The organism is Nostoc sp. ChiQUE02 (genome assembly GCF_034531305.2).
Classification (GTDB): Bacteria; Cyanobacteriota; Cyanobacteriia; order Cyanobacteriales; family Nostocaceae; genus Nostoc.
Window position 1 is genome coordinate 1 of sequence record NZ_JAVRBN020000035.1, and the last position, 57,030, is coordinate 57,030.

At 44.1% G+C, this 57,030-nt stretch carries 48 protein-coding genes, 29 tRNA genes and 1 pseudogene (1 of these 78 only partly in view); 50 read left to right on the forward strand and 28 right to left on the reverse strand.

What is annotated here, in order from left to right:
• Positions 1–84 precede the first annotated feature (84 nt).
• Complete coding sequence (locus RM347_RS26815) at positions 85–2,004, reverse strand: cation:proton antiporter (protein ID WP_322719759.1); 1,920 nt, start codon at positions 2,002–2,004, stop codon at positions 85–87.
• A 326-nt stretch (positions 2,005–2,330) separates the two neighbouring features.
• Between RM347_RS26815 and RM347_RS26820 the strand changes: the two genes are divergently transcribed.
• Positions 2,331–2,403 (forward strand) — tRNA-Glu (locus tag RM347_RS26820).
• A 90-nt stretch (positions 2,404–2,493) separates the two neighbouring features.
• On the opposite strand, the gene RM347_RS26825 is transcribed toward RM347_RS26820, so the two are convergent.
• From RM347_RS26825 to RM347_RS26835, 3 genes are all read right to left on the reverse strand, one after another.
• Entirely contained in the window at positions 2,494–3,102 is a 609-nt protein-coding gene (locus RM347_RS26825) for an SRPBCC family protein (RefSeq protein WP_322719758.1), read from the reverse strand.
• An 8-nt stretch (positions 3,103–3,110) separates the two neighbouring features.
• Positions 3,111–5,129: a GAF domain-containing sensor histidine kinase gene (locus tag RM347_RS26830; RefSeq protein WP_322719757.1), complete on the reverse strand. Its 2,019-nt coding sequence runs from the start codon at positions 5,127–5,129 to the stop codon at positions 3,111–3,113.
• Positions 5,130–5,655: 526 nt separating this feature from the next.
• Positions 5,656–5,991 (reverse strand): hypothetical protein, encoded by a 336-nt coding sequence (locus RM347_RS26835; RefSeq protein ID WP_109011785.1) that lies wholly within the window; start codon positions 5,989–5,991, stop codon positions 5,656–5,658.
• A 71-nt stretch (positions 5,992–6,062) separates the two neighbouring features.
• Here RM347_RS26835 and RM347_RS26840 point away from each other — a divergent pair, with 71 nt between their 5' ends.
• From RM347_RS26840 to RM347_RS26850, 3 genes are all read left to right on the forward strand, one after another.
• Positions 6,063–6,311, forward strand: a complete 249-nt coding sequence (locus RM347_RS26840; RefSeq protein WP_322719756.1) for a hypothetical protein — start codon at positions 6,063–6,065, stop codon at positions 6,309–6,311.
• A 114-nt stretch (positions 6,312–6,425) separates the two neighbouring features.
• Positions 6,426–6,932, forward strand: a complete 507-nt coding sequence (locus tag RM347_RS26845; RefSeq protein WP_322719764.1) for an HNH endonuclease — start codon at positions 6,426–6,428, stop codon at positions 6,930–6,932.
• A 16-nt stretch (positions 6,933–6,948) separates the two neighbouring features.
• On the forward strand, positions 6,949–7,341 hold the full coding sequence (locus RM347_RS26850) for an alr0857 family protein (RefSeq protein WP_322719755.1): 393 nt from the start codon (positions 6,949–6,951) through the stop codon (positions 7,339–7,341).
• 33 nt (positions 7,342–7,374) lie between these two features.
• Here RM347_RS26850 and RM347_RS26855 read toward each other — a convergent pair whose 3' ends face one another.
• Both RM347_RS26855 and RM347_RS26860 read right to left on the reverse strand, forming a co-directional pair.
• Positions 7,375–8,223: a polysaccharide deacetylase family protein gene (locus tag RM347_RS26855; protein WP_322719754.1), complete on the reverse strand. Its 849-nt coding sequence runs from the start codon at positions 8,221–8,223 to the stop codon at positions 7,375–7,377.
• Positions 8,224–8,422: 199 nt separating this feature from the next.
• Positions 8,423–8,545 carry a hypothetical protein gene (locus RM347_RS26860; protein WP_322719753.1) on the reverse strand — a complete coding sequence of 41 codons (123 nt, stop codon included), beginning with the start codon at positions 8,543–8,545 and terminating at the stop codon, positions 8,423–8,425.
• Between the two features lie 180 nt (positions 8,546–8,725).
• Here RM347_RS26860 and RM347_RS26865 point away from each other — a divergent pair.
• The 27 genes from RM347_RS26865 to RM347_RS26995 all read left to right on the forward strand — a co-directional run bounded on the left by RM347_RS26865 (position 8,726) and on the right by RM347_RS26995 (position 11,663).
• A tRNA-Asp gene (locus RM347_RS26865) sits at positions 8,726–8,818 on the forward strand.
• Positions 8,819–8,822: 4 nt separating this feature from the next.
• Positions 8,823–8,899, forward strand: a tRNA-Glu gene (locus RM347_RS26870).
• Positions 8,900–8,902: 3 nt separating this feature from the next.
• Positions 8,903–8,975 (forward strand) — tRNA-Cys (locus RM347_RS26875).
• Between the two features lie 8 nt (positions 8,976–8,983).
• Positions 8,984–9,059: transfer RNA gene (locus tag RM347_RS26880), tRNA-Met, on the forward strand.
• Positions 9,060–9,062: 3 nt separating this feature from the next.
• Positions 9,063–9,134, forward strand: a tRNA-Trp gene (locus RM347_RS26885).
• Positions 9,135–9,191: 57 nt separating this feature from the next.
• Positions 9,192–9,262: transfer RNA gene (locus RM347_RS26890), tRNA-Glu, on the forward strand.
• 8 nt (positions 9,263–9,270) lie between these two features.
• Positions 9,271–9,353: transfer RNA gene (locus RM347_RS26895), tRNA-Tyr, on the forward strand.
• A 4-nt stretch (positions 9,354–9,357) separates the two neighbouring features.
• Positions 9,358–9,447, forward strand: a tRNA-Ser gene (locus RM347_RS26900).
• A 4-nt stretch (positions 9,448–9,451) separates the two neighbouring features.
• Positions 9,452–9,526, forward strand: a tRNA-Arg gene (locus RM347_RS26905).
• A 20-nt stretch (positions 9,527–9,546) separates the two neighbouring features.
• Positions 9,547–9,620: transfer RNA gene (locus RM347_RS26910), tRNA-Phe, on the forward strand.
• 6 nt (positions 9,621–9,626) lie between these two features.
• Positions 9,627–9,701, forward strand: a tRNA-Asn gene (locus tag RM347_RS26915).
• A 5-nt stretch (positions 9,702–9,706) separates the two neighbouring features.
• Positions 9,707–9,779: transfer RNA gene (locus tag RM347_RS26920), tRNA-Gln, on the forward strand.
• Between the two features lie 3 nt (positions 9,780–9,782).
• A tRNA-Gln gene (locus RM347_RS26925) sits at positions 9,783–9,877 on the forward strand.
• A 6-nt stretch (positions 9,878–9,883) separates the two neighbouring features.
• Positions 9,884–10,036, forward strand: a tRNA-Leu gene (locus RM347_RS26930).
• Between the two features lie 6 nt (positions 10,037–10,042).
• A tRNA-Leu gene (locus RM347_RS26935) sits at positions 10,043–10,120 on the forward strand.
• Position 10,121: 1 nt separating this feature from the next.
• A tRNA-Pro gene (locus tag RM347_RS26940) sits at positions 10,122–10,194 on the forward strand.
• A gap of 159 nt (positions 10,195–10,353) precedes the next feature.
• Positions 10,354–10,430: transfer RNA gene (locus RM347_RS26945), tRNA-Leu, on the forward strand.
• A gap of 6 nt (positions 10,431–10,436) precedes the next feature.
• A tRNA-Pro gene (locus tag RM347_RS26950) sits at positions 10,437–10,509 on the forward strand.
• A gap of 4 nt (positions 10,510–10,513) precedes the next feature.
• Positions 10,514–10,586 (forward strand) — tRNA-Leu (locus tag RM347_RS26955).
• 97 nt (positions 10,587–10,683) lie between these two features.
• Positions 10,684–10,756, forward strand: a tRNA-Thr gene (locus RM347_RS26960).
• A 105-nt stretch (positions 10,757–10,861) separates the two neighbouring features.
• A tRNA-Gly gene (locus RM347_RS26965) sits at positions 10,862–10,933 on the forward strand.
• A gap of 5 nt (positions 10,934–10,938) precedes the next feature.
• Positions 10,939–11,014 (forward strand) — tRNA-Val (locus RM347_RS26970).
• Between the two features lie 6 nt (positions 11,015–11,020).
• A tRNA-Arg gene (locus RM347_RS26975) sits at positions 11,021–11,094 on the forward strand.
• A gap of 99 nt (positions 11,095–11,193) precedes the next feature.
• Positions 11,194–11,267 (forward strand) — tRNA-Ala (locus RM347_RS26980).
• Positions 11,268–11,273: 6 nt separating this feature from the next.
• Positions 11,274–11,347 (forward strand) — tRNA-His (locus RM347_RS26985).
• A gap of 7 nt (positions 11,348–11,354) precedes the next feature.
• Positions 11,355–11,437, forward strand: a tRNA-Ser gene (locus RM347_RS26990).
• A 155-nt stretch (positions 11,438–11,592) separates the two neighbouring features.
• Positions 11,593–11,663 (forward strand) — tRNA-Lys (locus tag RM347_RS26995).
• On the opposite strand, the gene RM347_RS27000 is transcribed toward RM347_RS26995, so the two are convergent.
• A complete protein-coding gene (locus RM347_RS27000; RefSeq protein ID WP_322719752.1) occupies positions 11,664–12,752 on the reverse strand; it encodes a glycoside hydrolase family 3 protein in 1,089 nt (362 codons plus the stop codon).
• A gap of 755 nt (positions 12,753–13,507) precedes the next feature.
• On the opposite strand from RM347_RS27000, the gene pds reads away from it, so the two are divergent.
• The 4 genes from pds (at position 13,508) to RM347_RS27020 (ending at position 17,563) form a co-directional block, all read left to right on the forward strand.
• A complete protein-coding gene (gene pds / locus RM347_RS27005; protein ID WP_322719751.1) occupies positions 13,508–14,947 on the forward strand; it encodes a 15-cis-phytoene desaturase in 1,440 nt (479 codons plus the stop codon).
• Positions 14,931–15,863 carry a 15-cis-phytoene synthase CrtB gene (gene crtB / locus RM347_RS27010; protein WP_322719750.1) on the forward strand — a complete coding sequence of 311 codons (933 nt, stop codon included), beginning with the start codon at positions 14,931–14,933 and terminating at the stop codon, positions 15,861–15,863. Before pds ends, crtB begins: the two co-directional genes overlap by 17 nt.
• A gap of 97 nt (positions 15,864–15,960) precedes the next feature.
• A tRNA-Ser gene (locus RM347_RS27015) sits at positions 15,961–16,052 on the forward strand.
• Between the two features lie 191 nt (positions 16,053–16,243).
• On the forward strand, positions 16,244–17,563 hold the full coding sequence (locus tag RM347_RS27020; protein ID WP_322719749.1) for an ABC transporter substrate-binding protein: 1,320 nt from the start codon (positions 16,244–16,246) through the stop codon (positions 17,561–17,563).
• A gap of 88 nt (positions 17,564–17,651) precedes the next feature.
• Here RM347_RS27020 and RM347_RS27025 read toward each other — a convergent pair whose 3' ends face one another.
• Positions 17,652–18,494 carry a hypothetical protein gene (locus RM347_RS27025; RefSeq protein ID WP_322719748.1) on the reverse strand — a complete coding sequence of 281 codons (843 nt, stop codon included), beginning with the start codon at positions 18,492–18,494 and terminating at the stop codon, positions 17,652–17,654.
• A gap of 747 nt (positions 18,495–19,241) precedes the next feature.
• Here RM347_RS27025 and RM347_RS27030 point away from each other — a divergent pair.
• From RM347_RS27030 to RM347_RS27040, 3 genes are all read left to right on the forward strand, one after another.
• On the forward strand, positions 19,242–19,559 hold the full coding sequence (locus RM347_RS27030) for a hypothetical protein (RefSeq protein ID WP_190732038.1): 318 nt from the start codon (positions 19,242–19,244) through the stop codon (positions 19,557–19,559).
• 214 nt (positions 19,560–19,773) lie between these two features.
• Positions 19,774–21,501: a succinate dehydrogenase/fumarate reductase flavoprotein subunit gene (locus RM347_RS27035; protein WP_322719747.1), complete on the forward strand. Its 1,728-nt coding sequence runs from the start codon at positions 19,774–19,776 to the stop codon at positions 21,499–21,501.
• A gap of 134 nt (positions 21,502–21,635) precedes the next feature.
• A complete protein-coding gene (locus RM347_RS27040) occupies positions 21,636–21,821 on the forward strand; it encodes a DDE transposase family protein (protein ID WP_322719746.1) in 186 nt (61 codons plus the stop codon).
• 78 nt (positions 21,822–21,899) lie between these two features.
• On the opposite strand, the gene ctpC is transcribed toward RM347_RS27040, so the two are convergent.
• Both ctpC and ispG read right to left on the reverse strand, forming a co-directional pair.
• Positions 21,900–23,183 (reverse strand): carboxyl-terminal processing protease CtpC, encoded by a 1,284-nt coding sequence (gene ctpC / locus RM347_RS27045; RefSeq protein WP_322719745.1) that lies wholly within the window; start codon positions 23,181–23,183, stop codon positions 21,900–21,902.
• Positions 23,184–23,427: 244 nt separating this feature from the next.
• Entirely contained in the window at positions 23,428–24,654 is a 1,227-nt protein-coding gene (ispG, locus tag RM347_RS27050; protein ID WP_322719744.1) for a (E)-4-hydroxy-3-methylbut-2-enyl-diphosphate synthase, read from the reverse strand.
• A gap of 294 nt (positions 24,655–24,948) precedes the next feature.
• On the opposite strand from ispG, the gene RM347_RS27055 reads away from it, so the two are divergent.
• Positions 24,949–25,983 carry an isochorismatase gene (locus RM347_RS27055; protein WP_322719743.1) on the forward strand — a complete coding sequence of 345 codons (1,035 nt, stop codon included), beginning with the start codon at positions 24,949–24,951 and terminating at the stop codon, positions 25,981–25,983.
• A gap of 64 nt (positions 25,984–26,047) precedes the next feature.
• Here the strand turns inward: RM347_RS27055 and RM347_RS27060 are convergent, their stop codons facing one another.
• Entirely contained in the window at positions 26,048–26,941 is an 894-nt protein-coding gene (locus RM347_RS27060) for a LysM peptidoglycan-binding domain-containing M23 family metallopeptidase (RefSeq protein WP_322719742.1), read from the reverse strand.
• Positions 26,942–27,178: 237 nt separating this feature from the next.
• Between RM347_RS27060 and RM347_RS27065 the strand changes: the two genes are divergently transcribed.
• Positions 27,179–28,387 carry an HhoA/HhoB/HtrA family serine endopeptidase gene (locus RM347_RS27065; RefSeq protein WP_322719741.1) on the forward strand — a complete coding sequence of 403 codons (1,209 nt, stop codon included), beginning with the start codon at positions 27,179–27,181 and terminating at the stop codon, positions 28,385–28,387.
• A 43-nt stretch (positions 28,388–28,430) separates the two neighbouring features.
• Here the strand turns inward: RM347_RS27065 and RM347_RS27070 are convergent, their stop codons facing one another.
• From RM347_RS27070 to ispD, 3 genes are all read right to left on the reverse strand, one after another.
• Positions 28,431–28,778, reverse strand: a complete 348-nt coding sequence (locus RM347_RS27070) for a DUF760 domain-containing protein (RefSeq protein WP_094347414.1) — start codon at positions 28,776–28,778, stop codon at positions 28,431–28,433.
• A gap of 188 nt (positions 28,779–28,966) precedes the next feature.
• Positions 28,967–29,515, reverse strand: a complete 549-nt coding sequence (gene scpB, locus RM347_RS27075; RefSeq protein WP_322719740.1) for an SMC-Scp complex subunit ScpB — start codon at positions 29,513–29,515, stop codon at positions 28,967–28,969.
• Between the two features lie 145 nt (positions 29,516–29,660).
• Positions 29,661–30,344: a 2-C-methyl-D-erythritol 4-phosphate cytidylyltransferase gene (ispD, locus tag RM347_RS27080; protein ID WP_322719739.1), complete on the reverse strand. Its 684-nt coding sequence runs from the start codon at positions 30,342–30,344 to the stop codon at positions 29,661–29,663.
• A gap of 69 nt (positions 30,345–30,413) precedes the next feature.
• Here ispD and RM347_RS27085 point away from each other — a divergent pair, with 69 nt between their 5' ends.
• A complete protein-coding gene (locus RM347_RS27085) occupies positions 30,414–31,373 on the forward strand; it encodes a glycosyltransferase family 9 protein (protein ID WP_322719738.1) in 960 nt (319 codons plus the stop codon).
• Between the two features lie 116 nt (positions 31,374–31,489).
• Here RM347_RS27085 and RM347_RS27090 read toward each other — a convergent pair whose 3' ends face one another.
• A complete protein-coding gene (locus RM347_RS27090) occupies positions 31,490–31,960 on the reverse strand; it encodes a CRR6 family NdhI maturation factor (RefSeq protein ID WP_322719763.1) in 471 nt (156 codons plus the stop codon).
• Positions 31,961–32,643: 683 nt separating this feature from the next.
• Here RM347_RS27090 and RM347_RS27095 point away from each other — a divergent pair.
• On the forward strand, positions 32,644–33,090 hold the full coding sequence (locus RM347_RS27095; RefSeq protein ID WP_322719737.1) for a Fur family transcriptional regulator: 447 nt from the start codon (positions 32,644–32,646) through the stop codon (positions 33,088–33,090).
• 70 nt (positions 33,091–33,160) lie between these two features.
• Here the strand turns inward: RM347_RS27095 and RM347_RS27100 are convergent, their stop codons facing one another.
• Positions 33,161–36,205 (reverse strand): pentapeptide repeat-containing protein, encoded by a 3,045-nt coding sequence (locus tag RM347_RS27100; RefSeq protein WP_322719736.1) that lies wholly within the window; start codon positions 36,203–36,205, stop codon positions 33,161–33,163.
• 143 nt (positions 36,206–36,348) lie between these two features.
• On the opposite strand from RM347_RS27100, the gene RM347_RS27105 reads away from it, so the two are divergent.
• Positions 36,349–38,121 (forward strand): DUF3685 domain-containing protein, encoded by a 1,773-nt coding sequence (locus tag RM347_RS27105; protein WP_322719762.1) that lies wholly within the window; start codon positions 36,349–36,351, stop codon positions 38,119–38,121.
• 42 nt (positions 38,122–38,163) lie between these two features.
• Complete coding sequence (locus tag RM347_RS27110; RefSeq protein WP_322719735.1) at positions 38,164–38,874, forward strand: diacylglycerol/polyprenol kinase family protein; 711 nt, start codon at positions 38,164–38,166, stop codon at positions 38,872–38,874.
• A 148-nt stretch (positions 38,875–39,022) separates the two neighbouring features.
• On the opposite strand, the gene RM347_RS27115 is transcribed toward RM347_RS27110, so the two are convergent.
• From RM347_RS27115 to RM347_RS27130, 4 genes are all read right to left on the reverse strand, one after another.
• Positions 39,023–40,477, reverse strand: coding sequence for a dihydrolipoyl dehydrogenase family protein (locus RM347_RS27115; protein ID WP_322719734.1), 1,455 nt, complete (start codon positions 40,475–40,477; stop codon positions 39,023–39,025).
• A gap of 144 nt (positions 40,478–40,621) precedes the next feature.
• A complete protein-coding gene (gene cobD, locus RM347_RS27120; protein ID WP_322719733.1) occupies positions 40,622–41,704 on the reverse strand; it encodes a threonine-phosphate decarboxylase CobD in 1,083 nt (360 codons plus the stop codon).
• A gap of 26 nt (positions 41,705–41,730) precedes the next feature.
• Positions 41,731–42,015, reverse strand: coding sequence for an HU family DNA-binding protein (locus tag RM347_RS27125; protein ID WP_010998076.1), 285 nt, complete (start codon positions 42,013–42,015; stop codon positions 41,731–41,733).
• A gap of 764 nt (positions 42,016–42,779) precedes the next feature.
• Positions 42,780–43,421 (reverse strand): Uma2 family endonuclease, encoded by a 642-nt coding sequence (locus RM347_RS27130; RefSeq protein WP_322719732.1) that lies wholly within the window; start codon positions 43,419–43,421, stop codon positions 42,780–42,782.
• Between the two features lie 223 nt (positions 43,422–43,644).
• Between RM347_RS27130 and RM347_RS27135 the strand changes: the two are divergent.
• Positions 43,645–43,782, forward strand: a pseudogene (locus RM347_RS27135) (Uma2 family endonuclease); the annotation flags it as partial.
• 60 nt (positions 43,783–43,842) lie between these two features.
• Here the strand turns inward: RM347_RS27135 and RM347_RS27140 are convergent.
• The 5 genes from RM347_RS27140 to RM347_RS27160 all read right to left on the reverse strand — a co-directional run bounded on the left by RM347_RS27140 (position 43,843) and on the right by RM347_RS27160 (position 50,003).
• The gene (locus RM347_RS27140) at positions 43,843–44,418 is read right to left on the reverse strand and encodes a Uma2 family endonuclease (RefSeq protein WP_322719731.1); all 576 of its coding nucleotides are present in this window, start codon (positions 44,416–44,418) and stop codon (positions 43,843–43,845) included.
• Positions 44,419–44,641: 223 nt separating this feature from the next.
• On the reverse strand, positions 44,642–47,170 hold the full coding sequence (locus RM347_RS27145; protein ID WP_322719730.1) for an AMIN domain-containing protein: 2,529 nt from the start codon (positions 47,168–47,170) through the stop codon (positions 44,642–44,644).
• Between the two features lie 181 nt (positions 47,171–47,351).
• A complete protein-coding gene (locus RM347_RS27150) occupies positions 47,352–48,119 on the reverse strand; it encodes a pilus assembly protein PilO (protein ID WP_322719729.1) in 768 nt (255 codons plus the stop codon).
• A complete protein-coding gene (locus tag RM347_RS27155) occupies positions 48,116–48,892 on the reverse strand; it encodes a PilN domain-containing protein (protein WP_322719728.1) in 777 nt (258 codons plus the stop codon). Before RM347_RS27155 ends, RM347_RS27150 begins: the two co-directional genes overlap by 4 nt.
• 4 nt (positions 48,893–48,896) lie before the next feature.
• Positions 48,897–50,003 (reverse strand): type IV pilus biogenesis protein PilM, encoded by a 1,107-nt coding sequence (locus tag RM347_RS27160; protein ID WP_322719727.1) that lies wholly within the window; start codon positions 50,001–50,003, stop codon positions 48,897–48,899.
• A gap of 141 nt (positions 50,004–50,144) precedes the next feature.
• Here RM347_RS27160 and RM347_RS27165 point away from each other — a divergent pair, with 141 nt between their 5' ends.
• Positions 50,145–51,443: an ABC transporter substrate-binding protein gene (locus RM347_RS27165; protein WP_322719726.1), complete on the forward strand. Its 1,299-nt coding sequence runs from the start codon at positions 50,145–50,147 to the stop codon at positions 51,441–51,443.
• A 91-nt stretch (positions 51,444–51,534) separates the two neighbouring features.
• Here the strand turns inward: RM347_RS27165 and RM347_RS27170 are convergent, their stop codons facing one another.
• The 3 genes from RM347_RS27170 to RM347_RS27180 all read right to left on the reverse strand — a co-directional run bounded on the left by RM347_RS27170 (position 51,535) and on the right by RM347_RS27180 (position 53,939).
• Complete coding sequence (locus tag RM347_RS27170) at positions 51,535–52,824, reverse strand: bifunctional folylpolyglutamate synthase/dihydrofolate synthase (RefSeq protein WP_322719761.1); 1,290 nt, start codon at positions 52,822–52,824, stop codon at positions 51,535–51,537.
• 135 nt (positions 52,825–52,959) lie between these two features.
• Entirely contained in the window at positions 52,960–53,085 is a 126-nt protein-coding gene (locus RM347_RS27175) for a photosystem II protein Y (RefSeq protein ID WP_322719725.1), read from the reverse strand.
• A gap of 326 nt (positions 53,086–53,411) precedes the next feature.
• Positions 53,412–53,939 (reverse strand): gamma carbonic anhydrase family protein, encoded by a 528-nt coding sequence (locus RM347_RS27180; protein WP_322719724.1) that lies wholly within the window; start codon positions 53,937–53,939, stop codon positions 53,412–53,414.
• 14 nt (positions 53,940–53,953) lie between these two features.
• On the opposite strand from RM347_RS27180, the gene RM347_RS27185 reads away from it, so the two are divergent.
• From RM347_RS27185 to RM347_RS27200, 4 genes are all read left to right on the forward strand, one after another.
• Positions 53,954–54,142 (forward strand): hypothetical protein, encoded by a 189-nt coding sequence (locus RM347_RS27185; protein WP_428850619.1) that lies wholly within the window; start codon positions 53,954–53,956, stop codon positions 54,140–54,142.
• Between the two features lie 39 nt (positions 54,143–54,181).
• Positions 54,182–54,691 carry a TIGR02652 family protein gene (locus RM347_RS27190; protein ID WP_428850620.1) on the forward strand — a complete coding sequence of 170 codons (510 nt, stop codon included), beginning with the start codon at positions 54,182–54,184 and terminating at the stop codon, positions 54,689–54,691.
• 60 nt (positions 54,692–54,751) lie between these two features.
• Positions 54,752–55,195 (forward strand): VOC family protein, encoded by a 444-nt coding sequence (locus RM347_RS27195; protein ID WP_322719722.1) that lies wholly within the window; start codon positions 54,752–54,754, stop codon positions 55,193–55,195.
• Positions 55,196–55,337: 142 nt separating this feature from the next.
• Positions 55,338–57,030 carry the 5' portion of a M16 family metallopeptidase gene (locus tag RM347_RS27200; RefSeq protein WP_322719721.1) on the forward strand. It continues 1,136 nt past the right edge of the window, so 1,693 of the gene's 2,829 nt are visible here — the first part of the coding sequence; its start codon is at positions 55,338–55,340; its stop codon lies beyond the right edge, outside the window.

Here is a 57,030-nt window from a genome sequence, read left to right on the forward strand (position 1 = left end):
ACTGATGAAGTCTTGAAATTTAATTCTTAATTCTTTTCTTTTTACTTTTTACTTTTACCTTTTGACTTACTAGCCCCCTCTCCCTCATCCCCCAGGAGCTTCACTAGTAGAAAGTTGAGACAATTGGGCGAGGGATAGGTCTTCAACCTCTGGTAACTTTTCTAAAGAGAGGGGAGTCGATTGGGTAGCACCCGATAAGCGTTTTAAAAGGCTAGGCCTGGGGTCATGTAACAGGTAAATAATGCGATCGCCAATTTCCCAATCTTGGTTAGCTGGTATTACCTGTAAACGTTCTTCTCGTTCTACCAATAGCGGTATCAACACCCCAGTCCGAATCTTTTCTTGGATGCGATCGCATTGAGTAGAAAACTCCAACTCATCTAGCGTAGTTGTCCCTAACTTGACGCGCCCATCATTCAAATATTCATTCCAAGTTTTAATCGCTAAGTCTGGAATAAAAGCTTGATTAACTTTATTACTAACCGAAATATTCGCTTGCGGATCGCGCGGGAAAACAGCTAAGACGCGCGGCGGCTTAAATTCCTCAGCTGCTCGTTGAGCCAAAACAAAATTCACCTCGCCATTACTTGTCATAGCCAAAAAAGTACCCATAGAGGCAAGTCCTGCCTCTTCCAAAACAGCAGCATCAAGCCCACTGCTAGCAATCACCCGCAGATTTTGCGCCTCGGCTTGCACAAGACATTCGGGGTCAGTATCAATCATGACCACGTTTTCTCCCCGTTCTTGAAAGAAGCGGGCAATCAAAAGACTTAACGGATTACAACCCACAATCACTGCCCCAGTTACGTCTTTGGAAGTGATTTGCAGCCATTTAGCAACCCAGCCAGCTGTTAGCCCTTGGCAGACAACAGTCATGATAATTGTCAGGAAGACTAAAGCTTTAATGGAATCACCGCCGTTAATGCCGCGCTGTGTCAGCGAAATCGCAAAAAAAGAAGCTACGGAGGCAGCAACAATTCCTCTAGGAGCAACCCAGCTTAAAAACAATTTTTGTCGCCAGTTTAAGTCACTGTTCCAAGTACACAAGAGGATATTAATTGGGCGAACGACAAACATTAATACCAAAACAGTGAATAAACTACCCCAACCTAAAGCAAACACACTGGCAATGGATAGGTCAGCAGCTAATAAGATAAATAGCACCGAAACGCTGAGAATTGTCAGCTGACCCTTAAAGCTCCGCAACAGACGTTCTTCTGGGACTGAGGAGTTAGCAAAAACTGCTCCTGCAACTACTGTTGTCATTACTCCCGATTCACTGCGGATCATTTGCGATAAGGTAAACAGGCTCCAAAGTATCGCCAACACCACTAAGTTTTTTAGCTCGAATGACAGAAAACTGGCGCGTTTAAAAATCAAACTCATCAGATAACCGCCAGCACCACCAATTGCCGCACCAACACCCAGGCGGATCAGCAAACCGACGATCGCATTGATAGGGTCAGCATCGCCGTTCAAAATGGTATCGAGAACAACGAAGGCGAGGATAGCTCCTACAGGGTCAATTAAAACCCCTTCTCCTTCCAAAAGTGTTGCCACTTGCCGATCGACATTGATTTGTTTTAGCAAAGGCCCAACCACGGTTGGGCCTGTAACCACAACGATGGAAGCATAGAGAAAAGCTATGTTCCAGGGAAATTCACCCAGCCAGTGAGCAGCCATACTCCCACCAAGCAGTGTGATCAGCGTTCCTAGAGTGACGAGCAATTGCAGGCTGACTGAAACTCTACCTAACTCACGCAGATCCAAGTTAAGTCCGCCTTCAAACAAAATGATTGCCGTTGCTAGGGCAACAATCACTTCCAATCCAGTGCCTAGCAAATGGGGATGCAACAGCCCGATGCCATCAGAGCCAAAGAGGATGCCCAACAGCAATAACAAAACAATGCTGGGTATCCGAAAGTATGCAGCCAGCACTTGGGCGCTAATGCCTGCAAGGACGGCGATCGCCATCTGTAGGGTGATTTCAAAAGATGCTTCCATGTTGTAGATTTTGAGCCATTTATTTCAAAATCTTTTGTAAAAAACCGTAGATATTAACTCTACAGGGTACAACATCATACCCTTTGTTCCTTGCTGTATTTAGCGTTTTTTCGATCTGAGCGTCTCTCAAAGTCCCGAGCGCCGGACGTTGATGCACCCAGCGGCTTTCCGCAGAAGCATGTACGGACTTTTTTGTGTGTCTTCATATCTTTGTATCCTTTTCAAGCATTTGACTCCACCCAGTTTAGCTGTCACAAACTTTTTTTGGCAAAAGCTGTTGACAACGCCCAGGAAATTGGTTACCTTATAAAAGGTCTGAGTCCGATGCCCCCATCGTCTAGAGGCCTAGGACACCTCCCTTTCACGGAGGTAACGGGGATTCGAATTCCCCTGGGGGTACTTAAAAAATAATAAAAAGCAAAAAATACTTTTGCTTGAAGTCTAAGAAGCAAAACTATCATCCAGGCTTTTTCCTGAATGATAGTTTAACTATGCATATGGTTCTTGACTCGCTAACTCTTCTACGCGTTGGTGAATAGCCAGGAGATTTAACCGCAAATCTTTGCTTAGGCGATTTTCAATGATTCCCACTGGCATAGTGAGTTTAGGCCAAACTTGAATTGTGTAGCACAGATTTGTTCCTACATACTCGCCAAGGGAATAAGGCTCTAAGCACCAGCTACCAGAAAAGCCTTTAAAATCTCCCTCTACCATGCGGAAATTAATTTCTTTGGGGAAGTATTCTTCCAAATCCAGAACCACCCGCGCACAAAAGTTGAAGTTCAGTAACCGCTGAGAGCCTACTTGCTCCAGTCGAATCCCACCATTGGGATGCTCGATTAGGCGACTCTTGGCAAGGTTGGGGAGAAAATCAGGCAAGGCTTCATAATCTGTCAGAACCTTCCAGATTTGTTCCACTGGTTGAGGAATTTGGACTTTAGCGGTAATTTGTCGCTGTCGCTCTGCTATTTTCTCAATTTCGACTTCTACCTTCGCTGCCAAAGCGACTGCATCAGCAGTAAAATCCCCTTCGAGGTTGATGTCATCACTAGGAGACTGGAAATCAAGGTTCTCTGTTGCGTTCTGTTTTTTAGTCACTTTCAGAATTATGGTTTGCTTTCGTCAGAAAATTGGGGCAGAGTCAGGGTGAAGCAAATTTCGCTCTGTTCAGAATCCGAGATTGGGAGACTTTCAACAGCGATCGCTCCATTCAAATGCTGCACTAAAGACTTGACTAGAGCAAGTCCCAAGCCAGTTCCTGGAGTCCAACGCCCTTTTCCGCGACGGAACTTGTCAAAGATGTAGGTCGCTTCTTCTTCGGAGATGGCACGTCCTGTATTCGTTACCTTCATGATAACTTGATCAATTTGTTGATCAACTCGATGAGAAGCTTGCAAGTGGACGATAGTATCATGCTCTGAGTATTTACAGGCATTTGTTAACAACTCTTGCAGGATGCGGTCAAAACTCTCCAATTCAGTTTGCAGTTTTAGCGAATCCTCTGGTAAATCTACAGCGATCTTTAATCCCTTCTCTGCGAGTTTTTTCTCAAAAGATGCTGCTATATCCTGGATTCTAGTATTTAAATCTATAGATTCTAATTGCGGGGCTTCGTGAGGCGACTCTAGTTTCTGGAGTGTCAACAAGTCATTAATCAAGTTGATTTCCTTTGAACATTCCTGCTCTAAGATATCCAGATATCTAACTTGGCGTTCTGGTGCTATTCCTGGCAAACGCAAGTTACGAATTGACATCAGCATATTTGTCAGCGGATAGCGCAAGCGATCGCTCATGTTGCTCAAAAACTCATCTTTGAGTTCATTGAGTTTCCGTAGCTGCTCAACATACTGGCGGGTTCTTTCATGCAATTTTGCTTGGAGTTCCAGACTACTCTGGAGTTTTGCCGTCCGCTCATCTACCAAAGTTTGCACTTGGCGCAGTGTCTGTGACTGAATTATGGCGTTACTCACTTGAGCACAAACCATTTCTACAAGATTTAATTCTGCTGCTTGCCAACTGCGAATCACAGATTGTTGTAGCACCAAGAATCCTAAGATTTTACCTTGACTCTCTAATGGCACTAAAAGTACCGCAGGCAATTCCTCTACTGCAAATAATGGAGCAGCTGACGAGGTCTCGTTTTGTTCTGTATAGTCATCAAAGATTACTGGTTTTCCAGAATCTATGAAGGCACGCTGACATAAACCACAGTCTGAAACCAAGAAAGACTGATCTAAGTTGTCTAGTTTAGTAGTGCGGGAACTTTGTGTTTCCTTAGCCCATTCACCGACTACTCTAGCTTTCGCTTTAGGAATTTGTTTTTTAGCTTGAGTCCTAAATAGTGGATCTGTATATTTTAGTAATATGAGCAAACCCCGATCTGCCTGTAGAGATTCGGCAGTAGAGGCGATAACTAACTGGAGCATTTGATTAAGCTCCAAGTTGCTGCGACTCAATATAGTTAATTGCTTGATCAAGCTTTGATACTGCTTGCTCTTTTGCAGGTACTGCTCTTGATGAGCAATTAGTTGGGCTTGTGCTATGCGAGAAAAAGCGATCGCACAAGCCGACTCCACTTCTTTGAGCAATTGTTTTTCTGATTCACTCCATTCGTATGGTTGGAATTTAATCAGACTAATCACTCCATTATTATTGCCACTAAACCGGGTGGGAATTGCCAAAACTGCTTTTATCGGTAGTGGCAAATATTGACACCCAATTACCAAACTGTTCTGGATGATAGAAATATCTTCAATAGTCAATGGTTCAGCAGCACATTGCAGCACTGGCGAGTGCATAAGCAACTGTTCCATCGAAAACATTTCTTCTGGGTGTGGCAACCCTAGATACTCATCAGCACACCAATTACTAGTAGTTGCTTCGTCGGATGCCTCACCCGTCACTGAAACCAAGCAGCAGCAATCTACTTGAAAAGCAACTCCTAGCAATTGGGCAATATCTTGCAGCATCAATGCCGTCACCGAGCTATTGGCAATGATCTGGTTAATTTTTTGTACCAACTCGCGGGCAGGTTCTTCCTGATGCTGCATCAGCTTGACTTGGTAAGGTTGTAGTCGATCTATGCCATCTACGTAATGTGGCGGCGACGATAAAGGCTTTTTCATTATTGGCACGCCCTCGGATAATAACCCCATTGTTTTTGCACCCAACTTCTTGGCATATTCTTCACCGTTAGTTGTGTTGCTACATCCTGATAATTGACAAATATTGTATGAATACTTTCTCTCACCTGTTATAGCCCTTTTCTATCTCAGATGGCCAAATTCCCACTGTATCAAGCAAATTGCTACATTGGTACATAAGTAATAAAATACTTAAGATATCCTATAAATGCTTCAGTTAGCTTATTTTTGACTGCTCTAGATTGAAATAATTTACTAACTTTATCCCGTCTGTAAGTATACATAAACCGTAATTTCTCTGGAATTACAGCAAAATTGCCCTTTCTATCACGTAAAATTACTTAACTTGCTTTATAAATTTTTATTAAAATTTGTAAAGTAAGTTAGTAGGTTTAACAAGCTACTTTTTTGTCTCCGTAACTCTCAGTAAAATATTAACGAAGCTAAATTTTGAATGCAGCCCAATTATTATTGCTAATAATTGGGCTGCATTCGTCTGAATATAAGACTATCCAGCCAAACTCTCGACACTCAGAGGAACCATATCGCCATTCCTCGTCAGTCCTAACAACATTGGTTCTTGGGGTTGAATTAGTTGGCCTGTCAGTACACAGCGTTCTTCTTGCTGAGCTGTGGCAGCTATGCTAGCTCGAATGTCGGTTCGCGAAAATCGAGGCTTCCACTCACCTGATTTTTGCTGGACATAATTCCAAAGGATATCTCGGATCAGAGCTTGATATCCCTGATTCCCAGCTATTTCTTTGAGTTTATCTTTGAGTTCCCGCTCTAGGCGGATGCTGGTAACTTCCATATCGGTGGTTGGGGTGCGGGCGATCGTATGCATCACTTTTTCTCCTTAAAGGTATAGACAGGATAGTAATACAAGTGTAGTATGTTTAAAGGAATGTTCAATAGGTGAAATTTTCTGTGAAATCCATTTACCCCATCTCCACTTCTTTTTGCGCTACCAATTGCCAAGCCGGTTGGGAATCAGCTGCTATGGGAGTGGAGTATTTATTTATGGGCGATGGTAGCCGAAATCATGGGCAAATCACAGAGGGTAATTATGATTTTAGAAATCTCAGCATTAGTGCGCTGATTGCAAAACCAGAACTAGATGAACAAAGCGGGGGGTACAGACAAAGGAATACTGTACCGATATGAGACCAGAAAATTTTCCGGTCAATTCTAACCCCCGCTTCACCGAAAACTTGAAGCGGGGGTTTTTTTATAAGGAGTTAAGCTGTGACGATATCTTCCATGCGCGGCGCGAACGCAATGCAAGTGTTAGAGCAATCTGTGGTGGTGTTTTCTCAAAATTACTTGCCACTATGTCGAGTCAATATCAAGCGGGCGATTGTGCTGTTAGTAACCAACAAAGCTCAACCACTGGGTTTTACTACAGAAGCCGGATGGCAAGTTCACTCACCCAGTTTGGTAATTGATGTGCCAAAACACATTCGCTTGACAATCACTTCTAATGAGCGGATGTGGAAAGTTCCGCCTGTGAATCGGCGGGAAGTGTTGCGACGAGACCATCACAGTTGCCAATATTGCGGCAGCGCCAAACATCTAACGCTAGATCATGTGATGCCGCGTTCTAAAGGCGGTTCTCACACTTGGGATAACGTAGTCGCAGCTTGTGAAAGATGTAACTCCCGTAAAGGCGATCGCACCCTGTTTGAAGTTGGTATGCAACTGCGTACCAAACCAAAAGCACCAATGCACCCCGCGATTTCTTTTGCTGAACAGTTTTGGATAGATATGCAAGCAAACCTGGAATAACAGGAGAGCATAAGGAATGCTGAAATTAACTTACACTGAAAGCAGTTTTGATTTGGAATGTCTCACTCTGTCGCTAGAAGAATGGGTAGCACAGCGAGTGATTTTAGCCCTGCGAGTTGGGCAAGGTTTATGCATTGAACCCAATACCGCTTCCTTTTTGCTTCCTGTTGATTTGCCAGGAGTAGAAGTACTCAGGGCTGAGGTAAAAAGAGATGATAGAGGAATCATTGCCCTTTGTGCCTGCGATACCGAATATATGGAAGTCACCCTGCGGGGTTCTTGGCTATCAGATAGTTCTAAGGATGCTGTCGGTGTGTTTGTCACCACTATGAGCGATCGCGCTGAGTTCTTTTTGCACAAACTTTGGCAAGAAGCTCAAGAAAGTAGTGCTTCTGTCATGAGCGAATAAACGAAATAGGAGGGTGAGGAGAATTTCTCACCTTTATTGCTCCATTTGCAGCAGTTCAGGAATTGTCACAAATCGGTAGCCTTGCTGTTTGAGTCCACTGATGATGTGTGGCAAAGCTTCTACAGTTCTTTGGTGATTGCCACCACCATCATGCATTAAAACAATGAAACCAGGTTTCGCGCCTTTCAGGACATTATTTACAAATGCCTGCGGTTTGGCGTGAGGATCAGTATCAGCTGAAGTTAGTGACCACATAATTACAGCGTCTTTCTGGCTTTTGGCGTAAGCGGCTAGTCCGTTGTTTAAAAAGCCTCCAGGAGGACGAAACAGAGCAGTTTTGACTCCTGTGGTTTTGTATATCAGATCAGCTGTGCGATCGATTTCACTCTTGGCTGTGGCTTCATCCATTCGCCGATACCAATGATGCCAAGTATGGTTGCCAATGGCGTGTCCCTCAGCTACCTCACGCTTGGCTAGGTCGGGATTTGCTTGCAAAGCCTGTCCTACCCAAAAGAATGTTGCCTTAACATCATTTTGCTTCAGGATATCCAGCATTTCTAGGGTTGTCTTCGGCCAGGGCCCATCATCAATCCCTAGAGCAATAACCTTTTCGTTATTCCTGGGATGTACCTGATAAACTGTTTTTCCCTGAAATTTAGCTGGGACTGTAAAGGTAGGGTTTTCTACTTTGGCTGGCGGTAGTTGGGCATTAATTAGGCCCTTTCCTGGATGAGCTTGAACTTGTGCAATATGGATTTTGCTTATTGGCTGATTCAACCCCAATTTTGGGGAGATGCCTGGGGTAATACTACAAGCTGTAATCGTAGAGGCGATCGCGACAATACTAATTATCTGTTGTCGCTTCAAGGAGTTGTCTGTCACGTCAGGCTTTTAAAAACTCAACCAAGCATAACTGTAGTTTTATTTTTCAGAGTCGTTAATTAAGTTCAAACCTAAGCGTAGAAGCTTTTTTAGACAACTTTAAAAATTTTTTCTGAAACCCCTTGACACCTCTTGTAGTATTTTGTAGTATAAATGTAGTGGAGCTGGAAACAAGCTTCCCAAGAGTCAAAGTTATGTTCTACATACAACTAAAGGACAGGCGTTGGAATAAACCAAAGTCCCCAGTCAATAAAGCTGTTCCTACTTGTAAACCATCGGCAGTAGAAGCAATAAACGAAAAAAGTTCTAAGTTTGCACTCATCAAAACCACTGAATATATCCGTAATACACAACAGGCTTGCTACCTAGAGTGTTGGTTGTTTTCCTAACAGTTTCTAACAGTAAATTTTCTGAACCTTGAAAACTAAATAAGAAATGGGCAAGTTCACCAACAAAATTTGTGCCTAAAAACCTAAAATTTTAGGCACAGATTCCAAAAAATCGGGGTGTAGCTCAACTGGCTAGAGCGTTCCGTTGTCTGCGGAAATGTTGCGGGTACCCTGCGGGAAGCAAGCTACAAGTCCCGTCACCCTGGTTGTAGTCCTGTAGGCGAATAGTTTAAGCCGTCAGTTTCTCAAACTGAAGATTGCGAGTGCGAATCTCGTCGGGACTCCCAAATGGTCAGGTAGCCAAGTTGGTAAGGCGTTGGTCTGCAAAACCGATTAGCGCGGGTTCAAATCCCGCCCTGACCTCTGGTGCGAGCAGTGTAGCTTAACCAGCAAAGCCCCAGGTTCATACCCTGGTATATGCGGGTGCAAATCCCGCCGCTGCCACCAAATGCAGGGATGGTGTAATGGCAACACCTCGTGACTCCAAATCCGATGTTCTAGGTTCAAATCCTAGTCCCTGTGTCAGACAATTTTGAATTTTAGGTTTTAAATTTTTAATCTAAAATTCTGCAAATTATGCCCTCGTGGACGAATGGTTAAGTCAGTGTTCTTTCAAAGCACAGATGCGAGTTCAATTCTCGTCGAGGGAATGATTTATGGGTCGGTGGCCGAGTCTGGCTGAAGGCGACAGTCTGTAAAACTGTTCTTTTTTGCACGCAGGTTCAAATCCTGCTCGACCCACTATGGAGAGGTGGCTGAGTGGCTAAAAGCGTCCTCCTGCTAAGAGGAAACGGGTAGTTAATATCCGTCGCAGGTTCAAATCCTGTTCTCTCCGTTTTGAGAGTGTGGTGTAACTGGATAACATCTCAGTCTACGAAACTGAAGAATTGAGGGTTCAAATCCCTCCGCTCTCGTCATCATCTCTTCTCCTTATCCCCCGGTAGCTCAGTTGGTAGTAGCGCCTGTTTGAAGAACAGGAGGTCGTTGGTTCGATTCCGACCTGGGGGGCTTCGTTGCCTCATAGCTCAATGGTAGAGCAAGCGGCTGTTAACCGCGCGGTTGTAGGTTCGAGTCCTACTGAGGCAGCCATTCATTGCCGGGTGGACGAATTGGTAAGTCGCATCGCTCTGAACGATGAGGTTGCAGGTTCAAACCCTGCCCTGGCAATAAAGCCCTGTGGTGTAATTGGCAACATAGCGCCCTTTGAAGGCGAAGATTCCAGGTACCCTTCGGGAAGCAAGCTACGAGTCCTGGTGGGGCTGCCAAACTCTGCTCTTGTAGCCCAACTGGAAGAGGCTGCCGTCTCAAAAACGGTATGTTGTGGGTACCCTGCGGGAAGCCGCTGACGCTCCTTCTCTGCGAGACGCTACGCGAACGTCGCTACCGCTTCGCTAATGCGTCTACGATTCCCACCAAGAGTACCAAAATTTGCTCCTGTAGCCCAATTGGAAGAGGTGACAGACTTAAAATCTGTTTGGTTGTGGGTTCGACTCCCACCAGGAGTACCAACGGGATGTAATTCAGTGGCCAGAAGCCATGCTTTGGGAGCATGGAGTCGCAGGTTCAAATCCTGCCATCCCGATATGCCCCTGTGATGGAACAGGCATACGTGCTGGAATCAGAGTCCAGATTTTGCAGCTACCCTACCCTTCGGGAACGCCTAACGGCGAACGGGAAGCCGCTTCTCTACGAGACGCTTCGCCAACGCGAACGCGTCTACAAATCCTGTCAGGGGTACTAAGCTCTCGTGGCGGAACGGAAGACGCACTAGACCGAGGATCTAGTTTTTTGCAGGTTCAAATCCTGTCGGGAGTACCAAAATATCTGGGTGTGGCGCAGTTGGTAGCGCGGGAGTTTCGGGAACTCCAGGTCGTAGGTTCAATCCCTACCACTCAGACTTTGCCCTTGTAGCCCAACGGAAGAGGCGCTTCACTTAGAACGAAGAGGTTGCTGGTTCAAATCCAGTCAGGGGTATTGGTGAATATGCGGGGATAGAGCAATGGTGGCTCGTGGGGCTGCATAACCTGAACATCGGCAGGTTCAACTCCTTGCCCCCGTCACCAAAAACAGTGCTGGTGTAGCTCAATTGGCAGAGCAACTGACTTGTAATCAGTAGGTTGCAGGTTCAATTCCTGTTACCAGCTTGTTGATGTGGGTGTGATGTAACGGCAGCATGAGACGTTTCCACCGTCTTCGTGCGAGTACCCTGCGGGAAGCAAGCTACAAATCTCGCCGTCCGCTCTGAACTTGCGGGTGTGATGTAATCGGTAGCATCTGAGTGCGCCACACTCAGTGCGTGGGTTCAAGTCCCTCCACTCGCTTGCGTAGTCCTGTAGCTTCAACGGTAGAGCAAGTGCCTTACAAGCAAGAGGTTGCAGGTTCAAATCCTGCCAGGACTACCAAATATTGGGAGTGTAGCTCAATGGAATAGAGCTTCGAGCTTCTACCTCGAAAGTTGTGGGTTCAAGTCCTACCACTCCCGCCTAAACAATTCAAAAGTTAAAAGTCAAAAGTCAAAAGAATGAATTTAATTATTTCTCTTTCTTTTTAGTTTTTACTTTGCTCTTTTTACTTGTTTGATGGGGTCATAGCTCAAATGGCTAGAGCGCCTGCCTTGCAAGCAGGAGGTTATGGGTTCAATTCCCATTGATTCCACTGATGGTGTCTGAGGCCAAAGTGGTCGAGGCGCTGGTTTGTGGAACCAGTCATAGCGGGTTCAAGTCCCGTCAGATACCCCTCAATGGAAGATGCTGCTGAATGGTCGGCAACCAAGCTTGAACCTTGGAGTACAGGCAACTGTAGGGGTTCGATTCCTCCGTCTTCCTCTTTTTCCACCTGAAGCCGAAAAGCGAGGCGCTGTGCTGATAACACAGAAATAGGAGGGGCAGTACCTCCCTGGTGGATTTATATCTAGTGTTGGTGTTACAACATTTACGATGTAATACGATCGCACTTGCTCATTTCTTTTTCAAATTAACTAGGGTGGTTGGCATATCGGCTGTGCAGCGGGCTTTTAACTCGCAGAAATAGGTTCGACCCCTATACCACCCATTATGAATAGGAACTAGCGATCGCTAGTTGAGCATGTTGCAATAATACATCTTTATCCAGAGCATGTATGGCATATTGCGGTGTTACTGCCAGTAGTTTCTCAATTCTTTCTCTAGCTGCTTCTACCACTGCTTCATCTAAGCTACCGTTACTGAGCGAATCAGCAAAATCTTCAGCAATCCGATAAGTTTTTTCAATAGATGATGAGTTGATATTGCGCGAAACAATAAACAGGTCGCAGCCTGCATGAAATGACCGCGCCACAGTACCAGCTTTCATAAACATATCTGAGATAGCTTTCATATCCAAATCATCAGATACAACCACTCCCTCAAAGCCAAGTTCCTCTCTAAGTATGGTTTTGAGAATAGCCTGGGAAAGCGTTGCTGGCACATCAGGATCTATCTTGGGAAATAAGATATGGACAGTCATAATCAAAGGAATCTGTACTTCGATTAAAGCTCTGAAAGGTACAAGTTCTCGAAGTCGCAGGTCTTCTAGAGTTAAATTCAGTATTGGTAGCTCAATGTGAGAGTCCTTGCTGGTGTCTCCATGTCCGGGGAAGTGTTTGGCGCATCCCAAAATTCCTGAATCTCGAAGTCCAAGATAGTAGTCACGCGCACCTTGAGTAGCTGTTTCAGGAGTGTTACCAAAGGCGCGAGGCCCAATCACGGGGTTATCGGGATGGGAAAAAATATCTGCTACAGGTGCCCAAGATAAATTAATTCCCAGCGATTTTAATTCTACCGCTGTGGCTTTTGCTACTTCATAAGCTTGCGATCGCAGCAACAACGCATGAGGAAATCGCGTGATTGGGAGTGGTGTACGAATGACACGACCTCCTTCATGATCCAGAGTCATAAACATCGAATCACGTTCAGTATATTCTCGTATCTCGTTGTTTAAATCTTTGAAGCTCTGGAGCCAAACCTGATAAGGTGTGCAATCCAGAAAGTTCTTCGCGAAAAAAATCACCCCAATCGGCTTTAATTCACTGAGTGCGCGTTTATCGTCATCGCTTAATGTAGTGCCGGAAACACCCAGAATCAGGTGATGCCCAAAGCGTTTTAGCTCCTGCGATACACTCATAATCTTTTACCTATAAGTTCTGCGGTAAACAACTGAGTTGTTTAATCTAGAGGACATAAACTTTTATCCTACATCCTTATGGGGATTGGGGAGCTTTCAAGGGGAGGTTTTTATTCTCGTTCCTATACCGAGCATGGGAATACATTTAAGGGGCTGCAACCTAAGAGAATTAAGCCAAAATATTCAGTATAATTACTGGTGCTGGTAAAAATTAGTTTTTTCGCAAAAGCATTCTGCTATTTCAATATATCTTTGCTCTGTTACGCCATCAAAAAAACTCCATAATGACCCAAAATTATTGGCAATAACTGCTAGCTACTTCACTGTTTAAATACTTAAATAAAATATAATTGGTCTTGATTTTTACTGTATTGATGTATTCACTGTAGAAAAATATATAGTAAATCAACTAGCAGTCTTTAAGCATTGCCCTAAATATTTAGTCAGGGTAAATACACGGATTAGCAAAGAAAGCAACTACTTTAAGACAACATTTAGGATTAGTTATTTTCAGTCATAGGAATTACTTTTGTTTCCCTAAATTTCTTGTGCGTAAATCTAGATGAAATGCTTGCCCAAACCTATTGCCAACAATGGTATTGGCAATTTGCTTGGCTAGGCGCGCGTAGGTAAAATTCCTTTTGGCAAAAGTTTTTGAGGGAAGCGATCGCACAATGACTGCCAAATGTAACGGTTTGCAACGTATAATGAGAACGACAAAACCATTAAGAAATATTGAAGGGCATTAGGGTTAAATGCGAGTAGCGATCGCGGGTGCTGGTCTAGCAGGACTTTCCTGCGCGAAATATCTCACGGACGCAGGTCACACTCCCATTGTCTTGGAAAGCCGGGACGTACTGGGTGGTCTGGTTGCGGCGTGGAAAGACTCTGACGGCGACTGGTACGAAACCGGGTTACACGCCTTCTTTGGGGCATATCCTAATATGCTCCAATTGCTCAAGGAGTTGGGCATTGAAGATAGACTCCAATGGAAAGAGCATACGCTGATTTTCAATCAACCAGACAAGCCTGGGACACTCTCACGTTTTGACGTTCCAGATATTCCATCGCCTTTCAACGTCATTGCATCGATTCTTCGCAACAAAGACATGTTGACTTGGGAGCAGAAGATTCGATTTGCAGTTGGTCTACTTCCCGCAGTAGTTCGGGGTCAGAAGTATGTTGAAGACATGGACAAGTACAGCTTCTTAGAGTGGTTGAAAAGGCAAGGTGTTGATGAGCGAGTAACGAGTGATGTTTTTATCGCCGCATGTAAAGCGCTCACCTTTATCAATCCTGATGAAGTTTCGGCAACGATTCTCTTAACTGCACTGAATCGTTTTCTGCAAGAACGATATGGCTCCAAAATTGCATTTTTGGATGGTTCTCCCACAGAACGTCTATGCAGCCCGATCGTAGATTACATCACAGAACGCGGTGGAGAAGTGCGGTTGAATGCCCCCTTGAAAGAAATTTTGCTCAACGCCGATGGCACGGTAAAAGGATACTTGATTCGAGGCTTAAATGGGGCAGAAGATGAAGTTTTGACGGCTGATGTGTATGTATCTGCCATGTCAGTCGATCCTTTGAAGGCGATGTTGCCTAAACCTTGGAAGCTGATGGAGTTTTTCCAGAAGCTAGAAGGTTTGGAAGGAGTACCAGTGATTAACCTGCATCTGTGGTTTGACCGGAAACTTACAGAAATCGATCACCTACTTTTTTCGCGATCGCCCCTCCTAAGCGTTTATGCTGATATGAGCAATACCTGCCGTGAATACGCCAACCCCAATCGCTCGATGTTGGAATTAGTTCTAGCTCCTGCAAAAGATTGGATTGCCAAATCCGATGAGGAGATTGTGGCTGCAACGATTGCCGAGTTAGAAAAACTCTTCCCCGACCACTTTGGGGGAGACAATCCAGCAACATTGCTGAAATCTCATGTGGTGAAAACGCCCCGTTCAGTTTACAAAGCGACCCCTGGTCGTCAACAGTACCGTCCCGCACAAGTTACGCCCATTGCCAACTTCTATCTCGCAGGAAGTTATACCATGCAACGCTACTTAGGCAGTATGGAAGGTGCCGTACTTTCTGGTAAGCTGACAGCGCAGGCGATTTCTGAGGCTCTCCCGGTAGCAAATTCCTCAAACCTGCAAACGCTCACCCGACCGCCCGCAACGAATGCTGCAACTGCCTGAATCCCCCGCGCGCATGAAAACGCTGGTCTCTGTAGACGAGTCATACAAACTTTGTCGGCATCTCACAGCAAAGTATGCCAAGACTTTTTACCTGGGTACTTTGCTCATGAGTCCGGTAAAACGTCAATCTATTTGGTCAATTTACGCTTGGTGTCGCCGTACAGATGAATTGGTGGATGGGCCCGCATCTGCTATTACCACGCCAGAAACCCTAGACCTATGGGAACAGCAGCTGGAATCAATTTTTGCGGGACGCCCATTAGAAAATTACGATGTCGCTTTAGCTGATACCCTCCAGCGCTTTCCGATGGACATTCAGCCCTTTCGGGATATGATTGCCGGTCAGCGCATGGACTTATATCGCAGTCGTTATGAAACCTTTGAGGACTTATACCTCTACTGTTACCGCGTTGCTGGCACTGTTGGCTTAATGTCAACAGCAGTTATGGGTGTGGATAGCACCCTATACACAGCTCCGTGGCATCAGAACAAACAACCTTATGTTCCCACAGAAGAAGCGATCGCTCTGGGAATTGCCAATCAACTCACCAACATCCTGCGGGATGTGGGAGAAGATGCCAAACGGGGACGGATCTACATTCCCCTTGAGGACTTGGCAAAATTTAACTACACCGAGCAAGACTTCTTCAAAGGTGTGGTAGATGAGCGTTGGCGGGCACTCATGCGCTTTCAAATTGACCGGGCCCGCCAATTCTATGCCACGTCCGATCGGGGAATTACTCGTTTAGCATCCGATGCCCGTTGGCCCGTGTGGGCAGCATCAATGTTATATGGACAGATTTTGGAGGTGATTGAACGCAACGATTACGATGTGTTCAGTCAGCGGGCTTACGTTCCCCAGTGGAAAAAGTTACGCACTTTGCCCTTAGCTTGGATGCGATCGCAAGTCCTTTGAGCAACTAGTCATTTGTTCTTTGTCATTACTGATGACCAATGACAAATGACTATTGACTCTCACCAACACATCTGCTAACATTATTATTCGTGAGTCAGGAGAGGTGGCTGAGTGGTCGAAAGCGGCAGATTGCTAATCTGTTGTACGGCAGGCAACTCCGTACCGAGGGTTCGAATCCCTCCCTCTCCGTTTTTCGGACTTTAATACACGGAGTATATTCTGTGTAAAACAATAATACTAATGTAGTGGTAAATATTTCTACTCCCAAAGATGGATGATATGATTTATCCTTTGGAGTCTTGATAAGATCCAGCTAACTTACAAATTTAGTTTGAATCTTAATTTTAGACTCCTAAATATCTGAGGAGTAAAAATTACCTATGAGAAAAATTAGCGCCGCCTTAACCTTAAGTATAGCTACCTTAGGAATTGGGTTCCTTGCTGGGGCTTGTGGTGATACTAGTACCTCCAATGGCACAGCTAACAACGGAAGTACCGCTACCCCAGCGGCAAACTCAACTATTACAAGCAGTGCTAAAGGACTAAAAATTGGTTCCCTGCTACCGACAACAGGCGACTTGGCTTCTGTGGGACAGCAGATGCTAGGTTCTGTGCCTTTACTCGTCGATACGGTCAATGCCTGCGGTGGGGTGAATGGCGAACCAGTTACCTTGGTGCAAGTAGACGACCAAACCGATCCCAGAGCGGGTGCAGCAGGTATGACTAAACTAGCAACTTTAGATAAAGTGGCAGGTGTAGTTGGCTCCTTTGCCAGTAGCGTTTCTAGTGCAGCAGTCTCAATTGCCACGCCGAATAAAGTCATGCTGGTTTCCCCTGGTAGTACCAGTCCTGTCTTTACTGAAAAGGCTCAAAAAGGCGACTTTAAAGGCTTTTGGGCGCGTACTGCTCCCCCCGATACCTACCAAGCACTAGCTTTAGCCCAACTTGCCAGAAAAAAAGGTTTCAAGCGAGTTTCTACAGTTGTGATTAATAACGACTATGGGGTTGGCTTTGAAAAAGCATTTGTGCAAACTTTTGAAAAATTGGGTGGGACCATCGTTAATAAAGATAAACCTGTCCGCTACGACCCGAAAGCCCAGACATTTGATACAGAAGCGGCGGCGGCTTTTGCTGGTAAACCAGATGCAGTCCTGGCCGTACTGTACGCTGAAACTGGTAGTCTGTTCCTGAAAGCCGCCTATCAGCAAGGTGTGACGAAGGGAGTGCAGATTCTGCTTACAGATGGGGTGAAATCACCTACTTTCCCAGAACAAGTTGGCAAAGATGGTGATAAATTTATTTTAACTGGAGCGATCGGTACAGTACCTGGTTCCGATGGTAAAGCGCTAAAAGCTTTCAACAAGCTGTGGAAGGATAAAAAGGGTGGTGCACCAGGGGAATATGCTCCTCAAGCTTGGGATGCGGCTGCCTTATTGACGTTGTCAGCACAAGCAGCCAAGGAAAATACAGGCGTTGGCGTAGCCAGCAAAATCCGTGAAGTTGCTAATGGGCCTGGAACTGAAGTTACCGATGTCTGCGAGGGACTGAAGTTGCTGAAAGAGGGTCAAGATATCAACTACCAAGGAGCCAGCGGCAACGTAGATGTTGATGCTAATGGTGATGTGGTCGGTGTTTACGATGTCTGGACGGTAGGAGATGATGGACAAATCAAGGTGATTGACAAAGTTACCCCTAAATAGAAAGTTAGGAGTTATGAGTTATGAATTTAATCTTAATAACTCTTAACTCCTGTAGAGACGCGATTAATCGCGTCTCTACTCCTAACTTTTAAAACCCACTGAAGTTGTAACCAACTCCTAACAATAAGCCCACGTCAGTTTGATCGAAAAATCCGGCATTTATAGCAGCTGTTGCCGTAAATTGAGGAGTTAGAGGCACATCAATGCCACCGGACACCAAAAAGGCAAATTGCGAATCATCACCAGTTTTGTAAGCTGCACCCACTCCCACGTAAGGTGCAATGGGCAACGGTTCGCTAAAAGCATCTGCTGACTGGAAGGTAAAATCGTAAGTGATAGGAAGTAGAACTGTGGTGTTGTCCCCAAATACGGCTGAGGGTCGCACTGATATAGAATTTGTCAGTCCGATTTTGCTGACTACCGCAAAGTTACCGTCGCCTAAAGACGTTTCACCACCACTCAAACCAATGTTAGCAGCGACGCCAACATAGCTGCTGCCGCCACGGGTAGTTCTACCTAAATCAATATCCGATTGCGCCACTTTGGGGGCAGATAGTTGAGTAGTAGTTTGAGAAGCCGATTGTACAAACTCAGAAGTGAGCGTCGCAGATGAGGTTGCCACTGTGCCTGGAATGGGTGTAAGTGTTACACTGGCGTTTTCCTGGATCGCAGTGTCGGGGAACTGCTGTGCCTTAGTCAAACTTGTTACTGTAAACGTTTCAGTTGTTTCTGTAGAGAGATTTTGGCTTGCAGTGTCTACTTCTGTACTAAACTCGTTGGGAGACGCTACGGTTACGGAAGGGTCGGTTAATGCCTGACTGCTCACCTTGTCGACTGTCTGAGCACTAACAGATAAGCCACTACTCAGGACTGCAAGAGCAGCTATACTTGGCAACCAAAACACACCTTTACGAAGAAAAATAGTATTCACATTCACTCCTAAAACAAAGTTGCCACGAAAAATAAAGGTTTTTGTTGATTTAAGTCAACAAATTCGGGCAATACTCAAAATTTAACACCAAAAAATCGGTTTTTCCAATTTGACTTTGCTGGATCTATCTACCTAATATTTAGGAGCAAAAAATTAAATACCATATCCTAAATATCTGGAATTTGACAGATGACAAATAGGCTCTTGGCTTCAACTAAATAGTCTATTTGTTGAAGAGGCGATCGGGATTGCAAAAACTTTTACTAAAAAACTTAGTCTACATCAACACCAAACTTTCTTGGTCTTGGTGCTAACTGTTCAACACATTGGCGTTTCTAGTGTAACTCTCGTTGAGAAGTTAAAAGCATTTGGCTTTATCTCACAGGTTCTGGAGCTAGTTGAGATGAGGGGTCTGGAGGGCGATTATATTAATTGGAACGACAGAATAATGACTCTATCGGCTTAATAATAAATACGAGAAAAAAACTCCTCCTACCAGGGTATGAATTTTTTGGGCATTGGTCACTCTTCCTCATGCCCAATGCCCACAGTGATGACTATAGGAAAAGGGCTTCTCGTAGCATCTGTTGGTCTATTTACGCCATTTGTACTAGGAATTGTACTTTGTAAAAATAAAAGTTAATTGTGAAGTGATATTACAAAGCTTGCAAAAATATTTAGAAATTGTCTACAAGGCAAACATGGTTCTAAGGTAGAACCTATTAGGAGAGACTTGAGGCAAATGTGATGAGCGGAAATAATATTCAAAAGTATCGGTTTGTCTGTACCCTGACTTTCGGTGATATCTACGGTCAAATAATTGTTTGGTTGATTACAATTACCCTAAGTTTGGCATCAGCTTTGGCGCTGATGGGTGCCAAGCGACCTGTGTACGCTTTAGCAACGGCGGGTCTTGTCGTTCTGCTATCGCTACCTTTCTTGTTGTTTGCGTTTGTCACTACCTTGTTAAATCATATTGAAGTCACTCCTGTAGGACCGGGAACCAAAATGGAACCCATGCCAGGTAATGTGTCTCAACAACAACCTGTACAAGCAACTAGCTAGAGAGTTAGAAGTTATGAGTTCAGAGTTATGAGTCACTCCATCTGTCCCATAACTCTTCATTTTTAACTTTTCACTCCTAATTTCAAAATTTGTAATAACATCCCTGTCTATAGGCAGGGAATTTTTTTGTAGAGACGCTACTGTTGCAACCCACTGCCTGATTAATCACGTCTCTACAATAGAACAGCAGTAGTTTGCAATCAGGGGGCTAATTATGTTGGAACACGATGTGATTATTGTCGGGGGTGGATTAGCAGGATGTCGCGCTGCTGTGGAAATTGCCCGCACTGACCCCAATTTAAATATTGCTGTGGTTGCCAAAACCCACCCAATTCGTTCCCACTCGGTTGCGGCTCAAGGTGGTATGGCTGCATCGCTGAAAAATGTTGATTCCGAAGATAGTTGGGAAGCACATGCTTTTGATACTGTCAAGGGTTCTGATTACTTGGCAGACCAAGATGCTGTGGCAATTCTTGCCCAGGAAGCACCAGATGTGGTGATTGACTTGGAACACATGGGCGTTTTGTTTTCTCGCTTACCCGATGGGCGCATTGCCCAACGGGCTTTTGGCGGACATTCCCACAACCGCACTTGCTATGCTGCTGACAAGACTGGTCACGCGATTTTGCACGAATTGGTTAACAATTTGCGGCGTTATGGGGTGCAAGTTTATGAAGAGTGGTACGTGATGCGTCTCATTTTAGAAGAAAATGAGGCGAAGGGTGTGGTAATGTTCAATCTTTTGAATGGGCATATAGAGGTTGTGCGGGCTAAGGCGGTGATGTTTGCCACAGGAGGCTATGGTCGCGTTTATAATACCACCTCTAATGATTACGCTTCTTCTGGTGATGGTTTGGCAATGACTGCGATCGCAGGTTTGCCCCTAGAAGATATGGAATTTGTCCAATTTCATCCCACTGGTTTATATCCGGTAGGGGTGCTGATTTCAGAAGCGGTACGAGGAGAAGGAGCGTATCTCATCAACTCCGAAGGCGATCGCTTTATGGCGAACTATGCACCTAGTCGCATGGAACTCGCTCCTCGTGATATTACCTCACGCGCGATCGCTTACGAAATTCGCGCCGGACGTGGTATTCATCTTGATGGAAGTGCTGGAGGTCCCTTTGTCTATCTGGATCTGCGCCATCTGGGCAAAGAAAAAATTATGAGTCGCGTTCCCTTCTGTTGGGAAGAAGCCCATCGCCTAGTAGGTGTTGACGCCGTAACTCAACCGATGCCAGTCCGACCGACAATTCACTATTGTATGGGTGGTATCCCAGTTAACACCGATGGTCAAGTCCGTAGTAGTGGTGATGGTTTAGTTGATGCTTTCTTTGCTGCTGGTGAAACCTCTTGTGTTTCCGTACATGGTGCTAATCGCTTGGGGAGTAATTCCCTGCTGGAATGCGTGGTTTATGGTAAGCGGACTGGGGCTGCGATCGCTAAATTTGTGCAAAAACGTAAGTTACCCTCTGTAGATGAGCAACGATATGTAACAGAAGCCCAGCAACAAATTCAAGCTTTGCTAGAACAACCAGGAGAGTACCGCATTAACCAAGTCCGTCAAGCTTTCCAAGATTGTATGACTGAGTACTGCGGTGTTTTCCGCACTGAGGAATTAATGACTGAAGGTTTGCAGAAACTACAAGAAATACAACAAAAATACCCTCAAATTTATTTAGATGACAAAGGTAGTTGCTGGAATACAGAACTCGTAGAAGCTTTAGAATTGAGAAGTTTGATGGTAGTAGGGCAGACCATTTTAGCATCAGCCCTAAATCGTCAAGAAAGTCGTGGCGCTCATTTCCGCGAAGATTATTCCGAGCGAGATGATAGAAATTTTCTCAAACACACAATGGCTTACTATTCACCAGCAGGAATTGATATTCAATATCGACCGGTGGCAATTACTATGTTTGAACCAAAAGAGCGGAAGTATTAGCCAAAGATAAATTTATCTGAGAAATCGAGGTGATGACAAAAATTTTGTCCACCTCGATTAATAGCAGTAAGTGCGAAGATATTTTCTCTATGCAGTAAAATTCTGACTATAAAAACAAGATTTTTATTTAAAATATGAGCGGTTCACAAACTTGGTATATTGTCAAGCGTTCTGCTGGAAACTGTGAAATTATCCCCAGCGACCAAGTTGGCGACGATAATCTAGAAATTATAGAACAGTGGGGGCCTTTTAGTTCGCAAGAAGAAGCGATCGCTCGGCGTGTCGGACTTATTAGGGCTGGCAAGTGCCAACCAGTTTAAGTTAGGAGTTAGAAGTTGACACTGAAGGTTTTTATTCCCAACTCCTCACTATTCACTCCTAACTTTATTCCTGCTTCTTCATTTTTCTGCTGTAGGTGTACCCTTAGCAGCAATTTTTTTACCTATCACTTCCACCGCTTTAGCGAATTGAGGATCTGCGAGAGTAGCGAGTTTGTCGCGTTCACGGAGCCACAAATTCTCCATCTGCTGTTTGGTCAAATCCACCTTCACATCTGGCGAAATGCCTTTGTGATTGATGTCTGTACCATTAGGGGTGTAGTAATGAGCAATTGTCACCGCCAATCCTGAACCATCTTCCAGGGGACGTACCGATTGCACTAGTCCCTTACCAAAGGTTTGAGTACCGACCAAAGTAGCACGCTTATTATCCTGCAAAGCCCCTGAGAGGATTTCACTGGCACTGGCTGAACCTTTATCTACCAGCACCACCAATGGTTTAGTGGTCAAGGCTCGTCCGTTTGCCTCTTCCTTTTCTGCCTCTCCTTGGCGTTCAACGGTGGAGACAATCTTACCTTTATCTATCCACATCCGAGCAATATCCACACTGGAGAAGAGTAAGCCGCCTGGATTACCACGCAGATCAAGGATATATCCAGCTACCTTTTTGCTTTCTAAATCTTTGATGGCAGTTTGCATTTCTTTACCAGCATTGGCGCTGAACTGGTTCAAACGAATGTAACCAAGATTCCCTGCTGGAGTTTTCTTTTGGGAAAACTTAACTGGATGGATTTCAATTCGCGCCCGTTTGATATCAAACTGTTTTGTCTGACCGTCGCGCTGAATGGTCAGACTGACTTGCGTTCCTGCTTCACCCCTAATCAAGGATACTGCCTGATTGGTATCCATTCCCTTAGTATCTTTGCCGTCGATTTTGAGGATGACATCTTTCGCCAAAACACCAGCTTTAAAGGCTGGTGTATCTTCGATTGGCGCAATTACGACCAATTGCTTGGTTTTTTCATCTTGACTAATTGTGATCCCAATCCCTGTGAGTTCTCCAGAGGTATCCACTTGCATATTTTTGAATTCTTCTGGATCCATAAATCGGGTATACGGATCTTCTAGCTTTTTCAGCATTTCCCGAATGGACTTATACGCTTCCTGCGGATTACTGTAGGACTTGCTCAAGTACTCCTTACGAACAGCCTGCCAATCTACCTGATTAAAAGTACCGTCTACATACTGGCGCTGAACAATTTGCCAAACTTCATCTACCAATTCTTTGGGACTTGCTTTAAATAAAGCCTGACCTCGCGAGTGAATGCCAAGGCTAGTAACAGCGATCGTGGAGAGTGTCACTGCCGTAGCACCCAAAACAAGCCTACTTTTTGTAATCACCATAATGACAGCTGCGTCAGAGGGAAAATTTATAGTCAGTATGCTCAATCTAACACAGGCTACCACTGTACAGACCGAGATGTATTCTTAATTTAAACAAAATACTTGACAATCCGGCGACCTTGGTGGTTAAAAGATACAAAGTTTTTGAAAGTGGGGCATAGGGCATTGAAAAGAGGCATCAGGGCGGAGTGCGGGGGGCGAAGAGGAAAACTCTTCTCCCTTGCTCCCTACTCCCTTACTTCCCTTAAGGTTCTACCCAGCGTTCATCTGCCTTAATGAGGTTAATTAATTCCTCTACACCTTTATCTTCTGGGACTTTTTTAATTTCTTCTCGGCCACGATACAAAGAAATATAACCAGGTGTTTTGCCAACATAACCATAGTCGGCATCTGCCATTTCTCCGGGACCGTTAACAATGCAACCCATAACTGCTATGTCTAACCCAGTTAGGTGTTTAGTGGCTTCCCGGACTTTGTGCAGCACTTCCTCTAGGTTAAACAAAGTGCGTCCACAGGAAGGACAAGCGACGTATTCCACCATCGTTTTCCGCAATCCCAAAGCTTGGAGAATGCTGTAGCAGACGGGAATTTCTTTTTCTGGTGCTTCTGTAAGTGAGACGCGGATTGTATCACCAATGCCATCAGCAAGTAAGGTAGCAATACCAGCCGTGGATTTAATTCGCCCGTATTCACCATCACCGGCTTCCGTGACACCTAAATGTAACGGGTAATCCATACCCAGGTCATCCATGCGCTTGGCGATGAGGCGATAGGCGGCTACCATCACTGGTACTCGTGATGCTTTCATGGAAATTACCAAGTTGCGGAAATCCAAAGATTCGCAGATGCGGATGAATTCTATAGCAGATTCCACCATTCCTTCGGGGGTGTCACCGTAAGTAAATAGCATCCTCTCTGCGAGAGAACCGTGATTTACCCCAATTCGCATCGATTTACCTTGATCGCGCAAAGAAACTACCAGAGGTTCTAAGGTTTCGCGGATTTTATCGCCAATTTCGTCAAATTCGGTTTTAGTATATTCAGTTCGATTGATGTTTGGTTTTTCAAACACATACAAGCCCGGATTAATCCGCACTTTCTCTATGTGCTTGGCAACTTCCACGGCGATTTTCAGCCCATTGTGATGGACATCAGCCACTACTGGCACGTCTTGGTAAGTTTTAATTAATTTTTGTTTAATTTCCCCTAAAGCTTTAGCATGAGCCATACTCGGCACTGTGACGCGGACAATTTCGCAGCCAATTTCGTGCAAACGACGAATAGCAGCCACGGAACCATCAATATCAAGAGTGTCTTCGTTAATCATTGACTGCACCACAACGGGGTAGCCACCCCCAATAGTGACATTTCCCACCTTTACAGGACGGGTTTTACGCCGCTTGATGGTTGTATCAAAGGCAGGTTGAGTTGATGTGATGCTTGAAGTGTTGACTGTGGGCAGAGTTTGCATAACCTGATTAGGTAAATTTGCTGTAGCTAAAATATCAGATTTGATAAATCTCTGTTTCTCAGATTGCCACAGCTAGTGGCTTTTTTGGACGATTCTCTACAAATATCTAATTGAGTGGCGATCGCTCTCTTACTGAGTTATAAATACGATCGCTCAAAACTGCTCATACTTGGGTGAAGAGAATCAGTACAAATACGGTTGCTAATGTTTTACCTTATGGTTGGTTTGATGATAATTGGCTTGATGGATGGTTGGCTATGTTAAAACAATCTAGAAAATGGAGAAGATTAATTTATGAATACCCAAAGGACAACCCAACTACCAATTCCTGTGCACTTAAACTCAGAAAAAGTCGGCGAAGTCTGGCGTGTACTTTACCAAGAACGTGCCGCAGAAGCTGAAGCCTGGGCAAAACAACACGATATCAAACCAGTATCTTTAGATGAAACCCGTATTTGTCTACTATTAATTGATGTCCAAAACACCTTCTGTATCCCAGAATTTGAATTATTTGTAGGTGGAAAATCTGGTAATGCAGCGGTGGATGATAACGTCAGATTGTGTGAATTTATTTATCGCAACTTGGGAGTAATTACAAAAATTGTACCCACCTTAGACACCCACACAGCAACGCAAATTTTCCATCCGATCTTTTGGGTAAACGCCGCAGGAGAACATCCCACCCCAGCAGCAACTAGTATTACCCCGGCAGACATTCAACAAGGTATTTGGAAAGTAAACCCAGCAGTTGCTAACAGTATTACTCATGGGGATTATGAATTATTAGAAAAACACGCTTACCATTATGTTAAGCAGCTCAGTCAAGATGGTAAATATCCCCTTACTGTTTGGCCTTATCATTCTATGTTGGGCGGTATTGGTCATGCTTTAGTTTCATCTGTAGAAGAAGCGATATTTTTCCACAGCATTGCACGTCAGAGCCAGACACAATTTGAAATCAAAGGTGAGAATCCGTTAACAGAAAACTATTCCATCTTACGTCCAGAGGTGTTAGAAGATTTTGAACAACGTCCACTTGCTCAAAAGAATATACGCCTGATTAAGCAACTTTTAGAATTTGATGCAGTAATTATTGGTGGTCAAGCGAAAAGTCACTGCGTTGCCTGGACAATTGATGATTTATTAACAGAAATTAAACAGGTAGATGCTAGCCTTGCGAAAAAAATCTATCTACTAGAAGATTGCACTTCCCCCGTTGTTGTCCCCGGTGTTGTGGACTACACAGAACAGGCAGATGCAGCCTTTAAAAGGTTTGCAGAGGCAGGAATGCACATCATAAAATCTAGCGAATCTGTAGCATTTTTTTAACGCAGAGGAACACAAAACTTCCACTGAGGAAAACAGAGATTTCCTTTGCGTTTCAAAATGAATTTCATTTCTTTAAATAACCCTTGGGATCTTGCGCGACCCAACCCAGAGATGAGGTAGAACGCACTTCAAAATGGAGATGCGGTTGAGTAGAAGTTGGTTTTCCACTAGTGCCTACCGTTCCTAGTAAGTCTCCTTTTTTTACTTGCTGACCAACAGTAACTTTAATACTGTCAAGCTGGGCGTAGCGGCTTTGGAGTCCGCCATTGTGGTTAATAATGACCAACTTGCCATAGGAACCTTGGTCATTGGCAAAGGCTACGGTTCCAGGGGCGATCGCTAGCACATCTGTGCCCACTGCTGCTAATAAGTCAACACCGCTGTGGAAGAAAACTTCACCTGTAGCAGGATTAATTTGCCAGCCGTAAGCTAATGCCACAGTTGTCTCTTGTGCCAACGGATATCCAGACAGGGATGCACGGTTTTGCGTACCTGTATCAGTAGGTAAAGGAGACTTAGTTACAACACCATTGGGCGACCAATTTACCCCCGGAACAAACACAACTCTAGGGTTTTGTTGACAGCCATTCACCTCAAAAAGGCTATCAGCACGAACTTTGTATTGTGCCGCCACTTGTCGCCAAGTTTGGCCACGAGGCACTTCGACTACAATCCCATTGTAGGGAGGAATTTGAAGTACACTACCAACGGCAGCGATTGCACCGTTCTGCAAAGCTGGATTCATGCCAATAATAGTTGTAGGAATGAGATTGTAGCGCTGCGCTATGCTCTCCAAAGTTTCACCACGAACAACTTTATGGCGTTGGAAGCGAGATAGGGCTGGAGTTGGACAACCACCCACAGCAGCGTTGGCGCTGTTCAAGTTTGGCAGTATGGATACTAGGCTCAAGGCGCTAACTAAGCTACAGAGAAACAGTTGACGAAAAGGTAAAATCATGTATACATGTCAAGAGCGCATTAACTTTAGATTTTAGATGGGAACAGTAGGGAGTGGGGACTGGGGAAGAGGACAAGGGGACAAGGAGAAAGACTTGCTGCAAGTTCTCCCTGCTCCCTGCCCCTCTGCCTCTTGTGCCCAATCCCCAATTCCTCGTAAATTGATCTGTCCACTTGCCGTTAGCTTGACTACACTTAGAAATTAGCAACTGCATTGCTGTCCTTGAGCAAAACGATTATGAAGTTATCTTTAAAGCAACTGGCGGTTTATGTGTTTTTACTGGTGATCGGCGGTAGTGCAGGTTTGTTTGGCAGTCGCTATCTCCTGCCACAAAATCGCTCGTTCCAACAGTTAAAAAATGTAACAATGGCTTTGCCTCCAGAATCCGTAGTTCCGAATTCTCCGAATGGAGCCATTGGTTCTACTGGGGGCGATAATGTGAATTTTATTGCGACGGCAGTGCAAAAAGTTGGCCCGGCTGTGGTGCGAATTAATGCCACTCGCAAAGTAGCCAATCCCATCTCTGACGCATTGAAAAATCCCCTCTTGCGGCGATTCTTTGGAGAGGATGAGGAACCAATTCCTCAAGAACGCATTGAGCGTGGTACAGGATCGGGATTTATTTTAAGCGAAAATGGAGAATTACTCACCAATGCTCATGTGGTAGCAGACACAGATACAGTACAAGTCACCCTCAAGGATGGTCGGAGTCTAGAGGGGAAGGTGGTAGGAGTTGATTCTGTAACAGATGTGGCAGTGGTGAAAATAAAAGCTAATGATTTGCCGACAGTGAAACTGGGCAATTCGCAAAACTTGGTGCCAGGACAATGGGCGATCGCTATTGGCAATCCTCTGGGTTTAGATAATACTGTTACTATCGGTATTATTAGTGCTACGGATCGTACCAGTACTCAAGTTGGTGTTCCTGATAAGCGAGTCAGCTTTATCCAAACTGATGCTGCAATTAACCCTGGAAACTCTGGTGGGCCTTTGTTAAACGCCCAAGGCGAAGTGATTGGTGTTAATACTGCTATCCGCGCTGATGCTCAAGGACTCGGTTTCGCCATCCCCATTGAAACTGCCGCCCGCATCGCCAATGAACTTTTTACCAAAGGGCGTGTGGAACATCCCTTCTTGGGTATTGAAATGGCAGACCTTTCTCCCATCAAAAAACAGCAGATTAATCAAGAAAATCAACTGAACATTCAACAGGAAGCTGGGATTGTAATTAAAGGAGTCACAGACGATTCCCCAGCCAAGCGTGGAGGATTGCTTCCTGGAGATGTGATTCAAAAAGTTAACGGTAAACCAGTCAAAACCTCAGCCCAAGTTCAGAAGCTGGTAGAGTCCAGTAAAGTTGGGGACGTTTTAGCGATTGAAGTCAACCGCAGCGGTAAAATTCAAACCTTCAAAGTACAATCAGGAGCTTATCCTGAAAGAAAATAATCAATAGTCAATAGTCCCAGAATGTTTGACTACTGACTATTGACTATTGACCATTAGACAAATGCTCTAACTGCATTCTTTGTTCCATCTGGCGCAGAAAATACCCCGTCATCATGGCTGATGCCAGAAGCCCAGCTAAGTTCTCTCGATCTGTTGTGATTTGCACATTAAAGTTTTCTGCCGGGAGCATCCCCACTAGCCCTTGGACATTTTGGGAGATAATTTGTTTAATTTCGGGGCTAGCGGACTGAGCAACCCTAGCTAAAACATCAGGAGACTGATGCTGTAGATATTTGAGTAACTGATTAGGGTATTCCTCAGAGTGGTCGGAAAGAAGTTGATTAGGGTGTTCCTCAGAGTTGTCATTCAAAAAGTCAGGATTAAACACCATTGGCAGTTTTATTTAGCTTAATTGCTAACTCTACTCTAAACCATAGTACAAGGGTAGCGCATTCACCACGGGTATAAGTCAAGAGGAGGGGAGTGAGAGGCATAGGGGCAGGGAGCAGGGAGCAGAGGGGAAAGAGGTAATTTTTATTTTCTCCGTTGCCCCCTGCTCCCCGGCTTCCTCCCCACTCCTTAGTCCCCACTCCCTACTCCCTTTAGTTCTAGTTCTAGTTCTAGTTCTAGTTGTTCTTCCTTCTGGCTGGTGGAAAGTATTTGCGGGAGTTGTTCTATTTGAAAATACTGATGAAATTTCGGCGTTACTTGGAGTGAGTAGGAGCGAGAATCGCTGTCTCGGCGCTTCCGGATGAAACCAAGTTCGACGAGTTCTGGAACGTGCTGATATACCCCTGAACCGCGCAGGTTAATCAAGTCGCTCTGGAGTATGGGACTATTAAGGGCGATCGCGGCCAAAGTCCGCAATGCACCTACACCCAATTCTACAGGTATCATAGTTTGCACTAAGTCATGAAAATCAGACCGGAGTTGCAAACTGTAACCATCTGGGGTTTCTATTACTTCTAGAGCGCTATCTCGGTGGGCATAGTTGTCCATTAGTTCAATTATGCCTTCTTTGACAGCGGCGCGATCGCACGCGGCATACTCGGCGATTTCGCCGAGCGACAAGGGTTTACCCTTTAAATAGAGAATTGCTTCTATCTTCGTCGCTGTGGCTGTAATCATTTAGTTATTAGTCATTGGTCATTAGTCATTGGTCATTAGTACATGACAACTAACAATCAACAAGTGTGTGGCATTATATCCTAAATTGTCAAAATATTGTTTAAAACTCTCAAATAGGGCATAGGGCATTGGAAAATCATTTTCCTCAAAAGCCTCTACTTGTGAGAATAAATTCTGCGATCGCTAAATCTTGTGGAGTAGTCACTTTTAAATTTGTCTCCTCTCCCTCGACAATTCGGACTTCGATGCCGCACTTTTCAAATAAAGCGGCGTCGTCAGTTACTTCCCAACCTTGACGGACACCTTCAGCATGGCATTGTTTCAACAACTTGACATTAAATCCTTGGGGAGTTTGTGCCGCCCATAGTTGTTGTCTATCGGGTGTTTCTTGAATTATGCCTTGTTCATCGACAACTTTGATCGTGTCTTTGACGGGCACACCAGCAATTAAACCGGGACAGTGGTGAATGGCCTCGGCACAAGAGTTAAATAAATCTGGTGTGGCCAGACATCTGGCTCCATCATGAATCAACACTTGTTTTGCGGCTACTGGTAGCGCCTGCAAGCCATTGTAAACAGATTCTTGGCGGGTGGAGCCACCTTGAATTAATTCCACTGGTTTAGTCAGCTTCAGATCGGCGATAATTGCCTTTAAGTCAGACCAGTCACCAGGTTGAGAAATAATCCCGATCCAACTGATTGTACTGGCAGCTTCTGCGGCTAATAAAGTCCAAGCAATAATTGGTTGCGATCGCACGAGCAGCAGGAGTTTATTGCGGTTACTCCCCATTCTTTTTCCGATTCCCGCAGCTGGAATTAGTAAATACACAGAATTCCTCAATCTTTAAGCTATATATTTTCCCCTAAAATAGGGAGCGAGTAAGCGTCAATAAATATTATGCGAGTAGTAGCCCTTGTACCTGGCGGAATTGGCGACCAAATTCTCTTCTTTCCGACTCTAGATGATCTGAAGCGCAATTACCCTAACGCTCAGATAGATGTCGTTGTTGAACCCCGGTCAAAGGCTGCCTACCGAGTGAGCAAGTCAGTTCACGAGGTACTGACCTTTGATTTTCAAGACCGTAATAGTCTGGCAGATTGGGGTAACTTGGTGGGCACAATTCGCGATCGCGAATACGATATTGCCATTGCTGTTAAGCAAAATTGGTTGGTGGGTCTTTTGGTCTGGTTGACGGGAATTACCATACGCATTGGCTACCAAGGCAAAGGTTCGGTTTTTCTTACCCATGCTGTGCCATTCAAACCTTCCCAGTATGCGGCGGCAGTATATCATGATTTGCTGCAACCATTGGGCATAAATAGCCCTGTCCCAGAGTTAGCAGTAAATGTGCCAAAACCAGATATTGAATGGGCACAAAAGGAACAAAAACGTTTAGGGGTTAATGAAACAGGCTATATCTTGATTCATAGCGGTTCTAGCCAGTTATCCCAGTCTAAAGAACTGGATAAAATCTACCCTGTCGGAAATTGGCAGCAAATTATTCAAGACTTCCAACAGAAGCAGCCGGATCTGCCTGTGGTAGTTATTAAGGGATCTGATGATGAGCAGTTTGTGCGATCGCTTCTGGAGTCTTCTCCAGGCATCAAGGTGACTGCTCCAGATGATATTGGCAAGTTAACTGCCATAATTGCCGGGGCAAATTTGATGTTGGCTACTGATAGTCCGGCACTACAACTGAGTGTTGCAGTCCAAACCTATACCATTGCCATATTTGGGCCCACCGTTCCAGCGAAGTTATTGCCGAAAAACGATAAATTCCTGGCTATTGAATCCCTGACGGGAAAAACGGCGGATGTTTCACCAAACGCAGTTCTAGAGAAAATTTGGGGTGGCTAAACCAGCACTTTGTCCAAATTTCTGCAATCAGTCTATTGGATATCCAATATAGTTATGCGTTTGTTGAATGACCGCAAAACCTGGACGTGACAGCTAGATTTTGCGGTTATTCAGTATTAAAATATCCCAAAAAAAGCATCATCTAATTCATAACCCAGCATTTGGGCCATGGACTTCAGCCGCGAGAAGCTGGGGATGTTCTGCTGTTTGAGCCAATCACCTAAAATAAAGATTTTGTGCATCAAAAAGATTTCTAAGGCTTCGGGATTATACTGAATGCCTTCTTGGGAACTGAACTGGTGTGGTACAAGCATGGCCGCATAACGAGCAAACTCTCCAGCTTTCCAATCTAGTAAAAATGGTAACCAAGGGTATTTGGCATCTAGGCGCACAAACCACAAACGCACCTCTGGAATTTCTGAAAGTTCCCGTGGATCGCCAGGTTGGAGATCGTAATTGATATCAAAGCGTAGCTGCTGTTCATGGGATGCGACCCCATCTTGCAGCAGTTGTTCAATCACCGTTGACGCAGGCGACAGATCCAGATTGTTAATGAAGTCATTATTGAGTGCGATCGCAATTGTCATTGATTCAGCAGCCACTTTCTTGATGCTCAACTGTAGGATCGAGAATCTACAGTAGCAGCTTTCAGGGATTGACGCTAGATTGACCTTTAGCCACACAAAGTCTTCTTGAAGAATCAATTAGTATTTACTGATACTTCTTTGCTGATAATTCGTCAAGCTATACAAGGTCTATACACAAGTCTGACCTTCTCAAATTAATTTGATACTTTTGCTTGATTTTCGCTGGTTATAAAAAAGCTATATCTATTTGCTAGCCTTCATAATCAGCCGCTGGCGATGCTTGTGGCCGGCTACGCCTACGCAAATCACTTCACCGATTTTTACTAAAGTTAAATATTATTTTTATAAATGCAATAATTACTTATATTTAAATAGAAAATTGTTACACCATTAACATGGTATGTCATTAGAATTAGCCTACTTGGGAAAGGCAACGCTTGCCCCAAGGTGGACATTTACAGCAATTTTAAGTTAAAGTTGTAATGAGTTTGTTTTAGATTAAGGTCTTACAAAGTAGCCGTCAACAAGCAAAAAAAATTATTTTCGCCACCTATGACTTCCGCAGCATCAAAAGCCAAAACACAAGCATAGGTAAAAGAGCGGTGTGCAATATGATTGCATATATTAAATAACCAATAAACATTTAGATGGGAAAATTCCCCCAACAGTTAACAAGCTGTAATATGCAAAAACAAACAATTACTACAAAACCAATTCGTTCCTTAGAAGATGCTCTTGAGCGCTGTCAAATCTTGGGTATGCGCGTCAGTCGTCAACGTCGCTTTATTCTGGAACTACTTTGGCAAGCAAATGAACACCTTGCTGCAAGAGAGATTTACGATCGCTTAAACCAACAAGGCAAAGAAATCGGTCATACCTCTGTTTATCAAAATTTAGAAGCATTATCCAGTCAAGGCATCATTGAGTGTATTGAACGCTGTGATGGGCGTTTGTACGGCAATATCAGTGACTCTCACAGTCATATAAACTGTGTGGATACAAATCAAATTCTTGATGTTCATGTGGAACTACCAGAAGATTTGATCCGCAAAATTGAAGAAGAAACAGGAGTGCGGATTACTGACTACAGTATTAACTTTGTTGGCTACCGTAACCCGCAAGAGGGCTAGGGAGCAGGGAGCAGGGGAGGCAGGGGAAGAAGAATTATTGATTCTTGAGCCATGCCCAATGCTCTATTCCCTATTCTCCAATAGAGTTATTGCCAAAAACTGTCTCATCATCATATAAATCTACTGGTAAAATCGTGCCTTCAGAGCTTTCAATTAGTCCGAACGCAGGAGTCTTGTTCCAATTAACATCTGTGTTTGATGTAATTTTTACGGTGTTTAAAAAGGGCTGGTGCGATGCCTGCGGCGGTAAACTACGCAAATCTTTCTGTCTTTGAAACGACTCTTTGGAGAACAAGACACCATTATCGGTGAGCAATTTTTTGTCAGTCTCAGTGAGGATGGCATCAAATAAACAGGCGTTGGTGAGATTAACTGAATTCAGATTTATCCCCAAAAGGTTAGCCTGTTGCAGGTTTGCGCCTGTGAGGTTTGCGCCTGCGAGGTTTGCGCCTGCAAGGTTTGCTTGTTGCAAGTTCGCGCCTGCGAGGTTCGCCTGTTGCAAATTGGCTCCAGCTAAATTCGCCCCGATTAGCTCCGCATTGGATAAGTTTGTTTGCTCAAGATTTACCCCAGTTAGCATCACTTGCAATAAAGAGGCTCCCGATAAATTGAGTCCAGCCAGAGACTTGATTCGGGTTGCGAAGGCACTTTTATGCAAAACCGTTGTCTTAGCAATCAGCATACTCAGCGCCTCTGGGTTGAATTCTGCTAAATTCGCTGGATTACCGCAAGGCCAAAAAGGAACTTTTGTTTCTCGGTAGCAAGCACAAAGTAATAAAAACACATTCAGTCCCACCGCAGCATTCACCTGTTCAACATTCACAGGGTTTTGCAGTGCGTGAAAATGAGTCAAAGCTTTGTGGGCTATCCCCTCATCTAACCAACGGCCTTGACAGTAAGGACGCCAGAAAGACAAAAGACGTTGAAACAAAATTTCAAAGGAAAATTTGTGCTTTTGCTGTCGGTGCAATCCTGCGTAGGCGCAGCCCGCCGCAGGCATTGCTAATTCTTCAATTTCTTGGCTAAGTATCCCGTAACCTAGTAAATTGTAAATATACTGGGCTACGCTACTGGGAGAATCAAGCACAAAAGTGAGCGTACCATAAGCTTCATCCTGGTACTGAGTTAAAAATTTAAGTTGGGCAGCAATAGCATCTGCACAAAGAGATTCTCCTAAGTTGATAAACGAAAACTCAATTAAACTACTTTGCGCTGCGCTTTTGCCTGAGCTTTCTAAATCCCGAATTTTAAAGTAAAACTCTGGTAAAGCATTAAATTCACCAGCCAAATTAATTTGATGACGTTGCGAGTGTAAAATCTTCAGAGCGATCGCTTGCATCTGCTCAAGTAAATCTTGGGGATGACGACCAGCGAGTAAATTAGCGATCGCTTCTGGAGTTCGGTGGATATGAGCCGATCCTGAGCGCAGTAGCATCGTCTTAATCCCACCAATTAGCGGATAGCCCAATAGCCATCGGCTCAGACGATGATAAATTTCCCATAACAGAGAAGACTTTTGGCTATTACCTGCTAACTGCAATAGTTCATCATCTAGCAATCCGTCACGGTGCAAAATGCCCAACAAATGCAGCATTAGGGGTTGACGGACAAGGGCAGATAATTCTCTTAACTTTGATTGATTGACAAATAACCCTGCCTGTTTTAAAAATGTAAAGAAATTTTGAGCAATGGCCAAAGATTGCACTTTTGCCCACTGTTGAAACCATTGTTTGAGTTCGTCCGCATCCAATGGCTGAATTATAATTCGCTTCAATAATAGCGATATTTCTGGAGCGATTTTTTGTAATGTCGTTGACCGACTCGTCAACACAATTTTGTGTCGGTGTTGAGATTGAAAGTTCAGTAATTGCTGAATAAAAATTGCTTGTGCCCTTATACCCTGAGCAGAAGGGGGCAGTTCATCCAGACCATCCAACAGCAACAGACACGGGAGATTTTCTTGCTCTAACCAAGCTGAAAGATTAACAGGAAAAGCAGAATTTAGAGTTTCGATTAAAGTTTTGCCGTATTTTACATCCCGCAACCTAATTAGTATTGGCATCCAAGTAGGGTATAATTCCTGTGCTACTTGTGCTGCCCAAAGTTGGCAAAAACTAGTTTTTCCATAACCAGGTTCCGACTCAATCACAGCGATCGTTTCTAAATCAGTTAGCTGTTGCTGTGCCCATGTTTTTAAATCAACTGGTTTAACAGTTTTTTTATCCTGCTCAGAAATACTTTCCTCTATTGGTAAGCCTTTTTGTGGCACATAGATATCCTTAAGAGCAAAGGATTCCATGAGCAATGGTATACTGAGGTTTTTAATCAAACTTGCACGGTAATGTTCTCGGTGCAAATCAATTTTCTCAGCGACTGTAGAACCAACTTCTGGAGTGAGCAAACTGGGAGATAATGAAATCCCCAAACGGAAAAATTTTTGCAGTTGGGCTAAAGGTGCAGCATTCTCGGTAACGACTACCAATAAGTGACCAGGAAGTGAGTTGACTAAACGCTGTGTTAAAAGTTTAGCTTCAGGTTCCTCTGCACCATTAGCAACTAACCAAGCTATGGCAGCGTTATTTATTTGTTGCACTAGTAATGAATCTGCAACCAAAGACAGTGCTTGTTCAGCTTGAGTGTCAGTCAATTTGCCAGGGCTGAGAGTTTTCAGCAATCCTTGCAGTTGCGGTTCTTGGAGGATGAGTTTACCCACATCCTCTCTAAGTATGTGTGGTTGGATTGGTATACTTGCCCGGTCTAGCCACAGTCTTTGTAGGCTTGCTTCCTGCTCTAGAATTGCTTGCAAACCTTGGAGATAGGCAATTTGAAACGCTAGCCATGTCCCTTCATTACGTTTTAACGGTTTTTTTTGGCTGAGGCTACGCAACAGCTTTTCTGTCAACTGGGAAATTATACTGATTTCTTCCCAAACAATACCTAAGGGCAGTTCTAAAACCTCTACCAAGGTACAGATATCAAAAGGCATGAGGCTTTTGATTTCCATATCCTGAACAATACGGTAGGCAATACCTGCCAATTGCCCCGCTGAAAACCCTCTGATTTGATTGATTGCAATATGGCGTTCTGCCAACCAGTGCCGAATACTCAGGTTCATTTAATTACACAGTGAAGGCTGCCTATGGCAATTATGATCGATTTATCCGTTTACGAAAACAGGTAACAATGGGGAAGACAAAGTTTTGTATCAAAGCTGTTTTCTGATTGGTAAAAAACAGTGCTTGTGTAATTGAGTGGACTATGAGCGATCGCCCTCTAAAATTATTGTTAATTGACCAAGACCCGATTTTTCGTCTGGGATTACGGGTAGCTCTAGAAGCAATTCCGAACCTAGAAGCGATCGCGGCGGTAGAAACTGATACCGCTGCCTTGCAAATTTTAGCAGAAATTGCCAAAGAAGACCCTAATCAGGTAAATTTGGTGGTTTTGGAATTCGGTAATGGTCGCTCTACCACCAGTCAACAGCTAGGTTTACAATTCTGCCGACAACTCAGAGCCTTATATCCCAACCTGCCAATTTTGCTCCTCAGTTCTGTTCAACAACAAGGACTTCTATTGGCTGCAAAATCTGTTGGTATTAATGGCTACTGCCCCAAAGGCACACCACTTCCTGAATTAGTTGCTGCCATACAAGAAGTTGCAGATGGTGGTTCCTATTGGTTTCAGGACACGGAAGCAATAATAACTCCTAACAGTAGAGACGCGAGAGACGCGATTAATCGCGTCTCTCCCCACTCCCCACTCCCTTTTTCTAGACTACGAAATAATTTACGTTTGTCAGGAATTGCTCACATTGACGCTACCCTAGCCGCAGTAACAGCACAATTACAAGTTCCCGGACTACCAGTACTAGATCGAGCAATTCTAGCTGGACAGCGACGAGAACTGCTAGCGGCTCGTTGGTTGCTAAATCGGTTGTTGGTTTCATCACAAGAAAGGCAAGAGGAAAATATTCCCGTTACTGATGAGCTGCCTCTCACTCCTCCATTAATTAGTACCATTCAACAAAGGCAAACTGTGTCACCTTTACTTAGTCCGGGAGCACTACAATCTGCCTTGTTTGCATCTTGTGTTACGAAACTTCAATTTCCTTTACAGAATGTCACAGATATCCCTTTAGAAATTGACATTTTTCGTGAAGATAAAAAACGGGAATTACTTTATCTGATTCTGCAAAAATTTGCTAACCAGTTGGATGAACTGCGTACTTCTCAAATAGAGATAGATCAATTATGTGAAGTTAAAAATACCTTGTTACGTGACTTATGGCAAGCAGCAATCACAGATTTTTTTGGGAAGTTTTCTCGAATACAAATAGGCAATCAAAATATAGAAATTGTTAATTTGTTACTACAAAATACAGAAGTTGTACAAAGAGATATCCTCAACAAAATTCCGCTAATTTGTGAGTTGTATTCTTATCTAATATTTCAAATAGAATTGAACATTGATAATATCTCATATTCAGTAGTAAGCGTTGAAGCCAAGTCCCAAGCATTAATGATTTTAGAGAACTTGTTGATTCAGGTAGCGAATGGAGTAGTGCAACCACTACTAAATTCTTTAGCAGATGTAGAAGCGATTAAGCAAAATTTTTATGGGCGACAATTAATTTCCACAAGAGAGATTGAACGGTTTAGAAATGATTTATCGTGGAAATATCGATTAAAAAATTATATAAATGAGCCAAAATCAGTTTTTGAAAGTCGCTACGAAATATTTGTAATTGTGCCTCGTGGCATTGCTAATACTTCAGTTTATGCTCCTCGAAATCAGGAGTTAGAAAAACTTTCTAATATTCCTTTAGTAGTGACATTGCTCCTAGAATTTAGTGATGCGATCGCACCGCGTTTAAAATCGCTAGTAGCTTTTGTAGGTAGAGGTATAGTCTTCATTCTCACTCAAATAATTGGTCGTGGTTTAGGTTTGATCGGTCGTGGTATTCTTCAAGGTATTGGCAGCGTTTCGTTAGTAGAAAAAAACCTTAGACGAAATAGCGATCGACCTAAGTGAAGAATTTTTAACTCTTGACAAATGACAAATGACTAATGACCAATGACCAACAATGATTTTATTGGGCTAGCAATTTCTTATGTTTACGCTACTGGTCTGCTTGTCATTGGCGAGGCACTGCGTAGACTGTTTGCTGTGAAGCCGGATTTGACTCGCAAGGTAATCCATATTGGTGCAGGGATGTGGGCTTTCGGCGTTCTGCTACTGTTTAGCCACTGGGAAATCGGAATTATACCTTTTGCAACCTTTATCGGACTTAATTACCTGTTTTACCGCTACCGAATCATCGGCGCAATGGATACCCAGGATAGCTCACCTGGTACAGTTTATTTCGCTATCTCAGTAACGCTGCTGTTCGGGCTGCTATGGCGACCAGATGGACCAGTAGATAGCGCCCCAATTGCTGTAGCTGGAATAATGGCGATGACTTGGGGGGATGCACTAGCAGCATTAATCGGTAGACGCTTCGGACAGCATAAGTACCAAGTGGGAAATTCTGTGCGTTCCTGGGAGGGTTCGCTAGCAATGTTTGTAGCGAGTACAGTGGTAGTTTTCATGGTGCTGTTGTTGCTACCTGGTTCGTCCTTGAGTCCCCTATCAACGCCTTTAAGTTTAGGATGGGCCTTGTTGACTGCGGTGGTAACTGCTACTTTTGCAACCTTAGCAGAGGCAGTCTCCCCCCACGGCACAGATAACCTCAGCGTGCCTCTAATAGCGGCTGGGGTAGTGTGGGTAATAATGCATGGGTTTTAAACCAAAATTCATGCAAGAGTGCCTCGTTTCCAGTCTCCGACTGGGAATGCCTACCACGAGGCTCCGCCTCCCTGATGAGCGGCAGAGGCGCTTTGAAGTACATTTCCAGGTTCTACCTGGAAACGAGATTTTACTTTTAACTCCCCACTCATAAATTCCAATTGCGGCAAAAATGGAAGAAGCCTTCCAGAAACTCTTGCATAGCAATGTTGCTATTTAACTTTTGTTTACTCCACTCTCTTGCAGTTCGTTCCAGAATTTCTGAGAAACTAGGATAGACAAGAGATAAATTTGCTAAATGTTTGACTTTAATTTTTTGTGACATTGCCAAGGCAATCAAATTAATCAACTCTCCAGCTTCTGCCCCCAATATCGAAGCTCCCAAAATTACGCCGTTGCGTAGCACAATTAATTTACACATACCAGTGGTTTCATCCCGGAGTTGGGCTGCTGCCACTGTTTTAAAATGCTGTCGCAAAACTAAAACTTCATCTCGACCAAATTGGCGTTTTGCTTGGGTCTCTGTCAAACCTACTTGCGCCACCATCGGCACAGAAAACATTGCCCAAGGAATGGAGCGATAATCTACTCGTAACCTGGGGAAAAAAAGTGCATTGTTCAGGGCAATTTTTGCTTCATAATTAGCGATATTGACAAAGTCATAACCACCAATTACATCACCACAAGCGTAAATGCGGTGGTTAGTGGTTTGCAGTTTATCATTCACCACTAAGCTACGCCGATGCCATTTCACACCTACTGTTGCCAAGTTTAGAGATTCAAGATTCGGCTGTTGTCCAGTCGCCACTAAAATTTCATCAGTTTCAATGGCCTTATCTCCTGCTTGAATCCACTTTTTATCCTCAATTAGCCTTACCTGAGTTACCAGTTTTTCGGTGAGGACGTGCACACCCTCGACTTCCAACTGCGCCTGAAGCAATATGGCTATCTCAGGGTCTAGATATGGTAGAACATAGGGATGCTTGACTACCAGCGTCACAATGCAACCAAACCGTGCTAAAGTTTGAGCAATTTCAATGCTTTGGGGAATTCCGCCGATAATGACCCAATTTTTGGGTAATGTCTCTCCCTGTAAGGATTGCCAAATATTAGATAGGGTCAGATAGCCAGTGGCTTGCAATCCTTCAATTTCGGGAATTGCTGGATGTGAACCACTAGCCAGCAAATAGGTACGGGCGCGTAGTAGACGATTGTTTACGGAAAAAGCCAGTTGGGGTAGAGATTGAAATTGACCACTGCCAACGATGACATCGACTCCCAGCGCGGCTAGGATGGCTGGAGAATGCTGTTCTTTAAGATTTGAGGCTACGCATTGAGCATACAGCATCGCTTCTTGCCATGCCATAGATATGTGGCATTCTTCTGAGCTATCAGTGTGTGTGGCATGAATACCAAAACCAGCGGCAACATTCAACTTCTGCGCCAGTTTACTAATTTCGGTAAGAGCATGGTGATGAGTAAACCCGTAGTCTCCTTTAGGTTCCACCAGGGCAACTGTAGCACGTAGTTGGGTTGCAGCAAGGGCAGCGTAGTATGCAGCAAGACTGCCGCCAATAATTACGACATCGTAGTCAACGGTCACGTGAATTTAGAGTTAAGAGTTAGGAATTAGGAATTTAGAGTTAGGAATTAGGAATTAGGAATTTAAAGTTAGGAATTTAGAGTTAGGAATTAGAAGTTAAAACCCTTATTCAACTTATAACTCCTAACTTATAACTTATAACTCCTAACTTTCTTTTAGCGCTGTGAGTAAGCGTTGGTTATCTGATTGGGAACGTACAGCAACCCGGAAAAAGCGATCGCCTAGTTCTTTAAAGCTAAGGCAATCGCGGATTAAAATCTGGTGATACTTGAGTAATTGTTGCTGTAACTGCGAAGTGGAATGTTGAGACTCAACCAGTAAAAAGTTAGCAGCACTTGTTTGGGGTTGCAATCCGGGGATTTTAGCCAAACCCTGAAAGAGTTGGTTTCGTGCAGGTGGCAGCCATGCCCAGGTTTGCTGTTGAAACTCCGTATCCTGGAGTGCCGCAATTGCCGCCGCCGCCGCTAGCGTGTTTACGGGCCAGGGGTCACGCCATAGCTGCCATTTAGCTAGGCAGTCGGGGTGAGCGATCGCATATCCTAATCGCAGTCCTGGGAGAGTGTAAAATTTGGTCAGCGATCGCAATACTACTAAATTTGCATATTCCTGCACCACCAGAATCAGGCTTTGTTCCTCATTAGGCGGCACAAAATCCATAAATGCTTCATCCACCACAACCAAAGCAAATTGCTCTAGGTAGGGCAAAATAGAGTCCCGCGAAAATAGCTTTCCGGTTGGGTTGTGGGGATTATTCAGGAGCAGTCCTTTGTCCTTTGTCCTTTGTTCTTTGTGAATAAGCAATGACGTAGGCACTTCGCCTTCGCCCAGAGTATGACCAGTGACTAATGACAAAGGACACTCCAGCACATTAGCGTTGTACGCCCTTAGGGTTCGGTAGTAGTCGCCAAAGGCTGGAGTGATTAAAGTTGTCGCGGCTAACTGAGCTAATTCCCTACCTATTAAAGTAAGTAATTCTGCGGAGCCGTTACCCGGCAGAATCCACTCAGGTGGCAATTGATGGAAGTGACTGAGAGCTAGTCTCAGTTCACTATAATTTGGGTCTGGATAGTGCTTAAGATTACCAATTTGGGACTTAATAGCAGCGATCGCGCTGTTTGGAGGCCCCAACGGGCTGATGCTAGCAGAAAAATCCAGAATAGCGTCAGGGGGACAGCCAGCCAGTGCTGCTGCCCAGGCTAAATTTCCCCCGTGTGCAGGTTGCCGCATTAAAAAAGGGTTCCCGAAGACAGAACCTATGCTTTTGGGGGTGCTACCTTTTCTCTAAACAGTTTTCCTGCCGAGAAGGCAGGAACCCTCGTCGCGGGAATTTCCATCTTTTCATTTGTTTTCGGGTTGCGACCTTCGCGGGCTTTACGTTCCCGTGATTCAAATGAGCCAAATCCAACCAACGTTACCTTATCACCAGAGGAAACCGCTTCAATAATCGTTTCCAAAGCGGCAGTTAAGACTGCATCCGCTTGTTTCTTGGTAACACTAGCTTTTTCAGCTACGGCATCAACTAATTCACCTTTGTTCATGTCAAACTCCTGAAGGTTTACTTGAGATTCTTTACGGGTGCACTTTGGTGCATCTGTACTGAAATCTCTGTTCGCGAAAATACAAAAATCATGCTTAGGGAGTATTTTTACTCAAAACGGCTGTACATCCCATCGGCTCGACTTTTCAATGAATCATTCTAAGGTGTTGTAGCCTGATGTGGATAGATGAAACCATTAATTTATATAGATTTCAGGATGTTTTGTAATTTTAGGGTAGTTGTTTCACTAAAAACCACCCCAAAAGTAGGAAAAAATACTTAGTAAATACCCTTATTGTCAATAAAACAGAGGAGTGGAGAGGTGGAAGATGGTCAGCGTTTGTTGGGATTAATTACCGTTGTTGAAGAGTTATTGCTGAGATTAACCAATTTTTATGGAAATCGAAGGCTCAGGTTCCTGATTTATCTAAAAAATCGGGGATTTTGATCACTTTTCACGTTATGTGGAAAAACCAACGCGAAATCTAATCCCCTAGCAAGCTTCTCTAGCAGTAAAAAAGAAAAAATTAAAACCTCTCCCCTAGAAGGCTATCCATTAGCTACATCTTTCTTAACATTTATGATGGCGATCGCTATCACAAATTCTTCTCTGCATTCGCGCAGCGTGTCGCAAGACGCTACGCGTAGCTTACTTCTCCATAGGGGTATGACGAACGCAGGCACTCAACAAACCCTTGTAAGAAAAATGTCGAAAACCCCTGAGTATGTACCTGTTGAATACCCGTGCATTCATACCGGAGTGAGTCAATCCCTAGCAGAAATTTTCTGTTGCACCCAAGCCCGAAAAGCACGAGTAGTAGCAATTTCCCCATTCTTCTTCGCTTCTTGGATAAATCGAGGAATTTCCTTCACTGACACAGACGCAAAAGTAGGGCTGGTTTCGACTTCTGAGTATTGCCCACCTGCAAGCGTGTAGACTCGCAACACACTGCCGTTATAACGCCAAAATTCCGGGACTCCCATCGCAGCATAAAGCCTAAGCTTGTCTATTGCAGACCTGGAATATTCCACTTCCAGCACAAGGTCTGGGGGCGGGTCGGTGGCGATGTTAATATTTTCTTTATCTCGAACTAATGCTTCATTTTGGATGTAGTAGCTACTATCTGGCTCGGCTCCCCGCTGCAAATCATCCCGCGTTAAAGTTAATGAACCAGCGCGTTTAATTTCCCAACCCAACTCTTCGCACAGCACCCCAACAAAAACCTCTATTAAGCGATTTGAGTTCTCGTGTGGCATTTGTGGGGTCATAATTTCTAAGGTTCCATCGTCATAAGCAAATCGGGAGTTTCTTTCTGAACCCATTTCAGCCAGCATGGTTTTAAATGTTTGCCAGCTGATGTTGTGGAGTAAAACTCTATTTTCTGCGGATGTTGTTATTGCCACCATAGTTCAGTTCTCCACAACAAACCTTTTCCAGTACTGTACCCCTTAATATTACAGTTAAGGCTGAACAGGAATCGAGCTAAGGCAAGGAAGCAGAATGCTCGAAACGACTCTAGGGAAGATAAATTATGACTCAAGCTATACCCAAACTAGTAACCTTTGAAGATTTTGCAGCGTGGCGGCCCGAGGGCGGAAGGTACGATTATATGATGGTGTGATTGTTGAAATCGATGGTGAATACCAAGTTACTCAATTTAGAGGCAGCGATGCCTGCGGCGGTAAACAACGCATCGTCTCACCTACTTTCCCGGAATTGAATTTAACCACCGAACAGATTTTTCAAGCTGGAGGTCTACCAACATAGCCACAACTCCACTTGCTGTTTTATAAACATGTCAAAACTGAAGTCCAGACTTCGAACCTTTTACCAAATTCGTTGTATGTTGAGTACAAAACCAGGTAAAACATTTTCCCCGGAAATAGTTTGAGGAAATTCTAAAACTTCCACATCTTGTCCTGGACGATAAATTTCTACTTCCTGTTTTTTTCGGTTGATCAACCAACCTAGACGACAACCATTTTCGATATACTCTTGCATCTTGTTCTGAGTTTTTTTCAAGCTGTCATTAGGCGAAAGTATCTCGATAACAAAATCAGGACATAGGGGAATAAATTTTTCTTTTTGTTCTTTAGTCAAAGCATCCCAACGAGATTTTTCCACCCAAGAAACATCTGGAGAACGGTCAGCCCCTGAAGGTAAAGTAAATCCAGTTGATGAATCAAAAACTTCGCCCAATTGATTTTGCTCGTTCCAGAACCATATTTGAGCGTTAATAGTAGAATTACTTTTTCCTGTTTCTCCTCCGGTAGGTGGCATTATAATCAACTCTCCTTCGGCATTGCGTTCTAATTTTAAATCTGGGTTTTCTTGACACAATTGATAAAACTGCTCTCTTGTCAGTTTAATTACAGAATTAAGGTTTAATGTAAGTGCCGTCATAAGAGTATGTCCCGTTTTTGTTAGCTGACTGGGCTACAAACTTATATCCATTTTGTTCTATACCACAATGAAATAATAAATTACAGCATTTCGCTGCAACGCCTCAGTCACTTATCTGCTCTGTGTGGAGAATGCCGTGAACAAGAATATCCCCGACTTCTTTAAGAAGTCGGGGATATGAGCCTTTGTTAGAGGTGATTTATCTACCTGCTCATCATCTTTATTACCTGCCAGGAACCTTCAACCCTCGACGCTCAAGGATTTGCCGCACTTCTGGGCTGGGGGCGTAGTTATAGCCGTAGGAGGAGTTCTCTGTATCATCCATAATCTGAGGTGTGAGTAATACAATCACCTCATTGCGCTGGTTGGATCTGTTTGTACTTCTAAACAGCGAACCAATTAGTGGAAGATCACCCAAGATGGGAATTTTGGAAATAGTTGTCCGGTCTGAATCTTGAATAATACCTGAGAGAATTAGCGTTTGACCATCTCGCAGGCGAATCGAGCCAGAATTAAGAGAGCGCTCAGATACCAAGAATATTTGTTGGCTACCACCACCTCCAACATTGATGCTAGCTGGAGCTTGAGGTGCTTTGACAACAGGAGCTACCGATAGAGAGACAAAACCATTGTCGTCAATTCGTTCAACTTTAACAGCTAGGGTTAAACCTACTTGCTCTTTTTCTGCTGAAATCGTTTCTGTAGCAAGATTCGCATCGCGAACTATTTCCCTTGTAATATTGCCTACTACTTCCTGAGTCAGGTTGACATTAGCGGTTTGACCTTCTTGGACAATTAACGTCGGGTCTGTCAAAATCTTGGCGTTGCCATTTGTAATCTGAGCTTGCAAACTAGCGAGAAGACGTTTGGGGAACTGGAACAGAGATGGTAGAGCAGATGTTGCTGTTCCCAAAACTCCTGGTGTGAACGTAGTAACTGTACGGGCAGGAGTACCAGGAGTAGCAGGAACCGCAGGAACAAGCACATTACCTTGTGCATCAAGAACAGCAGGAACAGCAGCAGTACCAGGAACGGCAGGAGTATTTGTAACAGTAGTTATATCTGGTGTTCCCCTCGTAAAGTCTGTTAAACCGGCTTGGAATGGATTTTCTGAAACCCCCGCTCGACGGTTAAAGAATGATTCAGTCCCTCCTGGTACATTAGTTTGTAACTCCCCGTCCACAATCCTTCTGTTGCCTACCCCAGTTCCTGGAATAGGAGTGGAGTTATTTAAATCCAGGAAAGTATTACCACCACTATAGGGATTAGCAGTAACAGGTCTACCACCGCTTAAATTACTTGCTACTTCAGCGCTAGTAGCTGGTCTGGAACCGCCAAAATTGAGAGATGCTGCACCGCCATCATTTGTAAAATAATTGTTACCAACCCCAAAGGAAAAACTGGTGTTGTAGTCCTGGGTGTTCAAGAGGTTAACATCAATAATCTTGACATTGACTACTACCTGACGACGGCGAATATCAAGCTGAGTTAGTTGAGCCATTGCCATCTCAACTAGCCGAGGAGGGCCAATTAAGGTCAGAGAATTGGTGCGCTCATCTCCTAATGCCTGTAAACCTCTAAGTAATGGGCTAGAGTCTTTAAAATCAATGCGTAGAGGTTCAATTTTGGTTTCTGTAGTAGTCTGAGTTTGGGTGATGGGTGCAGCTCCAGCCCCAACAGCCACAGCACTAACACTGGTAACTTGTCGTTCTCGGCTGACGGCACTTTCTGCCCCTAAACCGACCAAAAAGTTTAAAGCGACTCCTACCGTTACCTGATTAAGTCGCAGGCTACGCATAACCATGTCACGGGTGGAGTTAGGTAGTTTAGGCCCTACAAAAACTGTGCGATTACTGCGGTTAGCTTCTAAACCACTTAAGCGCAAGACGTAGTTAAAAACATCTTGCACTGGCTCGTTTTCTATATCTAACGAGATTGTTTGAGAAACCGCTGGTGAATTAGCAGCAGCACCTTGCTCACCTCCGATATAAGCCAGGTTCAAACTAGCAGCACGGGCAAGCAGTGACAACACCTCACGCACCGGCGCATCTCGCAGCACTAGACGGGGTACACGTTCCTGAGTTCCTAAGTCAATGGTGCTAGGAGAAGCATCAGTATTAGAGATGGCAATATCTCCTACTGGTGGTGCGACGGCTCTGGGTAAGAAAGGTGGAGCCTGACTCACTGGTTGACCTGGGCCAGCAGCTTGTGCAGGTTGTCCGTCAATGGTGACTTGCGGGTTGGGAACGAGAACATCTGGCTTTTGACCAGATTGGACTGGAGTAGTAACAGGCGGTGCTGTGGATGTTGGCGCTGTTGACGTTGGTGCTGATGCTGTAGTGCCTGTGGATGGGCTAAAGCTGAGTGTAATTCCATTTGGCGATCGCACCACGGGTTGACTGCCAGGTGCGTTGTTACTGCCAGTTACCGTCACTCGGATGCTATTGGCATCAAGTTGATTAACCTCAACAGACGCAATTCCTGGTGCTGGGCTATCTTGACGAAAACTATTACCTTGTGGTAATCGTAATTGAGTATTGATAATATCTGCGATTAAAGCCTTGCCTCTTTTTGTAGTGAAAACTTGGGGGCGCGACCCTGAAGAAGTTTTCAAAGCAACGCTAATTCCACCATCAACTGGCTTTAACTGGACATCAGTAATTTGACTAATTTGTGCCCAAACTGGTTGAGCTGCCAAAAATACAAAAGCGGCAGTACCCAATATAAAACTATTACCGTGAAGCTGTTTCACAGTTCATTCCTCACCTTATAAAACCTTGTTTACAAACAATTGTGAGAAGTTGGGAGTTAAGAGTAAATAGTTATGAGTTCGGAGTGAATAGTTAAGAATGATAATTCGTAATTCATAACTGGTAATTCATTACTCGCAATTCATAACTCGTAATTCATAACTCCTAACTACTCATTCCTAACTACTTTTTAGGGACATTTTTAGCTGCCGCAGCCGCTATTTCTTCTGGACTAAGTGGCATCAATACCTGTAACTGGAATGATGTATTAATCGCTGTTGGGCCTACCCGCACTGGCGTTTTATCTAATGGGGATCTTGACTCTACTGGAGCCAAAGTTGCTTGATAATCTTTAACTATTAACAAAGGCTGTAGACGCTCAATGTTACGCATTATTGATTGTGTTTGTTCATAAGTTCCTGTAATTTCGGCATTGATACTGCTGCGTTGCAGCTTGCCGTCAACCTGGAGTCCTAGTGTTCCATCGGTAACTGGTTCTGGTTTTTGGGAAACTGGCACAAATTTCTTCAGTTTGGCTCTTACTGCATTAATAGAAGTTGGAGTATTGCCAGACTCAATTAAGCGGTTCATATCCAACAGCAATGTATCCAAGGTTTTTTCGTTAGCAAATAAACCTAAAACCTGAACTTTTTGCAGTTTTGCCTGTGCTAGTTCCTCTTTAACTTTGTCAATCTGTTTGATGTTGGCTTTTTTCTGCTCAATTTGCCCTTGCAGTTCGGAGGTTTTGGCTTGCTGCTGCTGATAGCTTTCCCAAGCTGGCATCAGCAGGTTTAACAATATATAACCTGCTCCCGCTAAACCAATTACCCCCACCAAGATCCCAATAATTTTTGGTGTGAAGGCAATACCAAATAGCACTGGGTATGCTGGCGTTTCCGAATCGAATTCCCCACCATGTTCGGCAAAATTTAAATCATCACTCAGCGTCATTTTGAAATGACTCCTGTTTGTTGCATACTACGAATTCGAGTTACTAACCCCACTGTGCCTTTTTTTTCCAACTCCCGGATTAATTCCGAAGCTGGAACATCACTCATGCTTGATTGAATAGTGTATTCAACTACTTGGGGTGGTTTAATTGTTACACCACTATTGGGTTGACTTACACCTGGAGTTAAAGGAGCATCTACTAACGTTGCCGTCAGAATTCTGCTTTCTGTGGACTTCAAGAACCGAGACTGTTGTAAACTCAATAAGAAATCATTGACATCGTTAAAAGAACGAGCGAATCCGGTAATTTCTAATCCCCCAGCGGGATTGCCTGCTGGCTTTCCTTCCGCTGCCGGAATGGGTGGGGTTTGCCTAATGTTCTTAATTTGCACTGCTGCTGGGATGCGATCGCGCAAATCTTGCAGCATTGCTGACCAAGGACGAATCTGGTCAAATACTGTGACTAAAGCTCGGGTTTCCCCTTTAACTGCGTCTGTCTCGGCTTTGATTTTGTTAAGATTTCCTATCTCTGTATCTAACCTTTTGTTTTCCTGATCTAGTTGTGCTATTGTCCCCTCTAATTCAACAATCTTCCCTTGCAATAACCACCAACCGATTCCCAAAAAAGCTGGAAGACCTACACCTAGTGCAACTCCCACATACACTGGTGTTAAATTACCCGTAGGCAGATTTAGGGCTATTCCTCCCTTTCTCTCAGGCTTTTTCTGATATGCTGGGCGATCTTTAAGAAAGTTAACATCTAGACTGTACATTTTGTTACACCTCCCTCATTCCTAGACCGAGTACGATCGCCAAGCCAGAGCGTTGTACCTGTGGATATTTATCAGTTTCCACTTCCAAGGACAAAGACCCGATTGGATCTATTTGGGTAGTTGGCAAGCTCAATCGTTGGGTAAAAAATTCATCTAGCTGTTGGAGTCCACCTCCTGGCCCAGCTAATAAAATCTGCGCTACCTCCAAATTTTCACTTTGATTGAGGTAAAAATCGATGGAACGGCGCAATTCATCTGTTAGTTCTCCCAATACTCTCAATATGGCTGCCATACCAGGATTGATTTCGGTGACGCCGGTTTTCCCGCCGTCTATAGGAGTTGGGGGAATGATCATTCCGTGTAACAGTTCCATATCTCGTGATGTGGGTAAGCTCATTGCCCTTGCTAAGGCAGTTTGCATTTGATAAGTCCCGATTGGAACTGTGCGCGAAAATTGCGGCACTCCGTTAACGATGATGGCGATTTCTGTACTATCGAACTCTATATCAACTAGTACTGCTGCTTCTTGTGGCCCAAATTGTCGCAGTTGCTCGCGAATAGTCCGAATCAGCGCAAAACTGTTAATTTCTAAAACATCAATTTGTAATCCTGCCTGCTCGAAAGTACTTATATAGGTATCCGTTATCTCCTTACGGGTTGCAACTAGGAGTACGTGTACTTTTTCAATGCCATCCTCATCTATAAAGTAGTCAAGTTTCTGGTAATCTACATCAGCCTCTTCACGAGGATAAGGTAAATACAAACCTGCTTCATGGTTTAGCACCATTTCTCGCAGTTCTTTGTCGTCTAACTCCGTTGGCACTGGTATGATCCGAACGATGGAATCTCGCCCTGGTACAGCAGTAGCAACGCGAGAAGTTTTGATTTTGCTCTCAGCTAGCGCCTGCTGGATTAATTGTGCCATTGCTGGAGGGTCGGTGATTTGACCATCGGTAACTATGCCTTCTGGAACTGCTACCGATGTAAAGGTTTCTAGTTTCAAGCCTTGACGCTGCTTGCGTAGCTGAACTACATTTACCCGTTCGGGAGCAAGTTCAATACCGACCCCTTTATTCGATTTGCCAAACAGACTTTTGAAGCTTTTTACCACAGTTGTGCCCGCTGGACTGCTAAATTGAAAATTTAAATGATACTAAGAAACGGACTTGGTGCTAGGTAATTTATTTAGCCTATAATCTCGACAATTCTGTCTAAGCTTTTCACACTGAGCAAGCGTAAAAATACTGGGAAAATGATTCAATTACGAAAATTTAAACAACTTATTGCTTTCGCACTGCTTGGCTTATTAACTAGTTGGATTGTAAGTTGCAGCACAGGTAATGTTGGTACAAGTACAAAACAAGCTAATTCAGGAGCAGCAACTGTTGAGTTTTGGACAATGCAACTCCAACCTCAATTTACCGACTACTTCAAAAGCCTAATTGCAAATTTTGAATTGCAAAATCCAGGTATAAAGGTTAATTGGGTTGATGTACCTTGGGCGGCAATGGAGAACAAAATTTTAACAGCTGTCTCAGCAAAAACGCCACCTGATGTAGTTAACCTCAATCCGGGTTTCGCTTCCCAACTTGCTGGACGAAATGCCTGGTTAGATTTAGACGCGAAAGTCCCAAACGATGTACGTTCCTCCTATCTACCGAATATCTGGAAAGCAAGCACGCTTAATGGCAAAAGTTTTGGGATTCCCTGGTATCTCACCACACGGCTAACCATTTATAACACTGATTTGTTAAAACAGGCAGGTATCAATAAGATACCCACAACCTACGCAGAATTGGCACAAGCGGCGCAACAAATTAAAGATAAGACTGGCAAATATGCTTTTTTTGTGACTTTCGTACCGCAAGATTCTGGTGAAGTGCTGGAATCTTTCGTGCAAATGGGAGTCACCCTAGTAGATGCTGAGGGGAAAGCGGCGTTTAATTCAGCACAAGGGAAAGCAGCGTTTCAGTATTGGGTTGACTTGTATAAAAAAGGCTTGCTTCCTAAAGAAGCTTTGACTCAAGGACATCGCCACGCGATCGATTTATACCAATCTGGAGAAACTGCGTTTCTAGCTTCTGGACCCGAGTTTCTGAAGACGATCGCTAATAATGCCCCTAAAATTGCTCAAGCTTCGGGAATAGCACCTCAACTCACTGGTGACACAGGCAAGAAAAATGTCGCTGTGATGAACATAGTTATTCCGCGTGATAGCAAACAACCAGATGGCGCTGTGAAGTTTGCTTTATTTGTCACCAATGACGAAAATCAGTTAGCCTTTGCTAAAGCTGCAAATGTCCTACCTTCTACAATCAAAGCATTATCTGATAGTTACTTTACAAATGTTCCAGCTAATGCTTCAACAGTAGAAAAAGCGCGAGTTATCACTGCCAAAGAACTGCAACAGGCAGAAATATTAACCCCGACTTTGAAGGATTTCAACAAACTGCAAAAGGCAGTGTACGAGAACTTGCAAGCAGCAATGTTAGGCGAGAAGACTGTAGATAAAGCCGTAGAAGATGCGGCACAAGAGTGGAATCAAAGATAAATTAGGGGACTGGGGAAGAAGCAAGGGAACAGGGAGCAAGGGAAAAGCGTTTTCCTCTCTGCCCCCCGTACCCTGCCCCGATACCTCTTTTCTATTCCCTATTCTCCCTCTGTAAAAAATCGCCTACTAAATAAAGGGAACCACACACAACGATTAAATCATCTGTGGTAGTGGTTGAGGTTGCGACTTCTAATGCTGTGAATAAATCTGGATGTATTTGGCGATCGCTTAATTCTGGACAGAGGCTGTAAGCTAGGTTTGCTAAGTAGTCTAGGTCAGCAGAAGTTCTACCAGGCCAAGGTTCTATGGGTATTGCTACTAAAAAAAGGCGATCGCCTGGTCGCAGTAAGGCAGTAAAAATATCAGCATGATCCTTATCGGAAAACATTCCCATAACCCAATTGACTGGCTTGTGATTAATTGCATTTAAGCTATCAACATACTGGCGGAGAACTTGGGCTGCGGCCGTATTATGAGCGCCATCAAGTAATAATTTATGGTTGTTCCAAGTAGTCCATTGCATCCGCCCCGGCCATTTAGTTTTTGCCATGCCATTAACTATGGCTTCTTCAGAAATCTGCCAACCCTGTTGTTGGAGAATTTCTAATGCAGCCAAAGCCAAAGCTGAATTAGTTAACTGAATTTGTCCTGCTAAGGGCAAAGGGTATTTAATTAATTTTGAATTTTTTATTGTTTGATACTCTGCCCATCCAGAGGTTAATTCACGGGCGGGTTGAGGCGTAAAAATCGGGCATTCTAATTCTAAAGCACGCGATCGCACAACTTCTTCTGCATCCGGTGGCAATCCTCCAACCACAACGGGACATCCAGGTTTGAGAATACCTGCTTTTTCTCTAGCAATGTCGGCGATGGTAGGGCCAAGTTGCTGCCAGTGCTCCCGGCTGATAGAAGTGATGATTGTAACCAAGGGTTCCAAGCAGACATTGGTAGCATCTAAGCGCCCTCCTAGTCCGACTTCTACCACAGCCACATCGACTTGCTGCTGGGCAAAATATAACCAAGCAGCTGCCGTAATTACTTCAAACTGAGTTGCAGAATCATCATCAGGGCGAATCGCCGTTTGGACTTTTTCTAATAATTGGCTCAATTCCTCTGAGGAAATTGGCTGTTCATTCAGACAAATACGTTCCGTCCAATCGACTAAATGGGGGGAAGTGTAGCGTCCTGTCCGATAACCAGCCTCAGTAAGTACCGAAGAAAGATAGGCACAGACTGAACCTTTCCCATTAGTGCCAGCAACGTGAATTATCGGGACTTGGTGATGGGGATTGCCAAGATTTGCTAATAGATTGACAATGCGAGCAAGTCCCAAATGAACGCCAAAGCGTTGCAGGGGCTGTATTACAGAATCTATATCCAAGATGGGTGAGGAGTGTGGGGATGACGGAGACAAGGGAGACTACTAAACCCAATGCCGCATTACATCGATATGAATAAAACCGACTGTCTCCGTAAAGACAACAGCCGGTTGAAGAGTAATGATATTGAGCCGAATTTAAGCTTCTCTATCCAAAAAGCCTTGAATTTGTCTTAAAGCCGCAGCGCCAATATTAAACACTGCCCAGCCAGCAGCAATGGCAACTGGTGCTAAAACGATCGCTATACGGTAATCGATATCCATATCTAGAACCCCTCTCTTAAGTAGAAATTAAAGTTTTGTCAACTGCTCTCATTTTTATTTTTAGCTGAAGTGGGCAACTTTTCCAACTAGATATGTAAAGAATGTTTAAATTATGGGGCATTGGGCATTGAAAAGAGGCAGAGGGGCGGGGTGCGGGGGGCAGAGGGGAAAATTCTCCCTTGCTCCCTGCTCCCTCTGCTCCCTAGGGACTTCCAGAAAATAAATTATCCAAATTTACTCAGATAAGATTTTTCTTTCTCCCCCTGCTCCCTGCTCCCTGCCCCCTGCCTCCACAGCGATAGGATATTTTTTTAGTTGGAAGTCCCCTAAGACTTCTTAAACCCGATATCAGTACCTTTACCAGCATGAACTAAAGCTAACTTTTGGTAACGTTTAGCGTGTTCAATGAGTTCTACGGCTTCAGTTTCTGATACTTGCCGTAACACTTTGCCAGGAATGCCTACAACTAGGGATAAAGGAGGTACATCCTTGGTTACGACTGCGCCAGCACCGATAATGCTACCAGCGCCCACTCGTACCCCGTCTAAAATCACTGCGCCGATGCCAATCAAACTTCCACGCTCGATGTAAGCGGAATGTATCACAGCGCGATGCCCTACGGTAACATGATCTTCTAAGATTGTTGGAAAATCAGGATCACCATGTAGAATTGCACCATCCTGAATATTTGTGCATTCGCCAATTTCAATCCGTTCCACATCTCCCCTAACCACTGCTCCATACCAAATGCTCACCCCTGCTGCTATATTTACCGAACCCATAACAACAGCATTGGCTGCGATGAAGGCAGCTTGAGAAAAATCGGGAGATGTCCAGTAAGAAGCTGTAGACACGATAGAATATTAATATGGTACCCAGGAACACTGGAGAAACTCCAACCTTTGAGGCTGGTTGCACAACCAGAATATCACAGCGTCAAGCCTCTACGCTGAGGAAAACACTAGTGAACAATGTTTCTGTCGCAACTCCGTGTCTATGCGGCAGTGAGCAAGTAACCCAAAGTGGTGGAGCCGAAGTGTATAATCCAATCCACTAGTGCTGGTGAAGACAAAATTATGTTTGTACGCACTTCATGATGAATCCAGGCTTGCAGTACCCGATGTTTGGGCCGGAAATACAGTGTCCCCACTGTCGCCAGACTATTCCGGCGCTGACGCTAACAGATACCTATTTGTGTCCGCGTCATGGCGCGTTTGAAGCTAATCCTAAAAATGGAGAGTTAATCCATTTGCAATCGGGGCGTCATTGGCGCAGGTGGAATAATGAATGGTATAGGCAGCATACTCATCCTGATGGTATTCGGTTTGAAATTCACGAAGCATTAGACAAGCTGTATACCCAAGGCTATCGAGCAACAAGAGTGATTATTGCTCGACGCTATCAGGAATTGATGAGTGGCTACTTAGAACGCAGCACACCTTGGCGTTCTGGACAGCCAGAAGCTACAGCTGCTCGACTATACGGCTTACCCGTGGAGTTTAGCCCCGATACCTCAGAAGATCCTTGCTGGGAAGTGATTAATTTTGACTTGGAAAAAGAGCCTGGCGTCCCTGTGCGCTACCCCTATTTCAGGTTATTTGAGTAATGGTTATTAGTCATTGGTCATTTGACTAATGACTAATGACTAATGACTAATAACTAAATTATGCACCACGCTTCTATTCGGACTGCGAATATTCATCGAGCGATCGCTTTCTACGAACATTTAGGGTTTACAATTTCGGAACGCTTTACTACCGGCTACACCCTAGCTTGCTGGATGGAAGGGTTGGGCGGCAGAATTGAACTGATCCAAATTCCCGAACCAAAACCAGCACCAGATGCGTTTGCTGACGAACATTATGTGGGCTACTATCATCTCTCGTTCGATTTAACTGAGATTACACCAGATTTACCAAACTGGTTGACAAATTTGCAAGAACGTGTAGCAATAGCTGCTGAGAGTCAACCCGGAGAATTACAACCGTTGAAGGTACTTTTAGAACCGACACAACAGCAAATAGGCGATCGCCTTTACGAAGTGGCTTTCATCGCCGATACTGATGGCTTACCCCTAGAATTCATTCGGGTTTTAGCAAAATTGCCATAATTTAGCTTTTTTATTACCTTTGTTGCTAATATATTGTTTTTCTGTATTGTTACTGAGGTAACAGATTTTTTTACCAGATTAAATTGTAGTCACTTTCCCAAATAACTATGTAACTTAATTTACAGATATATCTGCTAAATACATGTATGGATTTTCCAGATTTTATAAATATCCTTTGCCGTTATTATTTTTAAGCTTATGGCTAGTAGCGGTTTTTTTGTTGAGCGATCGACCTGCTCATAGCCAATATGCAGCCACATCTAATAAAGAAAAATATCAGTCAAGCTTGCTAGCAAAAAGAATAATGCCCTCAACACTGACAGAAAATGTCCGTAAGACAGTATTGGAGAATGGTCTAACTGTCCTGACAAAGGAAGTGCATACTGCGCCAGTAGTGACGGTGCAGGTGTGGTACAAGGTTGGCTCACGCAACGAAGAACCGGGCGTGAATGGCATTGCCCACCAGTTGGAACACATGATGTTTAAAGGTACAAATAATCGTCCGATTCAATTTGGACGTTTGTTTAGTGCTTTAGGTAGTGATTCCAATGCTTTTACCAGCTATGACCAAACTGCATATTACGGTACTGTGGAACGAAACAAGCTGAAAGCGCTCTTGGTATTAGAAGCGGACAGGATGCAAAATTCCCAGATTGAGCCAGAGCAACTAGCGAGTGAGAAGCGGGTAGTAATTTCGGAGTTGCAGGGTTACGAAAATAGTCCAGAATATCGCCTCAACCGTGCCGTTATGCAGGCGGTGTTTCCCAATCATGCTTACGGGTTGCCTGTTGGTGGCACGAAAGCTGATGTCGAGAAATTTGAAGTTGAGCAGGTAGAAAAATATTACCGCAATTTTTACAGTCCCGATAATGCTGTCTTAGTAATTGTTGGAGATTTTCAAACTGCAAACACTCTGGAAATAGTTAAAGAGGTATTTGGGAAACTAGACAGGAGGCAGGATAGCGCAGCGTTAGCGAGTCCGCGAGCGTCGGCAGGAGTTATTTCTCCCTCATCCTCTTCATCTCCAATCGTATTACGAGAACCGGGTGCAGGACGACTATTACAGGCGGTGTATCCTCTACCGGATGCAAATCAACCAGATGTGCCTGCGCTAGATGTGATGGATTACATTTTGACAGAGGGACGGAATTCTAGACTTTATCAGGCATTGGTGGAATCAGGTTTAGCTAGTGAATTAACAGCGTCCGTTACCAGTTTGCGAGAATCTGGATGGTATGAGGTGTTGGTGACAGCTGGATCTAAACAAGATTTGAAAAAAATTGACTCAGTGTTGAGTAGTGCGATCGCTAATGTAGCAGAAAAAGGTGTGACATCTGAAGAAGTTGAACGAGCCAAAACCCAATTAACAGCAGATGTAATTTTGAGTAACCGTGATATCACCTCTCAAGCAATGCGATTGGGCACTGATGAGACAACTGTTGGTGATTATCGCTACACAGACCGCTATTTGGCAGCTGTTCGTCTAGTGAAGCCGACGGATGTTGTCGCTGTAATTAACAAATACCTCACAAAAGGAGCCAGGACAGTAGGCTTTTTTGAACCAACCCAGAAGCGGATAACAGAAGTTGGTGACAAACCAGACTCAGCCCAAACTACAGAAAACTTCTCTCCTGGCGCACCTGTGCTTCCTTCTGAGGTGGGGAAGTACTTACCGCCTGTGGATTTGGCTACAGATGCAATCGCCCAAGTATTACCACAGGAATTCAAATTTACCAACGGACTGCGGATATTACTGTTAGCTGATAATAGTACTCCCACCGTTACCTTGAGCGGCTATATTCAAGCCGGGACAGAATTTGATCCAGATAATCAAG

What these genes read in the sequence shown, in the direction of transcription:
- RM347_RS27085 (WP_322719738.1), top strand. Translation starts at nt 30,414, where the DNA reads ATGCGAGTAGTAGCCCTTGTACCTGGCGGAATTGGCGACCAAATTCTC.
- RM347_RS27035 (WP_322719747.1), top strand. Translation starts at nt 19,774, where the DNA reads ATGTTGGAACACGATGTGATTATTGTCGGGGGTGGATTAGCAGGATGT.
- RM347_RS27105 (WP_322719762.1), top strand. Translation starts at nt 36,349, where the DNA reads ATGAGCGATCGCCCTCTAAAATTATTGTTAATTGACCAAGACCCGATT.
- crtB (WP_322719750.1), top strand. Translation starts at nt 14,931, where the DNA reads ATGCTGCAACTGCCTGAATCCCCCGCGCGCATGAAAACGCTGGTCTCT.
- RM347_RS27125 (WP_010998076.1), bottom strand. Translation starts at nt 42,015, where the DNA reads ATGAACAAAGGTGAATTAGTTGATGCCGTAGCTGAAAAAGCTAGTGTT.
- RM347_RS27060 (WP_322719742.1), bottom strand. Translation starts at nt 26,941, where the DNA reads ATGATTTTACCTTTTCGTCAACTGTTTCTCTGTAGCTTAGTTAGCGCC.
- RM347_RS26815 (WP_322719759.1), bottom strand. Translation starts at nt 2,004, where the DNA reads ATGGAAGCATCTTTTGAAATCACCCTACAGATGGCGATCGCCGTCCTT.
- RM347_RS27175 (WP_322719725.1), bottom strand. Translation starts at nt 53,085, where the DNA reads ATGGATATCGATTACCGTATAGCGATCGTTTTAGCACCAGTTGCCATT.
- RM347_RS27040 (WP_322719746.1), top strand. Translation starts at nt 21,636, where the DNA reads ATGAGCGGTTCACAAACTTGGTATATTGTCAAGCGTTCTGCTGGAAAC.
- RM347_RS27055 (WP_322719743.1), top strand. Translation starts at nt 24,949, where the DNA reads ATGAATACCCAAAGGACAACCCAACTACCAATTCCTGTGCACTTAAAC.
- RM347_RS27095 (WP_322719737.1), top strand. Translation starts at nt 32,644, where the DNA reads ATGCAAAAACAAACAATTACTACAAAACCAATTCGTTCCTTAGAAGAT.
- pds (WP_322719751.1), top strand. Translation starts at nt 13,508, where the DNA reads ATGCGAGTAGCGATCGCGGGTGCTGGTCTAGCAGGACTTTCCTGCGCG.
- RM347_RS27070 (WP_094347414.1), bottom strand. Translation starts at nt 28,778, where the DNA reads ATGGTGTTTAATCCTGACTTTTTGAATGACAACTCTGAGGAACACCCT.
- cobD (WP_322719733.1), bottom strand. Translation starts at nt 41,704, where the DNA reads ATGCGGCAACCTGCACACGGGGGAAATTTAGCCTGGGCAGCAGCACTG.
- RM347_RS27000 (WP_322719752.1), bottom strand. Translation starts at nt 12,752, where the DNA reads ATGAGTGTATCGCAGGAGCTAAAACGCTTTGGGCATCACCTGATTCTG.
- RM347_RS27130 (WP_322719732.1), bottom strand. Translation starts at nt 43,421, where the DNA reads ATGGTGGCAATAACAACATCCGCAGAAAATAGAGTTTTACTCCACAAC.
- RM347_RS27030 (WP_190732038.1), top strand. Translation starts at nt 19,242, where the DNA reads ATGAGCGGAAATAATATTCAAAAGTATCGGTTTGTCTGTACCCTGACT.
- RM347_RS27065 (WP_322719741.1), top strand. Translation starts at nt 27,179, where the DNA reads ATGAAGTTATCTTTAAAGCAACTGGCGGTTTATGTGTTTTTACTGGTG.
- RM347_RS27190 (WP_428850620.1), top strand. Translation starts at nt 54,182, where the DNA reads ATGAATCCAGGCTTGCAGTACCCGATGTTTGGGCCGGAAATACAGTGT.
- RM347_RS27150 (WP_322719729.1), bottom strand. Translation starts at nt 48,119, where the DNA reads ATGACGCTGAGTGATGATTTAAATTTTGCCGAACATGGTGGGGAATTC.
- RM347_RS27165 (WP_322719726.1), top strand. Translation starts at nt 50,145, where the DNA reads ATGATTCAATTACGAAAATTTAAACAACTTATTGCTTTCGCACTGCTT.
- RM347_RS26830 (WP_322719757.1), bottom strand. Translation starts at nt 5,129, where the DNA reads ATGAAAAAGCCTTTATCGTCGCCGCCACATTACGTAGATGGCATAGAT.
- RM347_RS27140 (WP_322719731.1), bottom strand. Translation starts at nt 44,418, where the DNA reads ATGACGGCACTTACATTAAACCTTAATTCTGTAATTAAACTGACAAGA.
- RM347_RS27185 (WP_428850619.1), top strand. Translation starts at nt 53,954, where the DNA reads ATGGTACCCAGGAACACTGGAGAAACTCCAACCTTTGAGGCTGGTTGC.
- ctpC (WP_322719745.1), bottom strand. Translation starts at nt 23,183, where the DNA reads ATGGTGATTACAAAAAGTAGGCTTGTTTTGGGTGCTACGGCAGTGACA.
- RM347_RS26850 (WP_322719755.1), top strand. Translation starts at nt 6,949, where the DNA reads ATGCTGAAATTAACTTACACTGAAAGCAGTTTTGATTTGGAATGTCTC.
- RM347_RS27195 (WP_322719722.1), top strand. Translation starts at nt 54,752, where the DNA reads ATGCACCACGCTTCTATTCGGACTGCGAATATTCATCGAGCGATCGCT.
- ispG (WP_322719744.1), bottom strand. Translation starts at nt 24,654, where the DNA reads ATGCAAACTCTGCCCACAGTCAACACTTCAAGCATCACATCAACTCAA.
- RM347_RS27110 (WP_322719735.1), top strand. Translation starts at nt 38,164, where the DNA reads ATGACCAACAATGATTTTATTGGGCTAGCAATTTCTTATGTTTACGCT.
- RM347_RS26835 (WP_109011785.1), bottom strand. Translation starts at nt 5,991, where the DNA reads ATGCATACGATCGCCCGCACCCCAACCACCGATATGGAAGTTACCAGC.
- RM347_RS26860 (WP_322719753.1), bottom strand. Translation starts at nt 8,545, where the DNA reads ATGAGTGCAAACTTAGAACTTTTTTCGTTTATTGCTTCTACTGCCGAT.
- RM347_RS27090 (WP_322719763.1), bottom strand. Translation starts at nt 31,960, where the DNA reads ATGACAATTGCGATCGCACTCAATAATGACTTCATTAACAATCTGGAT.
- RM347_RS27155 (WP_322719728.1), bottom strand. Translation starts at nt 48,892, where the DNA reads ATGTACAGTCTAGATGTTAACTTTCTTAAAGATCGCCCAGCATATCAG.
- scpB (WP_322719740.1), bottom strand. Translation starts at nt 29,515, where the DNA reads ATGATTACAGCCACAGCGACGAAGATAGAAGCAATTCTCTATTTAAAG.
- RM347_RS26845 (WP_322719764.1), top strand. Translation starts at nt 6,426, where the DNA reads ATGCAAGTGTTAGAGCAATCTGTGGTGGTGTTTTCTCAAAATTACTTG.
- RM347_RS27020 (WP_322719749.1), top strand. Translation starts at nt 16,244, where the DNA reads ATGAGAAAAATTAGCGCCGCCTTAACCTTAAGTATAGCTACCTTAGGA.
- RM347_RS27100 (WP_322719736.1), bottom strand. Translation starts at nt 36,205, where the DNA reads ATGAACCTGAGTATTCGGCACTGGTTGGCAGAACGCCATATTGCAATC.